56 protein-coding genes and 8 pseudogenes (1 of these 64 only partly in view) are annotated in these 55,806 nt (G+C 66.3%); 37 read left to right on the top strand and 27 right to left on the bottom strand.

Annotated features, from left to right (window positions below; translation table 11 throughout):
* From MOQ72_RS28740 to MOQ72_RS28710, 6 genes and pseudogenes are all read left to right on the top strand, one after another.
* On the top strand, positions 1 to 1,422 hold the 3' portion of the coding sequence (locus MOQ72_RS28740) for an aldehyde dehydrogenase family protein (protein WP_242188853.1). Its footprint begins 57 nt before the window's first position; 1,422 of the gene's 1,479 nt are visible here — the last part of the coding sequence; its start codon lies beyond the left edge, outside the window; the stop codon is at positions 1,420 to 1,422.
* 294 nt (positions 1,423 to 1,716) lie between these two features.
* Positions 1,717 to 2,757, top strand: coding sequence for a flavin reductase (locus MOQ72_RS45310; protein WP_308197983.1), 1,041 nt, complete (start codon positions 1,717 to 1,719; stop codon positions 2,755 to 2,757).
* A gap of 211 nt (positions 2,758 to 2,968) precedes the next feature.
* Positions 2,969 to 3,697 carry a DsbA family protein gene (locus MOQ72_RS28725; protein ID WP_242188852.1) on the top strand — a complete coding sequence of 243 codons (729 nt, stop codon included), beginning with the start codon at positions 2,969 to 2,971 and terminating at the stop codon, positions 3,695 to 3,697.
* 194 nt (positions 3,698 to 3,891) lie between these two features.
* Positions 3,892 to 4,470, top strand: a complete 579-nt coding sequence (locus MOQ72_RS28720; protein ID WP_242188851.1) for a TetR/AcrR family transcriptional regulator — start codon at positions 3,892 to 3,894, stop codon at positions 4,468 to 4,470.
* Between the two features lie 135 nt (positions 4,471 to 4,605).
* A pseudogene (locus tag MOQ72_RS28715) lies at positions 4,606 to 4,719 on the top strand (3-hydroxyacyl-CoA dehydrogenase); the annotation flags it as partial.
* Between the two features lie 80 nt (positions 4,720 to 4,799).
* Positions 4,800 to 5,129: an SDR family oxidoreductase gene (locus tag MOQ72_RS28710; protein ID WP_242188850.1), complete on the top strand. Its 330-nt coding sequence runs from the start codon at positions 4,800 to 4,802 to the stop codon at positions 5,127 to 5,129.
* A gap of 10 nt (positions 5,130 to 5,139) precedes the next feature.
* Here the strand turns inward: MOQ72_RS28710 and MOQ72_RS28705 are convergent, their stop codons facing one another.
* The 3 genes from MOQ72_RS28705 to MOQ72_RS28695 form a co-directional block, all read right to left on the bottom strand.
* Positions 5,140 to 5,970: an IS5 family transposase gene (locus MOQ72_RS28705; RefSeq protein WP_372495568.1), complete on the bottom strand. Its 831-nt coding sequence runs from the start codon at positions 5,968 to 5,970 to the stop codon at positions 5,140 to 5,142.
* 163 nt (positions 5,971 to 6,133) lie between these two features.
* Entirely contained in the window at positions 6,134 to 6,718 is a 585-nt protein-coding gene (locus tag MOQ72_RS28700) for an Rv1733c family protein (RefSeq protein ID WP_242188848.1), read from the bottom strand.
* Between the two features lie 469 nt (positions 6,719 to 7,187).
* On the bottom strand, positions 7,188 to 7,592 hold the full coding sequence (locus MOQ72_RS28695) for an integrase core domain-containing protein (protein WP_242188847.1): 405 nt from the start codon (positions 7,590 to 7,592) through the stop codon (positions 7,188 to 7,190).
* An 830-nt stretch (positions 7,593 to 8,422) separates the two neighbouring features.
* On the opposite strand from MOQ72_RS28695, the pseudogene MOQ72_RS45750 reads away from it, so the two are divergent.
* Both MOQ72_RS45750 and MOQ72_RS28685 read left to right on the top strand, forming a co-directional pair.
* Positions 8,423 to 8,482, top strand: a pseudogene (locus tag MOQ72_RS45750) (hypothetical protein); the annotation flags it as partial.
* 403 nt (positions 8,483 to 8,885) lie between these two features.
* A complete protein-coding gene (locus MOQ72_RS28685) occupies positions 8,886 to 9,182 on the top strand; it encodes an integrase core domain-containing protein (RefSeq protein ID WP_242188845.1) in 297 nt (98 codons plus the stop codon).
* Positions 9,183 to 9,294: 112 nt separating this feature from the next.
* Here MOQ72_RS28685 and MOQ72_RS46080 read toward each other — a convergent pair whose 3' ends face one another.
* From MOQ72_RS46080 to MOQ72_RS45305, 6 genes are all read right to left on the bottom strand, one after another.
* A complete protein-coding gene (locus tag MOQ72_RS46080) occupies positions 9,295 to 9,444 on the bottom strand; it encodes a hypothetical protein (protein ID WP_242188844.1) in 150 nt (49 codons plus the stop codon).
* A gap of 210 nt (positions 9,445 to 9,654) precedes the next feature.
* The gene (locus tag MOQ72_RS46075; protein ID WP_242188843.1) at positions 9,655 to 9,957 is read right to left on the bottom strand and encodes an LLM class flavin-dependent oxidoreductase; all 303 of its coding nucleotides are present in this window, start codon (positions 9,955 to 9,957) and stop codon (positions 9,655 to 9,657) included.
* Positions 9,932 to 10,153: a hypothetical protein gene (locus tag MOQ72_RS28670; RefSeq protein ID WP_242188842.1), complete on the bottom strand. Its 222-nt coding sequence runs from the start codon at positions 10,151 to 10,153 to the stop codon at positions 9,932 to 9,934. The genes MOQ72_RS46075 and MOQ72_RS28670 overlap by 26 nt, the downstream gene beginning before the upstream one ends.
* Positions 10,154 to 10,164: 11 nt before the next feature.
* The gene (locus MOQ72_RS28665; protein ID WP_242188841.1) at positions 10,165 to 10,839 is read right to left on the bottom strand and encodes a maleylpyruvate isomerase family mycothiol-dependent enzyme; all 675 of its coding nucleotides are present in this window, start codon (positions 10,837 to 10,839) and stop codon (positions 10,165 to 10,167) included.
* Between the two features lie 240 nt (positions 10,840 to 11,079).
* On the bottom strand, positions 11,080 to 12,804 hold the full coding sequence (argS, locus tag MOQ72_RS28660; RefSeq protein WP_242188840.1) for an arginine--tRNA ligase: 1,725 nt from the start codon (positions 12,802 to 12,804) through the stop codon (positions 11,080 to 11,082).
* 1,063 nt (positions 12,805 to 13,867) lie between these two features.
* Positions 13,868 to 14,857 carry a pentapeptide repeat-containing protein gene (locus MOQ72_RS45305; protein WP_242188839.1) on the bottom strand — a complete coding sequence of 330 codons (990 nt, stop codon included), beginning with the start codon at positions 14,855 to 14,857 and terminating at the stop codon, positions 13,868 to 13,870.
* A gap of 225 nt (positions 14,858 to 15,082) precedes the next feature.
* Here MOQ72_RS45305 and MOQ72_RS44695 point away from each other — a divergent pair, with 225 nt between their 5' ends.
* Positions 15,083 to 15,217: a hypothetical protein gene (locus tag MOQ72_RS44695; RefSeq protein ID WP_277954833.1), complete on the top strand. Its 135-nt coding sequence runs from the start codon at positions 15,083 to 15,085 to the stop codon at positions 15,215 to 15,217.
* Between the two features lie 166 nt (positions 15,218 to 15,383).
* The gene (locus tag MOQ72_RS28650) at positions 15,384 to 15,839 is read left to right on the top strand and encodes a hypothetical protein (protein WP_242188838.1); all 456 of its coding nucleotides are present in this window, start codon (positions 15,384 to 15,386) and stop codon (positions 15,837 to 15,839) included.
* 440 nt (positions 15,840 to 16,279) lie between these two features.
* Here the strand turns inward: MOQ72_RS28650 and MOQ72_RS45740 are convergent, their stop codons facing one another.
* Positions 16,280 to 16,582 (bottom strand): hypothetical protein, encoded by a 303-nt coding sequence (locus MOQ72_RS45740; protein ID WP_372495567.1) that lies wholly within the window; start codon positions 16,580 to 16,582, stop codon positions 16,280 to 16,282.
* Positions 16,583 to 16,786: 204 nt separating this feature from the next.
* Positions 16,787 to 17,650: an SDR family NAD(P)-dependent oxidoreductase gene (locus MOQ72_RS28645; RefSeq protein ID WP_242188837.1), complete on the bottom strand. Its 864-nt coding sequence runs from the start codon at positions 17,648 to 17,650 to the stop codon at positions 16,787 to 16,789.
* Between the two features lie 80 nt (positions 17,651 to 17,730).
* Between MOQ72_RS28645 and MOQ72_RS28640 the strand changes: the two genes are divergently transcribed.
* The 4 genes from MOQ72_RS28640 to MOQ72_RS45735 all read left to right on the top strand — a co-directional run bounded on the left by MOQ72_RS28640 (position 17,731) and on the right by MOQ72_RS45735 (position 19,840).
* Positions 17,731 to 18,402, top strand: coding sequence for a TetR/AcrR family transcriptional regulator (locus MOQ72_RS28640; protein WP_308197981.1), 672 nt, complete (start codon positions 17,731 to 17,733; stop codon positions 18,400 to 18,402).
* A 31-nt stretch (positions 18,403 to 18,433) separates the two neighbouring features.
* Positions 18,434 to 18,670 carry an SDR family NAD(P)-dependent oxidoreductase gene (locus tag MOQ72_RS28635; protein WP_242188835.1) on the top strand — a complete coding sequence of 79 codons (237 nt, stop codon included), beginning with the start codon at positions 18,434 to 18,436 and terminating at the stop codon, positions 18,668 to 18,670.
* A gap of 162 nt (positions 18,671 to 18,832) precedes the next feature.
* On the top strand, positions 18,833 to 19,639 hold the full coding sequence (locus MOQ72_RS28630; protein WP_242188834.1) for a TetR/AcrR family transcriptional regulator C-terminal domain-containing protein: 807 nt from the start codon (positions 18,833 to 18,835) through the stop codon (positions 19,637 to 19,639).
* Positions 19,640 to 19,666: 27 nt separating this feature from the next.
* Entirely contained in the window at positions 19,667 to 19,840 is a 174-nt protein-coding gene (locus MOQ72_RS45735; protein ID WP_372495566.1) for a hypothetical protein, read from the top strand.
* 107 nt (positions 19,841 to 19,947) lie between these two features.
* Here the strand turns inward: MOQ72_RS45735 and MOQ72_RS28625 are convergent, their stop codons facing one another.
* The 3 genes from MOQ72_RS28625 to MOQ72_RS28615 form a co-directional block, all read right to left on the bottom strand.
* The gene (locus MOQ72_RS28625) at positions 19,948 to 20,532 is read right to left on the bottom strand and encodes a TetR/AcrR family transcriptional regulator (protein WP_242188833.1); all 585 of its coding nucleotides are present in this window, start codon (positions 20,530 to 20,532) and stop codon (positions 19,948 to 19,950) included.
* Between the two features lie 204 nt (positions 20,533 to 20,736).
* Positions 20,737 to 21,669: an NADP-dependent oxidoreductase gene (locus MOQ72_RS28620; RefSeq protein ID WP_242188832.1), complete on the bottom strand. Its 933-nt coding sequence runs from the start codon at positions 21,667 to 21,669 to the stop codon at positions 20,737 to 20,739.
* 241 nt (positions 21,670 to 21,910) lie between these two features.
* Entirely contained in the window at positions 21,911 to 22,657 is a 747-nt protein-coding gene (locus MOQ72_RS28615) for an SDR family NAD(P)-dependent oxidoreductase (protein ID WP_242188831.1), read from the bottom strand.
* 150 nt (positions 22,658 to 22,807) lie between these two features.
* On the opposite strand from MOQ72_RS28615, the gene MOQ72_RS28610 reads away from it, so the two are divergent.
* Complete coding sequence (locus tag MOQ72_RS28610) at positions 22,808 to 23,443, top strand: TetR/AcrR family transcriptional regulator (RefSeq protein WP_242188830.1); 636 nt, start codon at positions 22,808 to 22,810, stop codon at positions 23,441 to 23,443.
* A gap of 167 nt (positions 23,444 to 23,610) precedes the next feature.
* On the opposite strand, the gene MOQ72_RS28605 is transcribed toward MOQ72_RS28610, so the two are convergent.
* Entirely contained in the window at positions 23,611 to 24,378 is a 768-nt protein-coding gene (locus tag MOQ72_RS28605) for an oxidoreductase (RefSeq protein ID WP_242188829.1), read from the bottom strand.
* A 199-nt stretch (positions 24,379 to 24,577) separates the two neighbouring features.
* On the opposite strand from MOQ72_RS28605, the gene MOQ72_RS28600 reads away from it, so the two are divergent.
* The 3 genes from MOQ72_RS28600 (at position 24,578) to MOQ72_RS28590 (ending at position 27,029) form a co-directional block, all read left to right on the top strand.
* Positions 24,578 to 24,865, top strand: coding sequence for a TetR/AcrR family transcriptional regulator (locus MOQ72_RS28600; RefSeq protein ID WP_242188828.1), 288 nt, complete (start codon positions 24,578 to 24,580; stop codon positions 24,863 to 24,865).
* A 76-nt stretch (positions 24,866 to 24,941) separates the two neighbouring features.
* On the top strand, positions 24,942 to 25,901 hold the full coding sequence (locus MOQ72_RS28595) for an SDR family NAD(P)-dependent oxidoreductase (protein ID WP_242188827.1): 960 nt from the start codon (positions 24,942 to 24,944) through the stop codon (positions 25,899 to 25,901).
* Between the two features lie 174 nt (positions 25,902 to 26,075).
* On the top strand, positions 26,076 to 27,029 hold the full coding sequence (locus MOQ72_RS28590; protein ID WP_242188826.1) for an aldo/keto reductase: 954 nt from the start codon (positions 26,076 to 26,078) through the stop codon (positions 27,027 to 27,029).
* Positions 27,030 to 27,673: 644 nt separating this feature from the next.
* Here MOQ72_RS28590 and MOQ72_RS28585 read toward each other — a convergent pair.
* Positions 27,674 to 27,943 (bottom strand): annotated as a pseudogene (locus MOQ72_RS28585) (transposase); the annotation flags it as partial.
* Positions 27,944 to 28,007: 64 nt separating this feature from the next.
* On the opposite strand from MOQ72_RS28585, the pseudogene MOQ72_RS45300 reads away from it, so the two are divergent.
* The 6 genes and pseudogenes from MOQ72_RS45300 to MOQ72_RS28555 form a co-directional block, all read left to right on the top strand.
* A pseudogene (locus MOQ72_RS45300) lies at positions 28,008 to 29,078 on the top strand (tyrosine-type recombinase/integrase); the annotation flags it as partial.
* A 653-nt stretch (positions 29,079 to 29,731) separates the two neighbouring features.
* Positions 29,732 to 31,354, top strand: coding sequence for a tyrosine-type recombinase/integrase (locus MOQ72_RS28575; RefSeq protein WP_242188824.1), 1,623 nt, complete (start codon positions 29,732 to 29,734; stop codon positions 31,352 to 31,354).
* Positions 31,311 to 31,736, top strand: coding sequence for a hypothetical protein (locus MOQ72_RS28570; RefSeq protein WP_242188823.1), 426 nt, complete (start codon positions 31,311 to 31,313; stop codon positions 31,734 to 31,736). The genes MOQ72_RS28575 and MOQ72_RS28570 overlap by 44 nt, the downstream gene beginning before the upstream one ends.
* Before the next feature lie 18 nt (positions 31,737 to 31,754).
* Positions 31,755 to 32,207 (top strand): annotated as a pseudogene (locus MOQ72_RS28565) (transposase); the annotation flags it as partial.
* 380 nt (positions 32,208 to 32,587) lie between these two features.
* On the top strand, positions 32,588 to 32,929 hold the full coding sequence (locus MOQ72_RS28560; RefSeq protein WP_242188821.1) for a hypothetical protein: 342 nt from the start codon (positions 32,588 to 32,590) through the stop codon (positions 32,927 to 32,929).
* 10 nt (positions 32,930 to 32,939) lie between these two features.
* On the top strand, positions 32,940 to 35,726 hold the full coding sequence (locus MOQ72_RS28555) for a helix-turn-helix transcriptional regulator (RefSeq protein WP_308197980.1): 2,787 nt from the start codon (positions 32,940 to 32,942) through the stop codon (positions 35,724 to 35,726).
* Positions 35,727 to 35,890: 164 nt separating this feature from the next.
* Here MOQ72_RS28555 and MOQ72_RS28550 read toward each other — a convergent pair whose 3' ends face one another.
* Positions 35,891 to 36,592 (bottom strand): isochorismatase family protein, encoded by a 702-nt coding sequence (locus tag MOQ72_RS28550; protein WP_242188820.1) that lies wholly within the window; start codon positions 36,590 to 36,592, stop codon positions 35,891 to 35,893.
* Positions 36,593 to 36,908: 316 nt separating this feature from the next.
* On the bottom strand, positions 36,909 to 37,379 hold the full coding sequence (locus MOQ72_RS28545; RefSeq protein WP_242188819.1) for a MarR family winged helix-turn-helix transcriptional regulator: 471 nt from the start codon (positions 37,377 to 37,379) through the stop codon (positions 36,909 to 36,911).
* 124 nt (positions 37,380 to 37,503) lie between these two features.
* Here MOQ72_RS28545 and MOQ72_RS28540 point away from each other — a divergent pair, with 124 nt between their 5' ends.
* From MOQ72_RS28540 to MOQ72_RS28515, 6 genes are all read left to right on the top strand, one after another.
* Positions 37,504 to 38,553, top strand: a complete 1,050-nt coding sequence (locus MOQ72_RS28540; RefSeq protein ID WP_242188818.1) for an LLM class flavin-dependent oxidoreductase — start codon at positions 37,504 to 37,506, stop codon at positions 38,551 to 38,553.
* A 24-nt stretch (positions 38,554 to 38,577) separates the two neighbouring features.
* On the top strand, positions 38,578 to 39,645 hold the full coding sequence (locus MOQ72_RS28535) for an LLM class flavin-dependent oxidoreductase (protein ID WP_242188817.1): 1,068 nt from the start codon (positions 38,578 to 38,580) through the stop codon (positions 39,643 to 39,645).
* Positions 39,642 to 40,352 carry an NADPH-dependent F420 reductase gene (locus MOQ72_RS28530; protein WP_242188816.1) on the top strand — a complete coding sequence of 237 codons (711 nt, stop codon included), beginning with the start codon at positions 39,642 to 39,644 and terminating at the stop codon, positions 40,350 to 40,352. Before MOQ72_RS28535 ends, MOQ72_RS28530 begins: the two co-directional genes overlap by 4 nt.
* A gap of 299 nt (positions 40,353 to 40,651) precedes the next feature.
* On the top strand, positions 40,652 to 40,897 hold the full coding sequence (locus tag MOQ72_RS28525; RefSeq protein ID WP_242188815.1) for a hypothetical protein: 246 nt from the start codon (positions 40,652 to 40,654) through the stop codon (positions 40,895 to 40,897).
* Between the two features lie 433 nt (positions 40,898 to 41,330).
* Positions 41,331 to 41,651, top strand: a complete 321-nt coding sequence (locus MOQ72_RS28520; protein ID WP_242188814.1) for an ArsR/SmtB family transcription factor — start codon at positions 41,331 to 41,333, stop codon at positions 41,649 to 41,651.
* A 21-nt stretch (positions 41,652 to 41,672) separates the two neighbouring features.
* Complete coding sequence (locus tag MOQ72_RS28515) at positions 41,673 to 42,413, top strand: methyltransferase domain-containing protein (RefSeq protein WP_308197985.1); 741 nt, start codon at positions 41,673 to 41,675, stop codon at positions 42,411 to 42,413.
* Between the two features lie 557 nt (positions 42,414 to 42,970).
* Here MOQ72_RS28515 and MOQ72_RS45295 read toward each other — a convergent pair.
* Both MOQ72_RS45295 and MOQ72_RS28505 read right to left on the bottom strand, forming a co-directional pair.
* A pseudogene (locus MOQ72_RS45295) lies at positions 42,971 to 43,498 on the bottom strand (flavin-containing monooxygenase); the annotation flags it as partial.
* Between the two features lie 62 nt (positions 43,499 to 43,560).
* The gene (locus MOQ72_RS28505; protein WP_242188813.1) at positions 43,561 to 44,400 is read right to left on the bottom strand and encodes a helix-turn-helix domain-containing GNAT family N-acetyltransferase; all 840 of its coding nucleotides are present in this window, start codon (positions 44,398 to 44,400) and stop codon (positions 43,561 to 43,563) included.
* 121 nt (positions 44,401 to 44,521) lie between these two features.
* Here MOQ72_RS28505 and MOQ72_RS28500 point away from each other — a divergent pair.
* Together MOQ72_RS28500 and MOQ72_RS28495 are read left to right on the top strand one after the other, a co-directional pair.
* Positions 44,522 to 45,135 (top strand): annotated as a pseudogene (locus tag MOQ72_RS28500) (FAD-dependent oxidoreductase); the annotation flags it as partial.
* Between the two features lie 28 nt (positions 45,136 to 45,163).
* On the top strand, positions 45,164 to 45,877 hold the full coding sequence (locus MOQ72_RS28495) for a haloacid dehalogenase type II (RefSeq protein WP_242188812.1): 714 nt from the start codon (positions 45,164 to 45,166) through the stop codon (positions 45,875 to 45,877).
* Positions 45,878 to 46,022: 145 nt separating this feature from the next.
* Here MOQ72_RS28495 and MOQ72_RS28490 read toward each other — a convergent pair whose 3' ends face one another.
* Positions 46,023 to 46,259: a hypothetical protein gene (locus MOQ72_RS28490; RefSeq protein WP_242188811.1), complete on the bottom strand. Its 237-nt coding sequence runs from the start codon at positions 46,257 to 46,259 to the stop codon at positions 46,023 to 46,025.
* A gap of 171 nt (positions 46,260 to 46,430) precedes the next feature.
* Between MOQ72_RS28490 and MOQ72_RS45290 the strand changes: the two genes are divergently transcribed.
* Positions 46,431 to 47,267, top strand: coding sequence for an oxidoreductase C-terminal domain-containing protein (locus MOQ72_RS45290; RefSeq protein ID WP_308197979.1), 837 nt, complete (start codon positions 46,431 to 46,433; stop codon positions 47,265 to 47,267).
* Between the two features lie 38 nt (positions 47,268 to 47,305).
* On the opposite strand, the gene MOQ72_RS28480 is transcribed toward MOQ72_RS45290, so the two are convergent.
* Genes MOQ72_RS28480 through MOQ72_RS28470 form a run of 3 tightly spaced genes read right to left on the bottom strand, consistent with a single transcriptional unit; the run spans position 47,306 to position 49,813 of the window.
* Positions 47,306 to 47,953: an isochorismatase family protein gene (locus MOQ72_RS28480; protein WP_242188810.1), complete on the bottom strand. Its 648-nt coding sequence runs from the start codon at positions 47,951 to 47,953 to the stop codon at positions 47,306 to 47,308.
* Positions 47,954 to 47,996: 43 nt separating this feature from the next.
* A complete protein-coding gene (locus tag MOQ72_RS28475; RefSeq protein WP_242188809.1) occupies positions 47,997 to 49,424 on the bottom strand; it encodes an aldehyde dehydrogenase family protein in 1,428 nt (475 codons plus the stop codon).
* Positions 49,421 to 49,813, bottom strand: coding sequence for a zinc-binding dehydrogenase (locus MOQ72_RS28470; RefSeq protein ID WP_242188808.1), 393 nt, complete (start codon positions 49,811 to 49,813; stop codon positions 49,421 to 49,423). Before MOQ72_RS28470 ends, MOQ72_RS28475 begins: the two co-directional genes overlap by 4 nt.
* A gap of 595 nt (positions 49,814 to 50,408) precedes the next feature.
* Between MOQ72_RS28470 and MOQ72_RS28465 the strand changes: the two genes are divergently transcribed.
* The 3 genes from MOQ72_RS28465 to MOQ72_RS28455 all read left to right on the top strand — a co-directional run bounded on the left by MOQ72_RS28465 (position 50,409) and on the right by MOQ72_RS28455 (position 51,922).
* On the top strand, positions 50,409 to 50,744 hold the full coding sequence (locus MOQ72_RS28465; protein ID WP_242188807.1) for a hypothetical protein: 336 nt from the start codon (positions 50,409 to 50,411) through the stop codon (positions 50,742 to 50,744).
* Positions 50,745 to 50,903: 159 nt separating this feature from the next.
* Entirely contained in the window at positions 50,904 to 51,479 is a 576-nt protein-coding gene (locus tag MOQ72_RS28460; RefSeq protein ID WP_242188806.1) for a hypothetical protein, read from the top strand.
* A 281-nt stretch (positions 51,480 to 51,760) separates the two neighbouring features.
* Positions 51,761 to 51,922: a hypothetical protein gene (locus MOQ72_RS28455; RefSeq protein WP_242188805.1), complete on the top strand. Its 162-nt coding sequence runs from the start codon at positions 51,761 to 51,763 to the stop codon at positions 51,920 to 51,922.
* 37 nt (positions 51,923 to 51,959) lie between these two features.
* Here the strand turns inward: MOQ72_RS28455 and MOQ72_RS28450 are convergent, their stop codons facing one another.
* Both MOQ72_RS28450 and MOQ72_RS28445 read right to left on the bottom strand, forming a co-directional pair.
* Positions 51,960 to 52,988 (bottom strand): pyridoxal-phosphate dependent enzyme, encoded by a 1,029-nt coding sequence (locus MOQ72_RS28450; RefSeq protein ID WP_242188804.1) that lies wholly within the window; start codon positions 52,986 to 52,988, stop codon positions 51,960 to 51,962.
* A 116-nt stretch (positions 52,989 to 53,104) separates the two neighbouring features.
* Positions 53,105 to 53,989, bottom strand: coding sequence for an SDR family NAD(P)-dependent oxidoreductase (locus MOQ72_RS28445; RefSeq protein ID WP_242188803.1), 885 nt, complete (start codon positions 53,987 to 53,989; stop codon positions 53,105 to 53,107).
* 100 nt (positions 53,990 to 54,089) lie between these two features.
* On the opposite strand from MOQ72_RS28445, the gene MOQ72_RS28440 reads away from it, so the two are divergent.
* On the top strand, positions 54,090 to 54,746 hold the full coding sequence (locus MOQ72_RS28440; protein ID WP_242188802.1) for a TetR family transcriptional regulator: 657 nt from the start codon (positions 54,090 to 54,092) through the stop codon (positions 54,744 to 54,746).
* Positions 54,747 to 54,897: 151 nt separating this feature from the next.
* Here the strand turns inward: MOQ72_RS28440 and MOQ72_RS28435 are convergent.
* Positions 54,898 to 55,691, bottom strand: a pseudogene (locus tag MOQ72_RS28435) (transposase family protein).
* Positions 55,692 to 55,806: the final 115 nt, after the last annotated feature.

Below are 55,806 nucleotides of genomic sequence, written 5' to 3'. Positions count from 1 at the left end.
GACTGGCGGCTGCTGGTCGGTGGCGAGCTCATCGGCGCCCCGGATGGCCGGACCTTCGAAGTGACCAGTCCTCTCGACGAGAGCACCATCGCAGCGGTGCCCGACGCGGACGAGGAGTTGGTCAACGATGCCGTCGCCCGCGCCGAGGCCGCGTTTCCCGCTTGGCGAGACCGTGACGTCCTCGAACGCGCCGATCTCGTCCGCACACTCGCCGACATCGCCGAAGCGAACATCGACGATCTCGCTCTGCTGGATGCCGTCGATGGCGGCGCTCCCGTGTCGGTGATGTCGGGGGACGTGCGCATGGCCGCGGGGCTGTGCCGGTACTTCGCGGGTTTGGCGCTGGAGATGAAGGGCTTCACGCTGCCCTCGGAGGACATGCGCTTCACCATGCGCCAACCCTTCGGCGTCGTCGCGAAGATCATCCCGTTCAACCACCCAATCCTGTTCGCGATCAGCAAGATCGCCGCACCGCTGGTCGCTGGGAACTGCGTGATCCTCAAACCGGCCGAAGCCACCCCGATGTCGGCCTTGCACCTGGCCCGCTTGATCCAGGACCTGTTCCCTCCGGGCGTGTTCCAAATCGTGGTCGGCAACGGTCCCACCGTGCCGCGGGCGCTGGTGCGCCACCCAGCGATCACCCGCATCGGCTTCACCGGCAGCGAGCCGACCGGCCGCAGCATCCAGCAGGACGCCGCGCAGACCGGTGTGAAGAAGGTGACCCTTGAGCTGGGTGGCAAGAACGCCTTGATCGCCTATCCCGACGCTGACCCCGACAAGGTCGCGCAAGGCGCGATCCAGGGAATGAACTTCACGTGGTCCGGACAGTCCTGCGGTTCCACGTCGCGACTGCTCGTGCACGAATCGATCGCCGACGCGGTCGTCGCGGAGATGACACGGCGGCTCAAAGGGCACGTGCTCGGTTCACCGCTGGACCCGGACAACGATCAGGGCCCACTGGTCAACCGCGAGCAGTACGAGAAAGTCCTGCGCTACCTCGCCAGCGCCAAGGAAGACGGCGCGGTCGTCGTCACCGGCGGCAGACGGCCTCAAGGTCTCGACACCGGCTACTACGTCGAACCGACGGTCCTCGACCACGTCGACGCCACCTCGGCTGTCGCGACCGAAGAGATCTTCGGCCCAGTCCTGTCCATCATCCGCTGGACGGACAACGACGACCCCGTCGCAATCCACAACTCCGTCCGCTACGGCCTGACCGGCAGCATCTACACCAACAACATCCAACAAGCCATGCGGACCGCCAAACAACTCGAAACCGGATACGTCTGGATCAACGACTCCAGCCGACACTTCCTCGGCATGCCCTTCGGCGGCTTCAAAGCATCCGGACTCGGCAGAGAAGAATCCATCGACGAACTCCTCAGCTACACACAGGAAAAATCAATCAACATAAAACTCTGAACCGAACACCAACCGCGAGCCGGGGACCCGGGCTCGGCACGTCCCGACCCGCGGAGCTTCGCCTGCGACAGCAGCCACCAGCCGAACCCGACCGGTGGTGGCAGTTGCCGCGGTGACCCCGGCGAGGCCCGCGTGTCCTGAAGCGATACGCGGGCCTCGCGGGAGCACGTCGCGCCGCACATACCGCCACGCAGAAGGCGTTCGAAGGCGGATTCTGAAACCGCTGTGGTCGGTGCGCGACGCCGATGCCCATGCCGCCCCATCCTGCGGGTCATCTTTTCTTGGGAGCGTCAAGTGATCACCACAGTTGTCGTTGGAAATCCTAAGCCGAACTCCCGAACGCTCACGTCCGCGACGCTGCTCGCCGAGGCGCTCACGGGCCGACCCGCTGACCATGTGCTCGACCTCGTCGACCTCGAATCCGGCCTTCTCGCCCGCGACGACGAAGCTGTTGGTGCCGCTGTGCGAACCGTCGTGCAGTCCGACGTCGTCGTCATCGCGAGCCCGACGTTCAAAGGTACTTACACCGGCCTGCTGAAGCTTTTTCTCGACCGGTTCGCCGGGCGCAGCGGGATGCAGGGAGTCGTCGCCGTCCCGCTCATGCTCGGCGCGGGACCCACGCACGCGATGGCCCCAGATCTGCTGCTGCGGCCCGTGCTGGCGGAGCTGGGCGCCACGTGCGTGCTGCCCGGTCTCTACTTGCTTGAGGAGAAGTACAACGACTCCACCGAGCTCGCGGAGTACACGCGACGCTGGGAACCGGTGGTCACCAAGCTCGTCGCCACTACACGGGCCACGGCGCGTGGATATGGGGCTGCAGAGACGATTTCGCCCCCGTTCACGGCGGTCGACGCCGCAGACGCCCGCTTGCTGCGGGATGCGTTCGGCTGTTTCCCGAGTGGTGTCGCCGCTGTGTGTTCCTTGGTCGACGGTGAGCCCACTGGCATGGCGGTCAGCTCGTTCACGTCGGTCTCCCTCGACCCGCCCTTGGTGTCGGTCTGCGTCGACAACGAATCGACAACCTGGCGACGCCTGCGCGCCGCGGGCCGGATCGGGGTGAGCGTGCTCAGCGAGGCGCACGAGGCGGTGTGCCGCTCGCTGGCGGCGAGGACCGGTGATCGCTTCGCCGGGCTCACCCTCCACACCACAGTGGGCGGCGCCGTCCTCATCGAAGGGGCCACTGCGTGGCTGGACTGCATGATCCAGGACGAGATCCCCGCAGGGGATCATCACATCGTGCTGTTGCGGATCGCCGGTCTTCGCACTGGGCCGGAAACCCGGCCGCTGGTGTTCCACCAATCCGGCTTCCGGCGGCTCATCGAGGTGCCGACGTGATCGCAAGAGCGAAGAAAACGGCCCAGCGGGCGCACCTCCGTCGGCAATGGCGCTGAGCAGGATGTGGCCGGGCGCTGCTCCGGGCTCTGGTGTACCGATTAATACACGAAAGATGCGCGGCGTATGTTCCGAAAATCCCGGTGTTTTGGTCAAGCCGTCTCATCATGTTGGACTGACTAGTACAGGGTGTACACGCGGGTACTCTGGGGATATGACCGATGCTGATCTGCACTTCTACTTCGACCCGGTCTGCCCGTTCGCCTGGATGGCGAGCAAGTGGGTGCGCCTTGTTCAGCGGCAGCGGAACTACGACGTGGATTGGCGATTCATCTCGCTCCGGCTCGTCAACGCCGATGTCGACTATGGCGCGCAGTTCCCGTCGGAGTACGAGGCATCCCACACCGCGGGTTTGAGGCTGCTGCGGGTGGCGGCGCGTATCCGGCGGCAGCACGGACGGGAACCCGTCGGGGCGTTCTACGAGGCGCTGGGGGAGGAAACGTTCGAGCGGGAGAGCGTGCCCGGAGGCAGCGCCGCCGCGGTGCATCGAGGCGTCCGAAATCTGGCGTCGGAGGCGCTGGCGCGCATTGGATTGCGACCGGACTACGCGGATGCGTTGGAGGACTTGTCCTGGGACGAGGAGATCCAGGCCGAGACGGACGTCGCTCTGACTTTGACGGGTAAGGACGTCGGGACTCCTATCCTGCATTTCGAGCCGCCCGCCGGTACCGCGTTGTTCGGGCCAGTGATCAGCCGCCTCCCGGACGAGGACCAGGCCGCCGAGCTGTGGGAGCACGTGGTCGCCTTGGCGCGCTTTCCCGGCTTCGCCGAGCTCAAGCGCAGCCTGCGCGAGCAACCGCAGCTACCGTCTTTCGGCGTCCGCCCCAGCGAGGTCGGCATTCAGGAGGACTGGCACGGCGGAAGTCGGCGGCTGAAAAAGTAAGCGTCGGCGCACCGTGCGGTCGGCGCTGGCGCACACCTACGTGCCGCACCTCAGCGGACACCCGTGATCGTGCCCTTACCCGATGACTGGCGTGAGCAGTGGCATGTGGTGGCGGGATGGGGTGCTGAGGCGCGTGCGCCGAGCGGATAGCCCATGGGCCGTTCGGTCCACGGCATGAGGTGGGGGCGTCGGCGATGACGGCAACGAACTTCGAGGCGAACCGCGCGCGTGTGATCGGGATCGCTGCTGATCTCTTCGCCCAGAACGGCTATCACGGCACCGGCATGGCCGAACTCGGCCAGGCGGCCGGTCTCGGGCGGGGAGCGCTCTACCACTACATCGGCAGCAAGGAGGCCGTGCTCTACGCGATCAGCAAGGAGCAGGTCGACAAGATGAACAGCTACGCCGAGGAGTTGCTCGATCAAGAGCTGGACGCCGAGGAACTGCTCCGCCAGATGGCGCGCGGGCTGCTGCGCAACATCGCCGAGCACCGTGCGGAGTGGGCGGTGTTCTTCCGCGAGTACACCGCGCTGACCGGAGAGGGGCGCGATCACGTCGTCGCGGCCCGGGAGCGTTACGAGAGCTACTGGAGGCGGGCGCTGGACAGCGGGAGGCGCGCCGGTGTGCTGCGTCCGACGCCCCGGCTCCTGGTGAAGGGCATCCTCGGCATGCTCAACTACACCTACCTGTGGTTCGAGCCTGCTGGCGGGCTGACGCCAGACGAGGTGGCGGACATGTTCCTCGACGCGTTGATCGAGGGGATCCGGGCGTGAGCCCGCTGGACCCAACCGTTACTTTCCTGGACTGAGCGGTCTATCAGTGTGCCGAAACTTCATGCGCCAAGCTGCGATCGTTGAGAAAGTGATTGGATCGATCGGTACACACATTCTTTCGCGCTCGATCTGGCGAAACGCTTCGGGCGTCCGGACGAGTACGCGCGGCTCGTGGTGGGCATCGTCGAGCACGACCACCTGAACGGGGAGGTCATCCGCATGGGCGGGGCGATCCGGATGGCGCTGCGGCTCGTCGATGAGACGATCCGCCCCACGACCAGTGTCGAGGGACTCACCGCACTCGAACCGTCCTTCGTGGACGACGTGTCGTGATCGTGGGATCCGCGGTCGGCTCCGTCGGCCTCCCAGGTGACACGGCATACGCGAGCGTGAAGGCGGCCGCCGTGGGGTTCGCCCGGTCGCTGGCGAAGGAGCTCGCGCCGAACGGAGTGCGGGTCAACGTGCTCGCGCCGGGTTTCGTCGATACCGACATGGCCTCGGCCGTCCCGGATGCCTCGCGCCGCAGGATCGCTGACGCGACCCCGCTCGGACGGTTCGGCACGGTCGAGGAGATCGCGCGCGCCGCTGTGTTCCTGTCCGAGGACGCGACATTCTGCACGGGCGCTGTACTCGCCGCTGACGGCGGCTGGACCCCGTGAGAGCCTGTTCCTAGTCTCGGGTGGGGCGTTTGCTGGTGGTGTGGATCATGGCCCAGCGGACGATGGCTTCGTGGTGTTGCGGGAGGCGTTCGTAGTCGCGGACGCAGCGGCGGTGTTGGTTGATCCAGGCCAGGGTGCGTTCCACGACCCACCGGCGCGGGAGAACGACGAACCCTGTTTGACCTGCGAGTTTGGTGACGATCTCGATGGTGAACCCGAACAACGCCTGGGCCCAGTTGAGCAGGGTGCCGGTGTAGCCGCCGTCGGCCCAGATCAGCCGGATGCTCGGGCAGAGATATTTCAAGCGGGCCAGCAGGGTGCGGGCGGCGACACGGTCCTGCACTCCGGCGCCGGTGACGAGCACGCAGATCAGCAGGCCGAGGGTGTCCACGGCGATGTGACGCTTGCGGCCGTTGATCTTCTTGCCCGCATCGAAACCGCGACTATCAGCACTGACGGTCTCGGCTGCCTTGACGGAGGCGGAGTCGATACTGCCCGCGCTGGGGGCGGCGCGGCGGCCCTCGGCCAGGCGTGCCCGGTCGCGTAGCCCGTCGAGTAAGCTCTGCGTCGCGCCTGCGGATTCCCACGCGGCGAAGTAATTGTACACAGTGGACCACGGCGGGAAATCCGCTGGTAGAGCCGGCCATTTGATGCCGTTGTCGACCACATACAAGATCGCGTCCACGATCTCGCGGCGGCAATGCACCGCCCGCCGTCCGCCGCGTCCGGCCAACCGGCCCGGCGTCGGCAACAAGGGTTCGATGATCGCCCACTGCGCGTCGCTGGTGTCCGACGGGTAACGACGTGACCTGTGCGAACGCCGATGTGAGGTGGCCAGCAGGCAGCACCGCCCACCCCGTGCGTGAACCAGCGACGTACTCGGGCACGATGACACCCTGGGATTCCTCGGTAGAGCGGATGACTAGGCATCAACCGATCTACCAGGAGTCCCTTCTCATGCCCGCACCACCCCGGCAGCCAAGATCAAGTTCAAGAACAGGCTCTCAGAACGACCATTCGCGTTCCCAGGCGCGCATGCACACGCGGCGGGCGAGGTGTTGGGTTCCGGCGATCAGGGCGATGCAGGCCAGTTCGATCACCAGCAGCACGAGCACCGCGGCGAAGATCGCCGATGCGGTGACCGAGCTCTCGCTGGGCGGCGGCGGGGCGCGGTTGCCTGCCTGGTCGACCCACACCGTCAGGCTGTCGCCCGCGGAGCTGTCTTCCGGCACCTGGATGGTCGCGGTGTGCGGCTGCTGGCCGAGCCCGTCGCGCCACTCGACAACCGCGGTCGAGCTGACGCCGCGTGGGGTGTGGGACTCGGAGACCGGCACGCTCAACTCGGGACTGGTGATCAGCACCGCGGTCACCGGTCGGGTGGTCGCCGCCGATACCGCTGCTCGCTGCGTCAGATCGGCGTGCAGTGACGCGCCGAACAAGCCCGATGCCGGGATCGCGATCAGCGCCACCATCAACAGCAGCAGCGAGATGCCTGCCGCCATTCGATCGATCGGCCTGCGCAACGGGTTCCGATTCACGCCCAGTGCGTTTACCAACCATGCTGCGTGCGCTTTCAGCGCCACGACCATGCCAACCTCCAGACTGCCGGTGCACCGTGTGCCGCGAACGACCGCCGTTGGTTGTGCCATGTTGTGCGCGGCACCCTCCACCAGATTTGTCGTCCTTGGCCACTCAGCAGTTAACACAACGTGATCAATCAAACACTATCGGTGTATATGAGTACCGTTACTCACACACAGTGTTTGCGCGCTGGGATGGCTGCGAGATCCAAACGTTCGAACAGTGTTCGGCTCGCGTGCTTCCCGAGCCGTTGCGGATCTCGGTCATCCAACTTTCCGACCGCGCTCGATCCTGCTGCCTGTTCCATGCCGTTTCAGACCGCGATCGAAACCCAGCACGACGGTGATCGCAGGATCTTCGCTTGGTCCACAGAGGACCCACCACTACATGCCCGGTACCGACTGGAATGGCACTTTCACAACGACACCCACGCCGCGCAGTCAGCCCTGTGGGTGCCGAAAACCCTATCCGGTCAGGTCACGCGGGGTGCTGGTATTCGTGGAGTATGCCGCCGAGTCGATCACGTCGTCGGATGTTGAGGTGGCTGACCCGATCCGGCTCGGTGATGGGTGCTGGTAGCGGGCGTTGTGGGGCTGCGGAGTGTAGTGCCGGGTGGGGCCGGTGCTCGTTGTAGAAGGACTCGTACTCGCGCAGGGCGTGTACGAGGTGTGCCTGGTTCAGGATGAGGGTTCGGTCGAGGAGTTCGGTTCGGCATGTTCGGATCCAGCGTTCCATGGTCGCGTTCATGCGCGGCACGCGAATTCCGGTTTTGGTGATTGCGATGCCGCTGTCGGCGAGGACGGCATCGAAGGCGGCTGTGTACCTGCTGTCACGGTCCCGGATCAGGTACTTCACGGTGGCGGCGGTGTCCTGGATATCCATGATTCCTCGCCATTTGGGTGGTCCAGGCTGCGGTGGGGTGAGCGGTCGCGCCGAGCACGCGGATGCGGCGACTGGCGTGCTCGATGACGGCGAGGACGTAGAGCCGCGCTCCGGTCAGGGTTCTGGTCTCGAAGAAGTCGGCGGCCAGGATCGCCTGCGCTTGGTGGCGCAGAAATGTCGCCCAGGTCAGGTGGTCGCGGTGAGGTGCAGGTTCGATGCCGTTGACCTTGAGGATCTCCCAAACCGTGGAAGCCGCGACCCCCAGAGCGGCCAGTTCGCCGTGGATTCTCCGATAGCCCCAGCTCGGGTTTTCGCGGGCCAGACGCAGGACGAGGGCACGGATGCTGCGCACGGTAGGCGGTCGGCCCGGCTTCTTCGGGCGGGAGGCTTTGCTGTGGTGGCGGCGTAAGAGGTCGCGGTGCCAGCGCAGGATGGTGTCGGGGGAGACGATCAGGTGGATCTGTCGCAGCGTCGGCCAGGGTATGCGGTGTAGTAGGGCGGCGAGAAATGCCCGGTCGGGCCGGGCGAAACGAGCCCTGCCGACCTGACGTTGAAGGATTGCGAGTTGGTGGCGCAGCGCCAGGATCTCGATGTCTTTGTCGGTGCTGGTCATCGGTAGTAACCGTAGGAACGCGAACATGCCGGTGACAGCGAGGTAGGGGAGTCGTAGCAGCACGATGGGTGATCCTGGCGTGCTTGCCCTGCCGTCCTCAGCAGGACCCGAGAAACTGCACGTCACAGCACATGGATGAGGTTTTCGGCACCCACAACGCCGCCATGCTGCCCTTTCCACACCGAAGCGCCCTGGCCGACCACGCACCGTCCGCTCCGTCCGCGCTTTGGTGCTGCGCCTGGCAAAGGAGAACCCCAGCTGGGGATACCGCCGACTCCACGGCGAATTGCTCACCCTGGGAGTGAAAGTAGCCGCGTCCACCGTCTGGGAAATCTTGCAAGGGGCCGGGATCGACCCGGCACCCGAACGCAACTCCAGCGCATGGGCCGACTTCTTGCGCTCCCAGGCCGACGCCTTGCTGGCTTGCGACTTCTTCGAAACCGTCACCCGCTCCGGGACGCGGATGTACGTGTTCGCCGTCATCGAACACACCACCCGGCGAATCCGGATCCTGGGCGCCGCCTCGCACCCGACCGCCGCGTGGGTCGCCCAAGCCGCAAAGAATCTCGTCATGGACCTCGAGGACACCGACTGCCGCGCGCGATTCCTGATCCGGGACCGAGACGGGAAGTTCCCCGCCCTAGTTCGATGCCGTCCTGACGGATACGAGGATCGAGGTCGTGCTCAGCGGCGTCCAGATGCCGAGAATGAACTCAATCATGGAAAGGTGGGTGCAGACCTGCCGACGCGAACTCCTCGACCGCACACTGATCTGGAACCAGCGACACCTGCTCCATGCCCTGTGCGAGTTCGAACAGTTCTACAACTCCCACCGCCCTCACCAAGGCATCGCGAACGCCCGCCCGCTACGTCCCTTGCCCGCACCGGTCGCCAATCCGGAGCAGCTCGACCCCCTCACCATACGTCGACACGACCGGCTGGGTGGCATCCTTCACGAGTACCAACGCGCAGCATGACCTGCACGGATGCGGTTTTCGGCAAGGGCACGGTCAGTAGAGGGCATCAGGCGCCGCGTTCCATAACCCTGATGATCAACCTCGTGTAGTAGGTAGGTTGTGCGATTTGGCGCTAGCCGCGGAGGTTGAATCGTTCCGCGAATTCGGACATCTCGTCGCGCTGTTCGGTCGGGTCGGTGGCCGTGCTGCTGACGACGATGCGGGTCACGCCTTCCTCGGCTAGTTGCTCGGCTCGCTCGGTGGTCAGCTCGATGGAGCCCATCCGGGTGTAGTCCAGCGCGTGCGGGTCGCGGCCCGCGTCGGTGGCGGCCTGCTGGGCCAGCCGCAGTTGGATGGCGCGCTCGTCGGGGTGGACGATGCCGCCGGGGAAGTACCCGTCGCCGCGGCGTCCGGCGCGGCGGGCGGGCCGCTCGGCTGGACCCGCCGACGTGGATGGGCAGGTGCGTGGTCCGGTATGGCTTGGGGAAGCTGCTCAGCTTGTCGAAGTGAAGAACTCGCCCTGGAAGCTGACGCCTTCTTCGTCGCCGCCCCAGAGCAGGCGCATGACGTCGATGGCCTCGTCGGCGCGGCGGCCGCGGCTGTCGAAGTCGACGCCCACCGCGCTGGCCTCGCCTGGTAGGGCGCCGACTCCGATGGCCAGCAGCCGCATCCGCCCTTTGGACAGCACGTCGACGGTGGCCAGACGCTTAGCGAGGGTGACCGGGTGGTGATACGGCAGAAGGAGCACCCCGGTGCCGAGCAGGATCCGCTCAGTCGCCGCGGCGACGAAGCTCAAGCAGTCGAGCGGGTCCAGATAGGACAGTGATGGCGGGTAGCTCGAGTCCGCCGACCGCCGCGCCGGGGTACAGCACGATGTGTTCGGGCAGGTAGAACCCTTCGAACCCACAAGCCTCAGCGTGCTGGGCGTACGCCGCGATGATGTCTGGGTCGACCCCGTGGTACGGCGGGGCGTAGCTGATGGCGAATTTCATCGGCAGTCCAATCAAGGCACAAGCGGGCCGCGCAGCACCCGGCGGGCGGCCAAGTGGTCGCCGGTCACCTCGTTCCACGGCAAGGGGACGCGGCCCCACAGCGCCAGCAGCAACTCGGCAGCGGTACCGCTCAGCGTGGCGACCGCTTCCCCAGGCCCAAATAGCCAGGAACTGTTGAGGTCGGTGGCAGTGAGGCGGACCGCCACCGAAGGCCGGATGGCCCGGCCGCGCTGCACCTGGCGAGGCGCGAGCACCTCGATGACCTCCGCGATCCCGTCGCCGCACAGCAACGGGTCAAGCTGGCTGGGCAGGCCGAGTGCGTGTTCGGCGTCCCAGCGGTGCACCAATGTCTCCAGGCAGCGGCGCCGACGCCAGAACCCAACCGTGTGTGGCGGGAAGAAGGTCCAGGCCTCGGTAGCGGGATCGGCGGCAAGCGCGTCGGTCAGGATACGGGCGGTGTCCGCGAACCAGGCAACGATGTCGGCGGGCGCCGGCGATCGCTGGTGGTCGCCGTGGCGCTCGGTGACCGCGGTGGCTGCCCACAGGTTTTCCTGGCCGAGGTGTTCGGCGAGATCTCGCAGTGTCCAGTCGCCGCAGTGCTCGACCCGCGCGGACAGATCCCCGCTCAGGCAGTCTTCGAACGTGGCGAGCTCGCGACGCAGAAGCGCCAGATGATCAAGACCCACTCCGCTGACTCTACCCGGCGGGGCACCCAGCGGGGAGAGGACGATGCTCGGGCTCGCATCCTTGCGGCCGCGTCATGGCCATGCCCACGTCGGGCTGGGCCTCGTGCCGGTCCAGGATGGCCACGTCATGGGCAACGAGGAATTCCGCCGCTGGGCCGCAGGAGTAACACCGAGGACCTCATCTTCTGGCGACCATCGTCGTGATCGGAACATCACCTGCGACAGGCCAGCGACAATCAGCTACATCTGGTTGGGTGTGCTGATACCGAGGAAGCCCAGTCCTACGGCGAGCACTCGCGCGGTCGCAGCGCACAGTGCGAGACGGCTCGCGCGGAACTCATTCTCTGCGCGGAGCACGGGGCAGCGCTCGTAGAAGGTCATGAACGCGGTCGCAAGCCCATACAGGTAGGCGCACAAGCGGTGGAATTCCAGGGAGTCGCTGAGTTCGTGTACGAGATCCTCGAATCCCAGCAACGTGATCACGAGTTCACGCTCGGCTGGTTCGTTCACGGCAATCGGGCCTACCGCGTCCTCCGGTGAGGACTCGGCCCGGCTGAAGATCGACTGGATACGGGCGTGCGCGTATTGCAGGTACGGGGCTGTGTTCCCGTCGAACGACAGCATGCGGTCGTAGTCGAACACGTAGTCCCTGGTCCTGTCGGTCGACAGGTCGGCGTACTTGACCGCCCCGATACCCACAGCTTGGGCGACCGCGGCAGCGGTGTCCTCGTCCAACTCAGGGTTCTTGATCTTCACCTGTTCTTCGGCGCGTGTGACTGCTTCCTTCAACAGGTCGATCAGTTTCACCGACTCGCCCGCCCGGCTACGCAGGATCTTGCCGTCCGCAGCGAGGATCGAGCCGTGTCCGACGTGCTCGACCTCCATAGGCGGGGTCACCCAACCCGCGTCACGGGCTGCCTGGAACACCATCTGGAAGTGGGTTTTCTGGGGCAGACCCACCACATAGAGCAACCGGGTGCCGTTGAGCTCCCTTGTCCGGTATCGGATGGCGGCCAAGTCGGTGACGTCGTATCCGTAGCCACCGTCGGTTTTCATGACGATCAGGGGCAGCGGCTCGCCATCACGGTTCGTGAACCCAGCGGGGAACACGCACCGCGTACCCTCGCTGGACTGAAGCAAACCCAATGCGTCCAGTTCCTCGACCACCGACGCGAGCTGGTCGTTGTAGAAGCTCTCGCCGACGAAGTCATCGCGGGTCAGGCGGACGTCCAGGAGGTCATAGACCGCCAGGAAGTACTCTTTGGACTCGTCGACCAAGACTTTCCACAACCGCAACGACAGCTCGTCCCCGCCCTGCAGCAACACCAGCCTGCGCCGGGACCTGTCCTTGAACGTCTCGTCGCTGTCGAACTTCTTGCGTGCCGCCTCGTAGAAGCTACCGAGCTCCCCAACAGACAGCTCGTGCGCGGCCTCGGCCTCGCCGATGTCCAGCAGGTGCTCGATGAGCATCCCGAAGGGCGTGCCCCACTCACCGATGTGGTTCTGCCGGATCACGGTGTGACCAAGCCACTCGAGCAGCCGCACCGTCGCATCACCGATGATCGTCGACCGCAGATGACCGACATGCGCTTCCTTGGAGGCATTAGGCGCTGAATAGTCGATCAACACGGTGTCTGGGTTCTCGGCTGGCAGAACACCAAGCCGTTCATCTGCCGCGGTCTGTGTGACCAGGTCGGCGAGGACCTCGTTGCGAACGGTCAGATTGATGAAGCCCGGTCCAGCGATCTCCGTCGCCGAACACACATCATCGAGCATGGCTCGCTCGACAACCTGGCCAGCGATCTCTCGGGGGTTGCGGCCCAACTTGCGGGCGAGGGCCAGCGCAGCGTCGGCCTGGAAGTCAGCATGCTGCGATCGGCGCACGGCAGGATCCAACTGTTCACCAGCCATCGTCGTGAACGCCGCTGCAAGGCGTTGGTTCAATACTGCTTCCACACTGGCCATGGCTACACAAGGTACCGAGCGGCTTCTGCACGCGTCGCACGGTTTTCGACGTCACGGCCGGCGATCCGCATGGGCTGTGACCTTCACTATTCGACGTCCGCAATTCCCGGTCACGCTCGACGGCTGCCGAGCAGTCGTTGTCGTACCGCGGGATCGATGAGCGGCCGATTCTCGTGGCTGTAGGTTGAATTTTCCCGGTGTGGTGCGACCGTCACCGCAGGTGCGCACCTCATCCGCGACTTTGCCGGAGCCGTGCCGTGATCCTTCCCGCGTTCCTATCGGATGGCGTGTTCGCTGGGGCGTTGGCTGCGGTCGTGGCGGGTGAGGCGGTCTTGGAGTTTGGCGTGTCGGAATTGGTAGACCGGTCCAACGGCGCGTAGGACGTGTCGTGATCTTGCGTCCTCGAGGAACCGCATCAGCCGCCATGGTGTGTGCTGCCGCATGCTCAGGAAGGCCGCAGATGCGAGCGTGTGTGATGCTGGTGAGATCGCGAAGACACAAATGAAGCCGAACACGAGGCCGGACGTGAGCCCAGTCTCGAACGACCGCTCGATGAAGGGGTCTGTCATCGAGATCATCAGCCCGGACAAGAGCCCAGTCACGAGGCCGAGAGTTAGCCCGAATACAAGTCCGACGGTCGCGTCCTGCCGCCAGGTTTCGTAGGGATCGGTTGAGCTGGTATTGCCGACGTTCGGCTGCCCGAACCCGACAGTGAATGAGGACCCCAGCGCGGCCACTAAAGCCTGTCCCGTATTGATCGAATATTGGTGGCGTGCATGGGAAAGCGTGGCTTGCGGCGTGGCGGCGGGTGTTCAGCGGGTCATGGTGAGGTTGCGCATGAGGGCCACGCCCCTGGCGGCGTGCCAGATACCGTCGCGTTTGCGTCGGGGAGTTGCGCAGGATGTTCCAGGACTTCATGTGCGCCAGGGAGTGCTCAACGCTCATATTCGACTTTTGCTGCTGAGGGCGGGGCAGGAGGACAGTGGTAGGCGGCTCGGAGTTAGTAATTGCATGAGGAAATGTGTCTGCTGGTCAACATTCTGGTCAACATTGGGGGTAGGCGTCATTCTGAGTAGTGGTCGTCTTGGATGCTTACTCTGCGGTGGCGGAGTCGGTCGGTATCGAAGCACTTCGGCCAGACTGTTGTGGCATCGCATTGCGCACCAGCGAGTATTGCGCTGTCGAGGATGGCATCGTGCAAATGCGCTCCGTGCAGCTTGGCTCCCGTGAGATTTGCTCCTCGTAAGTCTGCTCCGGTCAGATGCGCGTTTGTGAGGTTGACGTTCATGAAACTTGCGTTCTTGAGGTACGACCGTCGGAGATCGGCCGACTTCATGTCGCTTCCGTCGAAGCGCGTTCCTGGCAACCAGGAACGGGCAAGGTTGGAGTATCGAAGCTGGGTGTTGGTCAATCGTCCGTCGGAGAGCTGGAGACCGCGAAGGTCCGCACGTGACAAGTAGAGCTGTTCGGCGGTCCTGAGGGTGTGCCGCTTACCCAAGGTGATCATTGCGGCCTGGACGTCTGGTGCACGGATCTGTAGCCACGGGCGCTCCTCCACTGTTGAGGATGGATGGTGCGGACCATCGGACATCCCGGCGTGCCAGGGAGCGTGGTTGCGGATGAACGCGGCGAGAACGAACTGAATGGTACTGCGGTCTGCGGAGGAGTCGCGCGCAATACGTTCAAGCGCGAAGATACCACCGATACGAATGTTGACGTTTTCGCTACCGATTTGGTCGACAGCCCGAGTGAACCGCTCTGTGATTTGCCCTTCACGGCTGACGTGAACCTGTCGCCAGGTCGCTGCAGCACCGATGATGACGAGCATGCCGCCTACTGCTTGCAGCACGACAGAGCGGAAATTGTTCTGCAACTGCGCCTGCGACTGTTGTAGTTGGATGCGGGTACTCGGATCGTTGATTCGTTGTATGTCCATTTCGGACAATGATGGGTAGAGTGATTGAGGAACAATCGTCAGCCCGTTGACAACGAGGGCGGTCAAGCCCGTGCTAGCTAACGCCGCCGCTACCCATAAGATCGTTTTTCTGGTCACGGAGCCGATGCTCCTACATTTCTTGGCTTTGTCGATCCGCCAACAGTCTTACTACGCCAACGTCACCGACAGTCAAGGCCTGCTCTCCATCTCCGCGCTGTTAATCCCAGCGGAGAGGCTCGTCGTCGACCGAACGAGAGAACGTCGAACGCCGCGCCTCGCCGAGGCGGAGCGTCGGTTGCGGCACTTCCAGGATGCGATCAAGGCCCGGGGGACCCGGCTGCGTTGGTCGCATCCATCAACGACGCTCAAGCCGGGCGCCAGGAGGCTCAAGCCGGGCTCGCCAACGGACCGGCACCCAACGCGCCGACCGACGCTGAGATCTACGCCATGATCGATCCGTTGGGTGACGTCGGATGAGCTCTGAACAGGTTTGAGGCGTGTTAGGGGGCAGGCCGCACCGGTGATCTGCGGCGCCTGTTTCCGGCCATGCCACGCGATCAGCGGTTCAGCCGGTGGCCGTAAACGATCATCCTGGTCCTTGGTGTGGTGGTGCACGCCCATGCGGTGCGGGGAGGGGCCGGGGATGAGCGGCGCGGATGGTGACGGGCGAGCTGGCAACCGAGACGTGGCTGGGTGGCCGTCGCAAGGCGACCCGGACGATGACCGGGTCGGTACCGTGCGTGTGCACCCGGCTGACGAGCCCCGCGATCCCGAGGCCCGACGCGTTATCAAGACATCGACCGGCGTGTGGGTGCCCGTGACCCGGCCGCCGATCCCGCCCCAGGCGGAAAGGGGCGCCGAGCTGCACACCTGGCCGCACCAGTCCCTGGAGAGCCTGGCCCTCGCACTCGGTCATCCCGACGCCGACCGGGACGCCCGCGGTCGCCAGGTTCCGGACTTCTGGGAGGTTGCGAAGTTGTACTGCCGAGCCCTGCGGAACTTGAGCGACCTTCACGACGAGTGGCGCGAGCGCTACCGCGGGCGAGTAGCGCCGGAGAGCCCGCGCGTGCGGACTCACGCCCATGCGGCACGCTCGTGATCAAACAGACCATGCTTGCCCTGCCAACCCACACGTCCAATTACCAGCATCGCCGCAGCTCAAGCGATGGCGGAAGAGACTTGGACCGGTGGTAGGCGCGTATCCGGATGGGATTTGCACCCCCACCGGAAAAGATGCAGGTCGGAAGGCTGAAGTGTAAGCAATCATCCGCGCAGGAATGAAGAAACCCCAGGTCAAACCCCTTGACCTGGGGAAACGCCTGTGTCCGAGGAGGGAGTTGCTCGCTAACCACACGGCTTCTGGTTCCCGACGTCGGGTGAGGTCGAAGGCTTTTTGCTGTCCCGCTGAGGTCTCGTCCGGGACACCTCGGTGGGACATGCGGATTTGCTATGTGAACTGCGAAATCGGCCCTTGCGCCTCGGCTTGGGACGAGGCGCTGGTAGGTGTCCCACCCCTCGTCGGGACGCGGGCACTAAAGGTCAACCCCGATCACCTGCACCCGTACATGATCCACTACCGCCCAGACCCGTGACTACGGGACTGCCTTTAGTCATTGTCCAGGACCACCCGCAAGGTGTAGTCGCGGACCCGCTGGGACACCGCCTGGCGCAGGGCGATCGGTGTTTCGTCTTGTAAGCGTCGTCGACGCGCTTCTTGGTCGGCTCGTCGATGACCGGTTCGATGCGGGCCTGGTAGCGGGCGCTGTGGTCGAGGAATGTGGCGGTTCCCGTGCGGCGGATGCGGCGGTACCAGGCTGAGTTCTCGCCGTAGCCGTTACGGATGTGGGGACGCCGTCGATGAGAACGCCCCAGATGGGCCTGGTGATCTCACGGCCGTCGTTGGTTGTGGTGACGATTGTGATTGATTGTCTGTGTGCGGGCGAAGTAATCCTGGCCGGTCATTCTGATGCTCCTTCCGGTCCGAACTGCCGACGGGCCGTGCGGCCGCCGGAAAGGGTTGATGGCAGCCGCACGGGGTCGGTGAGGTTAGTCGCCGAGGGCGATGTAGGCCTCGTTGGCGGCGAGGACTTTTCGTCCGTCGAGGTCGGCGGACATCTTTGGGGCGACGAAGTCGGAGGCCCACGGTGCGGTCTGGAATCGAAGGGGCGGGTTGTCCTGGGTCAGCAAGTGAAGGACTTGCTGACCGACCTCTTCAGAGGGCTGCACCGCGCCGGTATTGGCGATGATCCGTGAGAGCAGGTCCCAGGGTTCGGGGTAGGGGCTGTTCTCGATGTGTTCGTTGGGTAGGAGCCGCTCGAACCGCCGCGGTGCCATCACATCGGTGGCGACGGGGCCGGGCTCGATGATCGTGGTCTTCACGCCGTAGCGGGCGACCGCGGCGGCAAGGGACTCCACGGCGCCTTCGAGCGCGAACTTCGAGGAGGCGTAGGCGTCGTTGTACGGGGCGCCGACCAGACCATTCGCGCTGGTGGTCACGATCAGCCTGCCCTTGCTGGCTCGAAGGTGCGGCAGCACGGCCTTGATGACGGCCAGGTTGCCGAAGAAGTTGCGCTCCATGACGTACCGGTAGCCGTCCATGGTGATCTGTTCGGCGGTGCCGAGTGCGTAGATTCCGCCGGCCTGGGAGACGACCGCGTCGATGTGTCCGTAGGTCTTGGCCACATCGGCGACCAGTGTGTAGACGGCCGGGTGGTCGGTGATCTCCAGGAACCGCACGTCGAGTTCGACGCCGTGATCGGCGGCGTCCTTCCTCAACTGGGCCATCCGCTCCGGGTCACGGCCCGTTGCGACGACGGCGTACCCGGCGGCCGCGGCATCGAGGGCGATGACGCGCCCCATACCGGATGTGGTGCCCGTCACGATCAGCACCTTCTTGTCCTTGTGGCTCACGGTGAAACCCTCTCATTTAGCGCACAACATGTGCGTTATTGACTGTAGGCGCACCCGGGAAACCTGTCAACGCACATGGTGTGCGTTATAGTGAAGGGGTGGGAGGCTCAGCGTTTCAGCGCGCGCGGTCGGCGGAGCACAAGCAGCAGCGTGCTCAGGACCTGATCGATGCCGCGCGCGAACTCGCGCTCCAGCAGGGTGTCAAGTCGGTGACGTTGACCGCGGTGGCGCAGCGCGCCGGTGTGCACCATTCCGCGGTTCGCCGCTACTTTGATTCCCATCGCGACGTGCTTCTCCATCTGGCCGCGGAGGGCTGGAACCGGTGGTCCGACGCGGTGGTGGGCGAGCTTCGCGATCGGCAGGTCTCACCCGCCGAGCTCGCCGGGATCCTGACCGCAACGCTCGCCAGCGACCCGCTGTTGTGTGACCTGTTGGCGAATGTGCCGCTACACCTCGAGCACGATGTGGATGTAGATCGTGTGGTCGAGTTCAAGCGATACAGCCGTGCCGCGATCGCCCGGATGCGGGAGGCGATTGTGGCCGGAGTTCCGGGTCTGGACGAGCCCGCCGCGCTTGACGTGATCACGGCGAGCAACGCCATGGCGGCGACGTTGTGGCAGGCCACCCATCCGGGTGCTGCGTTGGCGGCCGCACTGAACGCGGATCGCAGTTTGAGTTACCTCGCCGCGGGTGACTTCGAGCAAACCCTCGCGCGGCTGCTTACGGCCACCGTCACCGGCCTCACTCGCTGAGGCGTGTTCACTATTTCGCAAGGGCACACCCATGGCAGGCAAGACCTGGTTCATCACCGACACCTCCGCTGGCTTTGGCCGGCGAATGACCGAACTACTCCTCGAGCGCGGCGACCGGGTCGCGGCAACCCTGCGCCGCCCCGCGGCGATCGAGGACTTGCAGACCCGTTTCCCGCAGACGTTGTGGACGGCCCGGCTGGACGTGACCGACACGGAGCACGTGGGCGAGGTAGTCGAGTGGGCCTTCATCGCGAGCCGGGGGCACTAGTGGATCATGCGCGACCGGTTACCCTTACGCGGCAATGGGTTTCGACCCGCACAGCCGGAGCGGCCAAGCTTGACATTGGCGCCGAGTTCGGCGGCACTGCCGGCCGCAAACGGCTGAACGCTGCTGACGTTGGCCAGAACACGCGATGAGTATTGTCTGCGTATGAGCGAGTTGACCACGGCAGTCGACACGCCAGTGCGTCCCGACTACCACATGTTCGGAATAGCCGACTGTGGGTCCGTCGGCGAAACCACCCCCACGCCGGGTGATGACTGGCTCGGCGTGGGAACCACGGGTGTGCTGCTCAGAGTAGGCGAACAACTGGTGTCGCCGAGCCTCCGGCTGGAGGTGTGGGACGGGCAGCCGCCCGACGGGCTACGAGACCACGAGGTCCAACAGGGCATCCGGCTGTTGCTGCCGACTGGGCAGCTTGCCGTCAACGAGATCAGCGGCGGCTGGGCAGACGGCCCCGGAGTCTCCATCAAGACGCTCTACCGGCACTTCGAGAACAAGGACGATCTGTTCGTGGCGGTGATCCAGGCCGCGTGCGCGGCTGCGGCGGGCGACGAGCACCCGGCCTGGCTTGACCTACCTCTGGTCGACGCGCTCACCGAGGCCGGGGCGGAACACCTCGCGTTCGTGCTGTCACCGGACCAGATTGCGCTGTACCGGGTCGTGGCACGCGATGCCCCCCGCTTCCCCCAGTTAGGCACGCGCTACCGCGAGCAGGTGATGGGGGAGCGAACCGGCGTTTTCGTACGCCATCTGAAGCACTGGCCGGCGGACGCGCGCGCGAAGGTGAACGACCCGCTGAGCCTGTCGAGGACCTATTTCGCCCTGCTGCATGCGGACCTGCTGGAGACCGCGCTCCTGACGGGCACGGTTCCGGCACCCGACGAACTTCGCGCGCATGCGCGGCACGCCGCAACGTGCCTGGTCACGCTCCTGGAATCCGCGCAGACGCTCTGATGCGCCGGATTCGTCGGCCGTGCTCAAATGGCGGCGCCTGCCTTCGCGGGATGTCGCCCGAACTTCAATGGACTACTGCAAAAGGGACGCATCGTGGATCTGAAGCTCGAGGTACTGATCCTCCCCGTCCCCGACGTCGATCGATCAAAGCATTTCTACGAGTCGCTGGGTTTTCGGCTGGACGTTGCGCGACGGGTCTAGCGGGGTCACGCCGTCAGGCATCAACGCGGCCCCGTAGTTCTCTGCGGGTAGGGTCGACGGGCTGAGCGGCCCGAGGGTTGAAATACGGATCCCTGAAAAGGCTTGTGTCAGTCGGCGGCCCGGCAGATCAGGCGCACGAGCCGTCCGACCCGGTCGCGGAAGTCGGTGCGCGTCGCGGCCTGGTGTTTCCAGGACAGACTGGCGGCGAAGAGGATGTCCGTTACCTGGTCTGCCGTGAGGTCTTCGGTGAGCACTCCGGGTGGAGCCAGCGAGGTGATCGCCGCACCGAGGGCGGCCTGCCCCTTCTCCCGGTAGTCGTGGAGCATCGAGCCCAACTGCGCTTCGCTGCTCTCCAAGAGCTGGTCGATGTCCCGGGCCACCTGGGTCTCGACGTACTGCCCGATCAGCTCGTCCAGCGCCTCGACGATCCGCCGCTCGAAGCTCAGCGTCTCGTCGGCAAGATGCGTCTCCGCCGCGTCTTGGGCCCTCTGCAGAACACCTTGCATCGTGGCCCGATACAGCTCGTCCTTGCTGGAGAACAGCAGATACAAGCCAGGGCGGGAGATATTCGCCGCCTTCGCGACCGCGTCCATCGACGTCTTCTTGAACCCATACCGTCCGAACACGCCGAGAGCCGCCGTCATCACGGCACCCAGCTTGGGGTCGTCATGTCGCACTGCCGGACTGCTCACAGCACACATCATAGACATAGTGACGAAATTTGTCTACAATGTTCGATTCCGCTGCTCGGGCAGGCATAACCGCGCCGCCCAGACGGCCGAGCGGAATTGGTCGATGGCAAGGTCCACGCCCTGGCGCGCATGGCCTCTTCGCCGGGCCCGACGCGCGGACGGGCCCGGGATGTCGGTGCTGGTATCGACGACCACCGGCACTGGTCAGGCGACGGTGAGTGCGATTTTGCCCCGGATGTGCCCGCTCTGGCTGTGTTGGTGCGCGCGGGCGGCGTCATGGAGGTCGAATGTGGCTCCCACGGGCAGGACGAATAGGCCTTGGCGGACGAGATCGGCTGTCTGGTCCAACGCGTGCCAAGCAGCTGGCGCGGCCGGACCCACTCGCGCCGACAAGTGAACGCCCAGGTTGAGTGCTTCGGGGTCGGCGATGCTGAGCACGCGCTGCGGGTCGCCGGTGAGTGCGATCAGGTCGAGCAGCCCTCCCTGGCCAGCGATGTCGAGCGCGGCGTGCACGCCGTCCGGCGCGAGTGCGGTGACTCGGTCGAGCAGACCTGCGCCATAACGGGTGGGTATCGCGCCGAGCGCGTGGAGGTGATCGTGGTTGGCCTCGCTGGCGGTTCCGATCACTCGTATCCCGCGGCGCGCGGCCAGTTGCACTGCCGCGCTGCCCACGCCGCCAGCGGCGCCGTCGATCAGCAGGGTCTGGCCTTCTGCCAGGTGCATGTCGTCGAGGGCGCGTGTCGCGGTCTCCACGGCGGTGGGCAGCCCGGCGGCTTCGGCGAAGCCGATGGTCGGTGGCTTGGCGGTGAAGATGTCGAGCACGGCGTACTCGGCCGCCGCACCGCCGTGGATCGCCTCGGTGGAGGTCACCCCGAAGACCTCATCGCCGATGGCAACGCCATTCGCGCCGAGCCCGATCTCGTCGACCACACCGGCGGCGTCGGTGCCGGTAATCAGTGGCAGGGTGGCGGGCAAGATCTCGGCGAGCATTCCACTGCGGATTTTCCAGTCGACCGGGTTGACGCCGACGGCGCGCACTTTGATCCGAACCTGCCCCGGCCCCGGGTGTGGCTCGGCGATGTCCGCGATCTCCAGGACCTCCGGAGTTCCGTACTCCCCGAACTGTGCTGCCTTCATTGTCGTCCCGCTTTCCTGTTTGCTGGCACTTCCACCTGCAACCGCCCCGCCCCCGTGCCTCGCCGTCGGGCGGCGACGCGGTCGAGGGGATCCGTGGTGCGTCGCAGGCCCAGCTCGTCGAGCTGGCCGAGGCGGAGCCGCTCCACGTGCGGCGAGGCGAGGCCGCATGATCCGTATCCGTGTACGAGTGCGCCGCCACGGCGACCGCGTGCTGCTCGTCGACGAGCTCCGCGGATTCGGGCTATGCGCCGTATCCGCCGTCGACCCTCAGCACCGCGCCGGTCACGTACGAGGCCTGCGGACTGGCGAGGAACACGACACCCGCGGCGATCTCCTCGGGCCTGCCGTAGCGCCCCATCGCGGTGGTCGGGAGGAACACCGACGCCAAGGGGCCATCGGCGGGATTCATGTCGGTGTCCACGAACCCGGACTGGATGATGTTGACCGTGATGCCCCGATGCGCGAGATCGCGTGCGGCGCCCCGGCTGTAGCCCTCCAGCGCCGACTTGGTGCCGGCGTAGTCAGTCATTCCGGGGAAGCCCACGCGGGTCCCCACGCCGGAGCTGATGCTGACGATGCGACCGCCTTCGGGAAGCAGCGGGTACGCCGCCCTGATCGCGGCCACGACGCTGGTGTAGTTGATGGCGAGCTGGCGGTCGAAGGCGGCAGTGTCGGCTTGGTCGCTGTCGATCGGTGCGGCGACGGTGACTGCCGCGTTGTTGACCAGGATGTCCAGCTTGCCGAAGTGCTCCACCACGGCGTGGATGAGGCCCACGGCCTGCGCGGCGTCCGCCTGGTCGGCCTGGAACGCCGCCGCACGCACGCCTTTGCCCTCCAGTTCGGCGACCACGGTCTTGGCCTGGTCGGCCGAAGACGAGTAGCCGATCGCGACATCGGCTCCCTCGTCGGCCAGGGCAAGCGCCGTCGCCGCTCCGATCCCACGCGATCCGCCGGTCACGATGGCCACTTTGTTGCCCAGCTTTCCCATTTGCTTCCCATTCCTTGAGGTGACTAGTTCTGATGCTTCAGCGAGCGTCACGGAGGACCGCTAACGGCTCCAGCGGTTCCACACCCCGAAGGGCGAAGCCGAGAGGGCGGTTCCGAGTAGTTCTTGACCGCACGGTCCACCATAGAGGTTATGGACCATATGGTCAAGAATCGATATTCTGAACGCATGGCCCGTCCACGATCGTTCGATGAGCAGCGTGTGGTGCACGCGGTCCGTGACCAGTTCTGGAATGCCGGCTATGCCGCGACGTCCCTGGAAGACCTGATGCGGGTCAGCGGGCTGGGCAAGGGCAGCCTCTACGCCGCGTTCGGCGACAAGCATCAACTCTTCCTCAGGGCGCTGTGCAGCTACACCGACGACAGCCATGGGTACCTGCGGGAGGCGCTCGCCGCCGCTCCCCGGGCCTTGGATGCGCTACGCGAATTCGTCATCGCACCGGCCTCCGACCCCAGCGGCTCGGCCGCGCGACGCGGTTGCCTGATGGCCAACACCACCTACGAGCTCGCCAGCGCCGATCCGGAGGTGCTCGCACAGGCCCGCCGCACCTACGAGACGACCACCGCACTGGTTGCCGACTGCGTGGCACGCGCCCAGCGCGAAGGCGACATGCCGACCGATGCGGACCCGACCGCGCGGGCGCGGGCGCTGCTGGCCGCGCAACAAGGATTGGTGTTCATGGGCCGAACAGGCATGGACATCGACACGCTGGCGGCCACCGCACGAACGCTCGCCGACCAACTCCTGCCCGACCCGACTGACCGCTGAGATCCTGGTCAGCAAAATTGGCGAACCTCGCCCATCCCCACCGACATCCCGGAACCCGCCGCAGGACGTGCCCGAACGCAGGTGGCCGCCGACCGCGGGCCGCGCCCGTGCGATCAGGCAACGACCGGACGGGACGTCCCCGGTGTCCAGCCCCGAAAGCGGCGGGTTCAGGTGGCGATCTGCTGGCCGCCGTCGACGACGAGTTGACTCCCCGTGATCCAGGAGGCTCGTGGTGACACGAGGAAGAGCACGGCTTCGGCGATGTCGGAGGGAACTCCGTTGCGTCCCAGCGGGATGGACTGGGCGATGGTTTCGACCGGGAAGCCGTAGGCGTCGGCCATGGTCTGGCGGATGAGGTCTGCGCCGGGCGTGGTGACGTTGCCGGGGATGACCACGTTGACCCGCACGTCCTTCGGGGCGAGCTCGGCGGCCAAGGCCTTGCTGTAGGCCTCCAGCGCGGCCTTGGCGGCCGCGTAGTGCGCCAGCGGCGGAGAAACGCCGAGGGTGACGCCGGAGGAGATGTTGACGATCGCGGCGTCGGGGGCCTCGATCAGTGACGGCAGGAGGGCCGAGGTCAGCCGGACCGCGGGGAGGTAGTTGGAGTCGAGCGCGCCCTGCCAGTCCTTGTCCGGGATCGCCCCGATGCCTTCCGGGAAGGCCCTCGCCGCGCCAGCGTTGTTGACGAGAATATCGAGTCCGCCGAAATGGGCCAGTGTTTCGCGGGCCAACTGCTCGGTCCCCTCGGCCGTAGCGACGTCGGCGCGAAGGTAGTGGGCGCCGTCGGGGAGATCGTCGACTGGCGTGCGGGACGTGGTGAGCACTGACGCCCCGGCGTCCAGCAAGCGCCGGACGACGTCCGCGCCGATGCCGCGGCTGCCACCGGTGACGAGAGCGCGCTTGCCGGTCAGATCCGGCACTGAACTGTTATTGACCATGCAGTCCATTAAAGATGTTCTGTACCGGTCAGTCAATAACTTCGATGTCGTCGATTCTCCAAGGCGGCCGCGATCGGAGCGCGAGAACTGCCGCAGTAGATCCGGCATTCGCCGTGACGGCGGGCCGGGCCGTTCGCTGGCGAGACCAGCCAGTATGACATGTTAGACAATGTGTGTATTATTGTCTAAAGTGTCAAGCGTGAGCAGTTCAGCGAGGGAGGACGATCCCAAGCGCAGCGCTGTCCTCGCGGCTGCCGTCGAGGTGTTCGGGTGGTACGGGTTCCAGAAGATGTCGATGGAGGCGGTCGCCAAGGCGGCGGGCATCTCCAGGCCGGGCCTGTACCCGCAGTTCCCGAACAAGGAGCAGCTGTACCGCGACACGATGCAGGGCGTCATGGACGTCCTCTTCGCTGCCGCCATGCCCCGGCAAGCGGATCGGCCACCCGCGCCGAGTTCCGCGCCAGGATCAGGCAGGCCGTCCGACTGATCTGTCGCACCGCGGACTGGCTCTTCCCGCGCTGCGGCTCTGCTTTCATCCACGTGCCAATTCGAGGAGTACAACGGTGTCCCGAATCACGACCCCCTTCAACGCGCAGTCGACCGCCGCCGAGGTGATCGCCGACGTCGACCTGACCGGCAAGCGCGCCGTCGTCACCGGTGGCTCGTCCGGGATCGGTCTGGAGACCGCCCGCGCCCTGGCCGCCGCCGGCGCCCAGGTGATCCTGGCCGTCCGCAACACCGATTCCGGCGAGCGCGCCGCCGCCGAGATCAAGGCGAACACCGGGCGCGACGACGTCCAAGTCGCTCACGTCGATCTGGCGGACCGGTCGACCATCGACGCATTCGCGGCCGGGTGGAGCGGTCCGCTGGACGTCCTCGTGAACAACGCCGGGATCATGGCCCTGCCCGAACTCACCAGGACCCCGGAGGGCTGGGAGGCGCAGTTCGCGACCAACCACCTTGGCCACGCCGCCCTGACCCTAGGCCTGCACGACGCGCTCGCCGCCGCGCCGGGCGCCCGGGTCGTCGTCGTCAGCTCCTCCGCCCATCTGATGTCCCCGGTGGACTTCGACGACATCCACTTCGACTCCCGCGCCTATGAAGCCTGGTCCGCCTACGGCCAGTCGAAGACGGCGACCATCCTGTTCACCGTCGCCATGGCCAAGAAATGGGCCGCCGACGACATCACCGCCAACGCGCTGCACCCCGGCGGCATCATGACCAACCTCCAGCGCCACCTCGACGAAACGCAACTGCGCTTCGTGGGCGCGATGGACGACCAAGGCCACCCCCTGGACGTGCCCCCAGGGTGGAAGACCCCGCAGCAGGGCGCGGCCACCTCCGTCCTGCTGGCCGCCTCCCCCCACGTCCAAGGGGTGACTGGACGCTACTTCGAGGACTCCAACGAGGCCATCGTCGTCACCGAGCCGGGCAACGGCATGAGCGGAGTCGCCCCCTACGCCCTGGATGCGAAAAACGCGGACCGCCTCTGGGACAAGACGATTCGGCTTCTTCAGCGCTGACCGCGACAGCCGCCGCGCCCGTGGCGGCGCCGCGCCCTTGACGCCTACGCCGATACGCCTGTCGGGCAGACACGCCAATACATCGAGGCCCCGAAGGTGTCACCGGGAACGCGCCTGGCGACCCTCGCAAGATCCCCGCCGCCATCCTCCTAAGCACGCGGACAGGAGTCCACAATGCACCACACCGACCTCGGCGAACTCACCGTGTCAGCGCAGGGCTTGGGCTGCATGGGGATGAGCGAGGCCTACGGATCCTCGGACTGGGATTCGTCGGTGGCCACCATCCGCCGTGCGATCGATCTCGGAGTGACGTTCATCGACACCGCCGACGTCTACGGCGCCGGGCACAACGAGGTCCTCGTCGGGCGCGCGATCGCGGGCCAGCGTGACCAGGTACAGCTGGCCACCAAGTTCGGCATGGACCGCAGCAACGGCAACAACACCTTCGTCTTCCGCGGCGAACCCGCCTACACCAAGCGCGCCTGCGAAACCTCACTGCTGCGGCTGGGCGTGGACGTGATCGACCTGTACTACCTGCACCGGCCCCCGCAGACCAACGACATCGAAGAGACCATCGGCGCGATGGCCGAACTCGTCGCCGAGGGCAAGGTCCGCTACATCGGCGTGTCCGAAGTCGACGAGGCCCAGCTGCGCCGCGCACACGCCGTCCACCCCATCACCGCGGTGCAAAGCGAGTACTCGCTGTGGACCCGCGATCCGGAAACCCGCGTCGCGCCCGCCATGCGTGAACTCGGCATCGGACTGGTGCCCTACTCCCCGCTGGGCCGTGGATTCCTCACCGGCACGGTGGACATCGCGAACCTCGGAGCGGGCGACTACCGCAACTACAACGCACGCTTCACCGGGGGTGCCGCCCAAGCCAACCAGCCCATCGCCGACACCGTCCGTTCAGTCGCCGAAGCGCGAGGCGTGACACCGGCACAGATCGCCCTTGCCTGGATCTACGCCCAATCCGACCGACTCGGCGTGCCGATCGTCCCGATCCCGGGCACCAAGCAGGCGCAGTGGCTGACGCAGAACGTTGGCTCCACCAACATCACCCTAAGCGATGACGAGCTCGCCGTGCTCGACCCGCTCGCCGCACAGGTGGTCGGCGCGCGGTACTGACGAACCGACCAACAGCGGGCAGGTGTCGCCATCTCGGCTCGTGCTAAACGGCGTTGGCCGCGCGCGGAACGGGGCGGCGGCCGGGTACGGCCCAGCGCAGCGCGCGTTGTCGGGTGAGGTTGGTGACCACGGGAAAGCACCTCGACAAGGAAATAGGCGGAATTGCATTTGATGCGGCGTTCGTGACCTGATGTGATCCCGGTTCTTCCTCGCCGAACTGGAGGGCAGCCGATGGTGGTACGAAACGATCAGTCGAAACCCACTGGTCCGGTTGAGACTGGCGACCAGGATCCCTTGCCCGGACCACCGGCGGGTCCAGGTTAAGCCCGCGGGGTGTGCGCTCGGACTTCCCGGAGCACCCGGTGCGCGGCCTCCACGATGCGCCGCGCATTCCGCGCCGCGTCGGCGCGCAGCGGGCGAGTCGTTCCCGCACGAGGCCAAGGCGGTGGTTGAGCACCTGGACCAGGCGGTCAACCACACGGCAGGATGGCCAGCGGTAAACTCGAACCCCTCGGCGTCGGCTACCTCGTGCGGTGCGTCGCGGGAACGCCCCGGTCAGCCGGAAACGTCCTCGACCGGCCCCACGCGCATGATCACCTGCGAAAACCCAGAGGCCGCAGGACAAACCGGCGCAGATCGCTGCCCCTCAGCTGGAAGTTGATGGTCTCGATCAGGTTTGTGGTGTACACGGCCCGGCACAGCTCGGCCGGATAGTCGAGGAACGGGGTGAAGTCGTTCCAGGTGTGCTTCCATACTTCGACTGCGGCCGGATAGTGGGACCCGAATTGCTTGTCGAAATCCTTGAACGCGATCTCGGCGGCCTCCAGGGTCGGTGCAGTGCAGATAGCGCGCATTCCGGCGACGACCTTCTTGCGGTCGCCGTAGGAGACGAAGCGCATCGCGTTCCGGATCACCTGTTGACTGAACTAGTTGGGGTGTTTTTGCAGTTCAGTGGGTGTGCCGATACGGTGCTTCGCCATGATCGTGTCCGAGGGGCAGCCGAGGGACCTGGCCGGGTTGGTCGTGCCGTTGGAAGGCTCGCTGAAGGAAACCGGCGATCCGTGGGATCCGTGGCAGCTGCTTGATCCGCGTGGGATGGTCGTGGTGCCGGTCGCGGAGTTCCTGAAGGATCTGCGGGCGTGTGGCCGGTCCGTGAGCACGCAGCGGTCGTATGCGATGACATTACTGCGGTGGTTCCGGTTCTTGTGGGCCGTGGAGGTCCCTTGGGATCAAGCGACCCGTGTCGAGGCCCGTGACTTCAGTTGCTGGATCCAGTTCACCGATAAGTCGATGGGGCCGAGCGGACGGCACCGCGGTCAGGCGGCTGATGCTGCCGTGGCGGAATCCGGGGCGACGCAAGGAAAGTCTAATTCGGTGACTGGCAAGACGTCTCCGGGACGGAAGTATGCCTCGGCGACGAAAGCACACAGCGAAAGCGTGCTGCGGGGCTTTTGCGATTTCCATCGGGATGCCGGTAGCGGGCCGATGGTCAACCCCTTTCCTCTCGTCCGGAGGGGGCGGCGTGCTCATGCCCATCACAATCCGATGGAGCCGCATCGGCATGAGCGTTCGGGGCAGTACCGGCCGAGGCTGGTGCAGCGGAAGCCGCGCAGTATCCCGGATGACTGGTTCAACGAACTGTTTGCCCGGCTGTCCTCGCATCGGGACCGGGCGTTGGTGGCGTTGTGGGTCTCGACCGGTGCCAGGGCTTGCGAACTACTCGGCGTCACTCAGGGCGATACGGATCCGGGACAGCAGCTGATCACGGTTGTGCGCAAAGGTTCCAGGGCGATGCAGCCGCTGCCTGCCAGTCCGGACGCGTTCGTGTGGTTGCGGCTTTACCAGGCGCAGGTGCATGGCCTGGTGCCGGTGGGAGGTGATCAGCCGTTGTGGTGGACTCTGCGGCGGCCGTTTCGGCGGCTGACCTATCACGCTGCTCAACGCATGTTCGAGCGGGTCAACGCCACTTTGGGTGCGAATTGGACGCTTCATGATCTGCGGCATACGGCGGCTTACCGGATGGCCCGTGACCCGGAAATGCCGCTGACGGACGTGCAATGGGTCCTCGGACACGCATCGTTGACGACGACACAGCTGTATCTCAATCCGCTGCCCGAGGACGTGATCGCCTCAGTGCTGGCTCACCATGCCCGCCAGACGCGCCGGACAAGCCGACTACGCCCGATCCTGTGCTGCAGCACTGTTATCGCCCGGCGGCACCGGATGTGCTGTTCGGAACGGAGCGGCGATGACCAGCGTGCGGACACGGTCTGCAGCACCTGCGGCCGGGCGGGACTGTGGTTACAAGCCGTCAAAGTCTGCAGGCCGCTGGTGAGTTGCTTCAGCGTTTCCGCCGCGTCCTGCCGCTGCGGGCTTCCCACACGCCCGGGAACCCAAAGGCGCGGTGCTGCAACGGTTGTCGGCCCCGCCGTTCGCCGCGAGGACGCACATGCGCAGCAGGTGCAGTATCACGGAGTGAAAACGGTGCTGGACTGGCTGGAACAGTATCCCGGCGAGAACTGGCAGGACCGCTGGATCGCGGGCACCGCCGGCCGAAGCAACAACACCGACTGGAAATACGACGTCGGTCAATGGCTGGTATCAACTGCCGGGCACGCGATATCGACAAAACGCGGATGCACCCTCGCTTCTGCGGGGGTGATGGCGTTGATCTGCGGTGAGGTTATCCGGCCTGATCCGGTTTGGCTGATGACACCGCGGACACCGAAAAACTGGCTGCAACACTTGCCCGCACCCGAGACCCGCAGGGCTGGGCAACACTGCAAGCCCAGTGCCAGGCCGATCCAGCCGGCGCGGCGACGAAGACCACAGCGTTGTGTCGCATCGCGGTCATCTTGGCTGCCAAAGGCGGGACGATCGCCGACATCACGGTCGGCGACCGCCTGCAGCTCCTGCAGACCGTGCATGACATCGGGGGCGGCAAGACCACCAGCGGATACTTCTACCAACTGCTGCACGCTGCCGGCGTCTTCGATGACACCGCGCCACCGGCAGTGCGGGCGTTTGGCACCACCGGCCAGATCAGCATCGAGCAGCTCATCGACCGTTACGGCATCGCCTGCCACCCGGTCCGGGACCTGCTGGTCCGCTACCTTCGCGAACGACAAGCCACAGTGGACTATGTGACTCTGCAGCGACTGGCAACAGAACTCGGCAAGCTGTTCTGGGCCGAACTGGAACAACATCATCCCGGCATCGACTCGCTGCGGCTGGCACCCGAGGTCTCCTCGAGCTGGAAACAACGCATCCTCGCACGCGAATCCGGCCTTTCCACCCTGGCAACCGTCCGGGCCTTCTACCTCGACATCGCGCAGTGGGCCATGGAAGACCCTGCCCGCTGGGGTCCCTGGGCCGCGCCATGCCGCATCCGCGACGAGGACATGTCCCGCAAAAAGTCGCACCAGCGGCGCAAATCGCGCATGGACCAACGCACCCGGGAACGCCTGCCCTTGCTGCCCAGCCTGGTCACCTCCGTCAACACCGAACGCCGCGCCGCCACCGACCTCCTGCAGGCTGCCCAGGCCACCACACCCGGCGAGGTGTTCACCGCTGCCGGCCAGACCTTACGACGCCGCGTGCTCGTCCGACCTGACGGCGCCGCCAAGATCTGGGCCGAAGACCGGGAAACGGCTACCCGCCGCGACCTCAGCTTCGAAGAACACCAGGCCTTTTGGGCCTGGGCAGCGGTGGAAGTCCTGCGGCATACTGGTTTACGGGTCGAGGAGCTCTGCGAGCTGTCCCATCACAGCTTCGTGCAATACACCTTGCCCAGTACCGGCGAACTGATTCCCTTGCTGCACATCGCCCCATCCAAGACCGACGCGGAGAGGCTGCTGGTCATCAGCCCCGAACTCGCCGACGTGCTCTCAGCCATCATCTGCCGCATCCGCGAACCAGGCGGAGCCGTTCTACTGGTCGCAGCCTATGACTACCACGAAAAGACCTGGAACCCGCCGATGCCGCTGCTGTTCCAGCGGCACTACGGCGGCGAACGCCGTCCCATCGCCCCACCGGCCATTCGCCGTCTGCTGAACCACACCCTGGCCAAGACCGGTTTCGCCGGAGCCGACGGCCAGCCACTGCGGTTCCTGCCTCACGATTTCCGCAGACTTTTCATCACCGACGCCGTCATGAACGGCATGCCGCCGCACATTGCGCAGCTCGTGGTCGGGCACCGTGACATCAACACCACCATGGGCTACAAGACGGTCTATCCCGAAGAAGTCATCAACGGCCACCGGGCCTTTATCGCACGCCGCCGTGAACTACGCCCCAGCGAAGAATACCGAACTCCGACCCACTGAATGGGACGAGTTCCTGGGCCATTTCGAACACCGCAAAGTCGCAATGGGAACGTGCGGCCGCGCCTACAGCACCCCATGCATCCATGAACACTCCTGCTTGCGATGCCCGCTGCTTCGACCCGATCCCGCACAACGCCGCCGCATCACCGAGGTCCGTGAAAACCTCCTCGCCCGCATCGACGAAGCCCACCGCGAAGGCTGGCTCGGCGAAGTCGAAGGACTCAAAACCAGCCTCGCCGGAGCCGACCAAAAACTCGCCCAACTCAACGAACTCGCCCAACGAACCAACACAATCCACATCGGAATGCCACACTTCTCCCACCTCGTCGGACGCACCCTCGCCGCCGACCAACCAAGCGCCACAACCCACCCAGAAATGTGATCTCCGTAGTTCAGAGAACACCTTGTGCGGGCGAGTCTGCGGTATGCGTCGAAGAAGTACTGGTCGGCGATCACGAAACGACTTAAGCTCATCTACACCGCCCCCAATCCGGAGATAGCGGAAGCAGAATTCAGCGACTTCTGCGCCGAGTGGGAGGATACATATCCCGCGATGATCCAACTATGGCGCAACAGCTGGGAACAGTTCACCCCGTTCCTGGCATACCCGCCGGAGTTGCGCAGGCTGGTGTACACGACGAACGCGATCGAAAGCCTGAATTCCAGATTTCGGCAAGCCACCCGACGTCGCGGTCATTTCTCTAACGAACAGGCCGCGCTCAAAGTTCTCTATCTCGTGATCCAAAACCCACTCAAGAACCGTTCAAATATAACAGGGAAAATAGTAGGGTGGAAACAAGCGTTGAACACACTCGCCATGCACTACGGCGGCCGACTCGACGCGCAGCACTGACCAGGTGATCACACCATCACCCACAAGATCGCTGACACTCCCCATCGAGGGTCAAACCAACAACTCCGACCTGCCCACCGAGCTCACCGCATAACCTGACCATGGATCACCGAGTAGCCGTCCATACACCACCCCAGCAGACGCGACCCTCGCCTCACGCTCGCGAACACTTGGTGACCGCTGAGTGTCCCGCCTGTCCTGGCAATACGGTCCCCGGGATACCCCGCTGGGACGGGTGGAAATGCCCGCTGACGTGGGAAATCTGTTGCTGGTACTGGCCGTTGCGGCGCACGCCCTCGCGGATCTTGAGGAGCAAAATTCGTTCCTTGCTTTCCGTGTCGAGGTGACACGCACCATTCCGGTACGGACTCCCCGCAGTCATGGCACGTGTTGTCCATGTGCGCGAGTGCAGCCGTTCATCGTCGGACGGTGGGCGGATCACCTGGGGTGTTCACGATGCGGTCTGCCGAGTTCGAGAACACAAGCTGGCGTTCCGACGATATCTGTCCGAACTACTGGTCAAGGACGGCTATCCGGAGTCGTGGACCGAGTCGATCTTTCTGCTTGCCGAGGGCGTGATGGTAGCCGCTGCTATCCACGGCAACGCGGCCACGCGCAGGCCTGAGGCGGGCCACCGCCGCCTCCCTCGCCTCCGCGGACGCCCGAACAAGACTCGCGGGCAACGTGTCGCCGCGCCGATCGTGGTGCTGGACGGGATGTAACGTCAACGCCATGCGGATGAGGACACCTTCTCCCGGCCGAGGAGGTGCGGCCGAGTTGAGAGGCCGGCGCAGCGAGTTGGCGGTGCTCGACCGGCTGATCGAAGCCGTTCGCGGCGGCAAGAGCCGGGTCCTGGTAATACGAGGCGAGCCGGGCATCGGCAAGACGGCGCTTCTGGAGTATGTGGCCGGGAAAGTCTCCGGCTGCGGCGTGGCCCGTGCGGCGGGTATTCAGTCGGAGATGGAGCTCCCTTTCGCCGGGTTGCATCAGCTGTTGACGCCGATGCTGGATCGTCTGGACGACATCCCCGCCCCGCAAGGTGATGCCCTGCGCACTGCATTCGGCCTCGGTCCCGGAGCGACGCCAGACCGCCTTCTCGTCGCGCTGGCCGTCCTCAGCCTGCTCGCCGAGGAAGCCAAGGAGCGCCCGCTGCTCTGCGTTGTGGATGACGAGCATTGGCTCGATCGCGCCTCGGCGCAAATCCTCGCATTCGTTGCACGACGGTTGGCGGCGGAACCGATCGGCATCGTCTTCGCGGCGCGGGGAACGAGCGACGAACTCGAGGCGCTGCCAGAGCTGGCCGTCGAGGGCCTGCGCGAGACCGATGCGCGAGCGCTCCTGGACTCGGCGCTCACCGCTCCCCTGGACGCGCGCGTCCGGGAGCAGATCGTGGCCGAGACGCGTGGCAATCCTCTGGCACTGCTGGAACTGGCACGCAAGTCGACGCCAGCGCAGCTGGCGGGAGGGTACGCGATCCCCGGCGACGTACCACTCTCCAACAGGATCGAGGAGGCTTTCCAGCTCGACGCCCTCCCGGCCGAGACCCGGCGCTTTTTGGTGCTCGTTGCGGCCGATCCCACCGGGGAACCTCTGCTGCTCTGGCAAGCGGCTGCGCGGCTCGGGATCGATCCCGCGGCCGCGGACCCGGCCACCGAGGCGGGTTTGGTCGAGTTCGGCGCCCGCGTGCGGCTGCGTCATCCGCTGGTTCGCTCGGCCGCCTACCGGTCCGCGTCGTTTCAGGAAAGGCAGTCCGTACACGGCGCATTGGCGGAGGCCACCGATCCGGAGGCTGATCCCGATCGCCGCGCCTGGCACCGGGCCCAGGCGACAGCCGTACCCGACGAACGGGTAGCCGAAGAGCTCGGACGCTCGGCCGACCGCGCGCTTGCGCGGGGAGGGCTCGCCGCCGCAGCCGCGTTTCTCGAGCGCGCGGCGATTCTGACCCCAGAAGCCGGTTCCCGCGCACAACGCCTGCTTGCTGCCGCTAGAGTAAAGCGCGATGCGGGTGAGCTCGACGCGGCGCTCGGACTGCTGGCCGCGATCGTAGCCGGTCCGGCTGACACCCTGCTGACGGCAGAAGTGGACCGCTTGCGCGGGCAGATCGCATTAGAGCAGCGACGCGGTAGTGACGCCGCTCAGCTGCTCCTCAGCGCAGCAAGGCGGCTGGAGCCGCTCGACAGTTTGGCCCGCGAGACTTACCTGGAAGCGCTGGGGGCTGCAATCTGGGCCGGTGACCTCGCCGCCGCAGGTGACGTGCGCGAGGCGGCCGAGGCCTCGCGCGCGACGCCGTCGGCCGTCGAACCACCGCGTGCCGTGGACGTCCTGCTCGACGCACTCGCCATCCGATTGACGGAAGGGTATGCCGCAGCCGTTTCGGCGCTTACCCAGGCACTCGAGAAGGTTCTCGCGGTCGGTGCCGACGACGATGACCCCTGCTGGCTCTGGCTGGGCGGCGGGCGAGCCAGCATCCTCGTCGCACTCGAGCTCTGGGATGCCGAATCCTGGTACTTCCTGGCCGCTCGCCAGGCTGAATTCGCTCGCCAGACGGGTGCGCTCGTCCATCTGCAGTTCGCGCTCAACTTCCTCGTCCCGACCTACCTCCTCGGCGGCGAGTTGACCACGGCCGCGCTAATGGTCGAGGAAGATCGCCGGATTGCCGAGGCTACCGGGAACCCGCCGGTTTCGTATACCGAGATGAACCTCGCGGCCTGGCAAGGCCGGGAACGTGAGGCCGCTGAGCTGATCGAGTCCGCGTTGCGGGAGGCGAGGGCAAACGGTCTGGGCAGGTTGCTCGATTCCGCGGCCTATACGAGCTCAGTGCTCTACAACGGCCTCAGTCGCCACCAGGCTGCGCGCGACGCGGCGTGGGAGGCGTTTCAGCGCGACAGCGTGGGCATCGGACCGTTTGTGGTACCCGAGCTGGCCGAGGCGGCATCCAGGACCGGTAACGTGGAGATGGTCGAGGCCGCGCTCAAGTGGCTGTCCGAACGCACAAGTGTTACGCCCACCGACTGGGCATTAGGAGTTGAGGCACGCGTCCGCGCGCTTATGAGCCAGGGCGAGACCGCCGACCTCTGTTATCGGGAGTCGATCGCACACCTCAGCCGCACCCCACTGCGTGTACAGGTCGCCCGCGGGCACCTGCTCTACGGAGAATGGCTACGACGTGATCGCCGCCGCGCGGACGCGCGTGAGCAACTGCGCATCGCGTACGAGATGCTCGCGGCGATGAACGTCGAGGCGTTCGCTGCGCGGGCCAGACGCGAGCTTTTGGCCGTCGGCGGCACGATTCGCAAGCGCACGCCGGAGGCGCAGGACGAACTCACCGCCCAAGAAGCGCAGATCGCGCGGCTCGCCCGCGACGGACTCTCCAATCCAGAGATCGGCGCCAGGCTGTTCGTCAGTCCGCTGACGGTCAAATACCACCTGCGGAAGGTCTTCGCCAAGCTCAAAATCAGCTCACGACGTGAGCTCAACCACGTCCTGCCCGGCGACCCGAACGACGCCGGACCGCAATAGCGACGTTGGTCTGTCTCGTTGGACGTCTTCGGTCGGGTTCCGCAGCCGCCGATTCGGGAACCGCCTGGACGGCTCTGCGGCTAGCGCGGAGCCGTCCAGGCGGAACGCGGCGATGACCACGAAGATCCCCGGTTCCATAGTCATCCTTCGCGGAATAGCACCGATCAGCCGGCGTCAGCTCGTACGCGCGTGCCGGGCCGCAGGCCGCCGGCCGCGATCAGGCCGGTCGGCTCGTACTGCTCAGGCCCCCGCTTCAGAGCCGCCCACTTCTCGCGATACGGAACCCAGACTTCCCTGGCATGGTCAGCGATCGGCGACTTCCAATCGCGGAACCACTCAGCCATCATCGCGAGTGTCGTCATGGGAACCGCACCCGCTTGCACGAGCCTCATCACCGCGATGTCATGTTCTTCCTTTGTGCCGTCGCCTATGGCATCCGCGAGGACAGCGACCTCATAACCATCGGCCCGGGCGCTGATCGCCGGGAAGGTCACGCATACCGAGGTGACGATACCGCCGATCACCAGCTTCTTGCGGCCGGTCGCCTTCACCGCGTCCACGAACACCGGATCCTCCCAGGCATTCATATGCGAGCGGTCGATGACTTCGACGCCAGGGAGCGCGGCCGAGAGCGACGGGAGTACCGGATCGCTGGCCCCCATTTCGACGCCCACCGTGCTCAGCACGACGGGGATGTCGAAGCGCTGCGCCATCCTCGCGATCGTGGATACGTTGAGCTCGATGACTCTTCGATCCTGTTCGAACACCGCCGCCAGCACGTTGTCTTGATAGTCGATCAGCAGGAGCGCGCACTCCGCTGCATCCCAGATGCCACGCGACTGTGGATTCATGTCCTTGCCTCTCATGGTTGTGTCTGTTCGACCCCGAGCCCACCGAGGAGTTTCGTTGCGTGGAAACGCGTTGGCATCCGCTGGTAGACAGTCCGACTGGACAGTCGCGGCCTGGCGGCTGGACAAATCGGGCAGCGTTGCCTGACCGTTGGGTGGCATGTCGTTGGAGCGATTGCTTGCGCGTTCGGCAGAGTTGGAGACGCACGTTGCCGAATTGACGGCAAGTTGAGTTGATCAACGGCATCGCGCCGACGGCTGGTCTCGCAGTCGGTGCACTCGGCTGTGGTGTGCTCGTGCAATCCGCCCCGGCCCCCGACCACGGATGTTGCCATCACCCGCTTTCGTCGAGGCGCGCTCGAAGGGCGCGCGCGATCTGCCCGGCGGAGACGACCTGATCCGGGGTGAGCGCATCGACGAACAACTCACGGATGGCGCGCAGGTGAGGCGCTGACGCACGCCGGAAGGCGGCCGCGCCCGCGTCGGCGAGGACCGCTTCGGCTCCGCGGTTGTCGGTCGCGCAGTCTTCGCGGTGAATGAGTCCGCGCCGCTCCATGCGGGCCAGGTGGTGGGAGAGGCGGCTGCGCGTCCAGCCGATCTCCGCGGCCAGCTCGGAGGATCGCAGCCGACGGTGCGGCGCCTCACTGAGAGCGAGCAGCACGGCGTAGTCGCCGGGAGACAGGTTGGTGTCGCTCTGCAGCCGCCGCACAAGCTCGGTCCGCAGGGCTTCCGTCGTCTCGATGAAGTCACGCCAGATGCGCAGTTCGTCCGCGGTAAGCACTCGGCGTGCGGGTCGCTGTGTCATCGCTGCCCCTCCTTGATTGACACGTCAATGATATCGGCCCACACTGGATCGCGAACTATTGACACGTCAATTACACGGCTCTGGCAGGTCGCGCAGCGACTGACGAGCCGGCGAGGGAGAGTTGATGTTCGAGACACGTTTCGAGCTGGGACTCAATTCATTCGGCGAGGTCGCCTCGACGGGCGGCCGTGATCTCAGCGATGCGGACACGGTGCGGCTACTCGTCCAGGAGGCGCGGCTCGCAGAGGAGGTGGGCCTCGACGTGTTCAGCGTCGGCGAGCACTACCGTCCAGGCCACAACGACTCCGCGCCCCCGGTGCTGCTTGCCGCCACGGCGGCCGCGACCGAACGGATCGCACTCGGCACGAGCGTGACTGTGCTGAGCACCAACGACCCGGTTCGCCTCTACAACGAGTTCTCGACCGTCGACGCGGTCTCCAACGGTCGCGCGCGACTGGTGCTTGGCCGAGCCTCGGCGACTGAGTCGTTCCCGCTGTTCGGCTACAACCTGGCCGACTACGAGCAGCTCTTCGAGGAGAAGCTCGACCTGTTCATGCGATTGCAGCGGGAGGATGCCGTGACCTGGTCAGGCACGATCCGTGCCCCGCTGGTCGACCAGGTGCTGCATCCGCGGATGCGGCCCGGCGGCATCCCCACCTGGATCGGCGTGGGCGGCAGCCCGAACTCGGTGATCCGCGCCGCCCGGTACGGGCTGCCGCTCATGCTGGCGATCATCGACGGCCGTCCGCAACGCTTCGCCGGCCACGTCGACCTCTTCCATCGCGCGCTGGAGCAGTTCGGACAGCCCGCTCAGCCGGTGGGTATGCACTCTCTCGGCCTGGTGGCGGACACCGACGAGGAGGCGGTGGAGACCTGGTGGCGGAACTGGGAGTCGGTCGTGACCGACCTCGCGAACGAGCGCGGGTTCTACGCCCCGACCCGAGCGCGCTACGAGCGTGAAGTCGTCGACGGGGCCCTGTTCGTTGGATCCCCGGAAACCGTCGCACAGAAGATCGCCCGGATGGCGCGCGAGCTGCGGCTGAATCGCTTCGACCTGAAGTACGACATCATGCACCTCCCGCAGGAGGCCCGCGCCCGCACGATCGAACTGCTCGGCCGCGAGGTCGCCCCACGCGTCCGCGAACTCCTCGCCAAGCAGCCCGTCGCCGCCTGACCCGCATCCGAGAGAAAGAGAATCATGACCGAGATCGAATTCGGACTCGACACCTTCGGTGACGTGCCGGAGGACGACACAGGCGCGCTCACCACGTACGCGGCCGCGATCCGGCAGACCATGGACGAGGCGGTGCTGGCCGATGAGCTGGGAGTGGACGTGTTCCTGGTCGGCGAGCACCACCGGCCGGAGTACGCTATCTCCAGCCCCGAAACCGTGCTCGCGGGCATCGCCACACGCACCTCCCGCATCCGGCTCGGCTCCGGCGTGACCGTGCTCAGCTCGGACGACCCCGTACGTGTCTTCCAGCGCTTCGCCACCGTTGACGCCCTGTCGAACGGACGGGCCGAGGTGATCCTCGGCCGCGGCTCGTTCACCGAGTCGTTCCCCCTGTTCGGCTACGACCTGGCCGACTACGACGTCCTGTTCGAGGAGAAGATCCAGCTGTTCGCCGAGCTCCTCAAAGAAAAACCCGTCACATGGTCGGGCACCAAGCGCGCCCCGCTCGTGGACGCGGACGTCTTCCCCAAGACCGAGTCCGGGCACCTGAGCACATGGGTGGGCGTCGGCGGCTCGCCGCAGTCCGTCGTGCGCACCGCGTACTACGGATTCCCCCTCATGCTCGCGATCGTCGGCGGAGCCCCTGCGCGGTTCGCCCACTACATCGACCTGTACCGGCGCGCCACGGAGCAGCTCGGCACCACCGCCCACCCCGTCGGCATGCACTCACCCGGCTTCATCGCCAACACCGACGAGGAGGCCCGAGAGCTCGTGTGGCCCCGATACCAGGTGATCCGCGACCGGATCGGCGCCCTGCGCGGCTGGCCGCCCATCCGCCACGAGCACTACGACGCCGAAATCGACCACGGATCGATGTACATCGGCTCGCCCGAGACCGTCGCCCGCAAGATGGCACAAGCCATCCAGACCCTCGGTGTCGGACGCTTCGACCTGATCTACACGACGGGAACCATCCCGACGAGTGCCCGACTGCGTGCGGTCGAGCTCTACGGCACCCGCGTGATTCCGATGGTCCGAGAACTCCTCGCCGAGCAGCCCGCCGTCGCCGCGAACACCGAGGCGCGGTCATGAGCGGCACCGGCACGACACTCGGAATCCTCGGCGCCGGCAAAGTCGGTACCGTGCTCGCCCGCCTCGCCATCGCGGCCGGTTACCGCGTCCTGCTCGCAGGCTCCGGCGACCCGGCGAAGATCGCACTCACCGTCGACGTACTCGCCCCCGGAGCGATCGCCACCACCGCCTCAGCCGCAGCGCTCGGCTCCGATATCGTGATCCTCGCTCTACCCCTCGGCAAGTACCGCACCATCCCGGCGGACGCGCTTCGCGGCAAGCTCGTGATCGACGCCATGAACTACTGGTGGGAGGTCGACGGCGTCCGCGACGACCTCAACGACCCGACCACATCCAGCAGCCAGACCGTGCAGGCGTTCCTCCGCGACGCCCGCGTCGTCAAGGCCTTCAACCACATGGGCTATCACGACCTCGAAGACGAGGCCCGGCCAGCGGGAGAACCGGATCGCAAGGCGATCGCCATCGCCAGCGACAACCCGGATGATCTTACGACCGTCGCCCGGGTCGTCAACGACCTCGGCTTCGACCCCGTCATCGCCGGTTCCCTCGCGGACGGCGTCCAACTCGAGCCGGGCGCCGAGACGTTCGGCGCCAATGTCGACGCGCACGACTTGCGCACGATGCTCGAGCGGTTCCCCGACTCCGACCGGGGCCGACAGATCGCGCAGGCGCGTGCCACGCAAGCGTCAGATGAAAGCGCTGCCTAGATCAGGGATTCCGAAGTCGTGGCTGGTGGCCGAGTGGGTGCCCGACAGGGACGAAGGGTGTCCATGATCATTGTGTGACGACGATCTTGACACCCTTCTGGCCGCACTGTACTGCTTCCTCGACGATCACCTCATCGGCCCACGGCGCATCGGGCGCCGGCCGCTGTTGACCGACGCCGAGCCTTCCGCAAGGCCAAAGCCAGTCACGCGAACCAGGAATGCGTACGTGTGGCCCGCCGGGACGGCTGGGTCGAACTCCGCGACGACAAACCTTCGCAGCGCCCGACGACCACCGCCTCGTGTTCACCGAAGCACAGTTCGACCATTTCTTCGCCCACGTCCGCGCCGGGCACACCCACGGCCCCTGCCTGGACATCACCCGCCGCGACAACGGAACGTATGCCTTCCGCAGCACCGTGCCCCAACCCTGCGGAACGACCGCGGAACTGGAGTTCACCGAAGCCGAAGTCCTCGCCTTCCTGGACGGCATCGCCCAAGGAGACTTCGACCGGAACACCACACCAAACATGGCCCTGTGCCGATAGCCGTCCCCGCGTCCCGGCGCCCTAGGGCGAAACGACCGACGCGACCGTTGCACCGCAGGCACGGGGTGACCGACAGCAGCGGCCACCCCGTTCCGGTCGCAGACAGCACGGTGCTGCTCTCTGGGAGCGCCGTAGGGCATGAAACCACATGTGCTGCCTGGTAGAGATTAAAGACGCACCAGGCTGTAGCCAGGTCCATAGTGGACAGGAGTAGTCACGCGGACGCGCCCGCGAGGCGGCGTTCGTGGCAGCGGGAGAAAACCGGCGTCAGATCGTATGACAGGGCCTGTCAGTCCGGAGCAACAAGTCGACGAAACGACGGGTGGCGCAGCACTCCGTCGCTCGTCCTTAACCGAACTACGAACGACTGCCGCCTGATGAGGGGGTGTGGATGCTTGCCCACCTCCTTTTCATCGTTTATCGTCGATTAACGATGAATGATGTGCCGTTGGATCGTGGTGCTGCCGTCGAGTACGCCTCGTGGTTCAAGGCGTTGGCCGATGCCACGCGGGTGCAGATCGTGACGCTGTTGGCTCGTGCGCAGCGGCCCATGACGGTGGGGGAGGTCGTCGACGCGGTGGAGGTCGGGCAGTCCACCGTGTCCACTCACCTGAAAGTCTTGGCGGAGGTCGGGTTCGTGCTCGTGGAGCGTCGTGGCACTGCGAGCTGGTATCGGATCAACCAGGAGTGCGTGGAGTGCTTCCCGACGGCCGCCGACGTGGTCATGGGGCGCCCGGTGCCGGTGACGCCGTGATGAGCGGAGGGAGCAGCGACGGTGGACGAGCGGGAGGAGATCGTCGAGCGGTACTCGGGGCTGGCGCGATCGGCGCTGGCCGGTGAGCAGATCGCCGACTGCGACCGTGAGGTGTTTACGGAGGGCTGTTTCGGCGCGGCCGGTTATGCCGACCACACCGATGTCCCGGACGACGCGGCCCGGGTGAGCCTCGGGTGCGGCAATCCCCTTGCGGTGGTGGACCTTCACGAGGGCGAGACGGTGCTGGATCTGGGGTCGGGTGGTGGCTTGGACGTGTTGCTCTCGGCGCGCCGGGTCGGCGGGACGGGCTGGGCGTATGGGCTCGACGCCAGCGAGGACATGCTGCGTCTCGCTCGCGCCAATGCCGCCCGTGAGGGTGCGAGCAACGTCGAGTTCCTGCAGGGGTATCTCGAAGACGTCCCGCTTCCCGATAGGAGTGTGGATGTGGTCATCTCCAACTGTGTGATCACGCTGTCCACCGACAAGCCCCGTGCGCTCGCCGAAGCGTTCCGCGTGCTGAAGCCGGGTGGTCGACTTGGCATCAGCGACATCGTCGCGGACGGCAGCGTTTCCGGGCCGGAACGCCGCAGTGCCGAGGAACGGGTCGGATGCCCCATCGGCACGCTGACGTGCAACGCATACCTGGACGTGCTGACCACGATCGGCTTCACCAACGCCGAGGTCACCTTCACCCAGCACGTTGGTGCGGGCGTGCACTCGGCGATCATTCGCGCGACCAAACCCGCGCTCGGATCGTCCTGATCAACGCAGGGCAGGCACGCAGCAGCGTTGGCGGCGAGCGGGTTTCGATGCGGTGAGGCGTGCGGCGACGTAGTGGGCGTCGCGGTGGACGCCGCGGAGGGTGGCGGAGGAGAAGCTGCGTTGCCATTCCAGGCCGACGTAGCCGAGTCCGGGGCCTGTTCGGGAGAGGCCGCGCAGGTGTCTCGGGGCACCGGAGGGTCGAGGGCGCCGAGGGGTCGTAGGTAGCTGACGTCGGGGCGGTAGCCGGTGGCGACGATGATCGCGTCGACTGGTTCGCGGCTCCCGTCGGACCAGGTGATCGTGTCGGTGTCGAGGTGGGTGAACATCGGCCGGTGGTCGGGTTTTCCGGCGTCGATCGCGGCGCGGTAGGCGCCCTTGTCGGAGATCGGGGTGGTGGGGATAGTGCGCAGCCACGGTCCGAGGGGCAGGATGCCCAGCCTGGTGGTGGCGGTCCAGAAGTGCAGGTCTTTGCCCAGGAGCGTGGGGTTGGCGTAGCGCAGGGGTGTGCGGCTGGTGATGGTGACGTGGGCGTGTTCGGCGAGTTCGACGGCGATCTGGACGGCGGAGTTGCCGCCACCGACGACGATGACGCGCTGTCCGGCGAAAGGCTTGGGATTGCGGTAGTCGGCGGCATGGACAGCCCGGCCGGTGAACTGGTCGAGCCCGGGTAGGTCCGGCTGGTAAGGGCGGCTGAAGCCGCCGGTGGCCGCGATGAGCAGTGGTGCTGTGAGTGTCTCGTCGTGTCCGGTGTGGACGGTGTAGGTGCCGTCGTCTGCGGTGACGGCGGTGACGCGGTGATGGGTGCGGATGTCGGCGTCGAGGCTGGTGGCGTAGCGCCGGAGGTAGTTGACGACTTCGTCGCGGTGCGGGTAGCGGTCGGGATCGCCGGGGAAGGGAGCACCGGGGAAGGCGCTGAATCGGGCGGGTGAGAACAGGGTGAGGCTGTCGTAGTAGCGCGGCCAGGACCCGACCGGCTCGGCCCCGGCTTCCAGTACCACCGGCCGGATTCCGCGGGTTCGGAGGGCGTGGGCGGCGGCGAGTCCGGCTTGGCCGCCGCCGATGACGAGAGCGTCGTGGTCGTTCATAGGCACCTTTCATCGACCGTCGCCCGGGGGCGAGCGACGGGTGATGTGGGATGGATGAGTGGTTAAGCGTCGTCGCAGGTGCGGCGGCGTTCCAGCAGGACGGTGTCGCGCCAGATGCCGTGGTGTTGGGCGATGCGTTCCCGGACGCCGACGGTGCGGAATCCCGCGGAGTAGTGCAGGGCGATGCTGGCCCGGTTGTCCGGGAAGATCGAGGTTTGCAGCGTCCACAGGCCGTCGGCGTCGGCGGCGGTGACTTGCTTGTGTAGCAAGGCTTTTCCAACGCCGCGTGAGCGGAAGTCTTCGCCGACGTAGACGGAGGTTTCGGCGACGCCGGAGTAGCAGGCGCGGTTGGACACCGGGCTGGCGGCGGCCCACCCGACGACCTGGCCGTCGATCTCGGCGACCCACCGGTGCCCGGGAATCCACCTGGCTTCCAGGGACTTCCGCGGTGGGACCTCGGTTTCGAAGGTCGCGTTGCCGGTGGCGATACCTTCGGCGTAGACGCGCCGCACCGCCGCCCAGTCTCCGGTCTCCAGCGGGCGAACGGTGACGTCGTCGGGGACGTCCTCCGGGCAGCACGGTCGGGCGACGACGCCCATGACGGCGTCGGCGGCGTGCGGGAGTCCGGTGCAGCAGGCGGTGTTGACCGAGACCTGGGTGACGGTGCCTTCCTTGTGCAGCAAGACGAAGCCGACCTCGGCGAGCTTGCTCACGTGGTGCGAGCAGGTGGACTGGCTGATGCCCAGCTGCTCGGTCAACGCGCCCACGCTGATGGTCCCGGCCACCGCGACGGCGTGCAGCAGCCGGACGCGGGTGGGTTCGGCCAGGCACGCGAACCACTCCGCGTAGGTGGCCGCGTCCTCGGCCGCAAGCAACCCGGTCTCGGGCACCGTCGTCGTCATGACCCCAGTATCGACACACGTCGATATTTGTCAATCGATCGCGGTCGATGGTTGTTTCATCGGTCCGGGTCGATACATTGCTCTCGTCTTTATCGAAGAGGATCGATGGAAGGGGAGAGTTGTGGACGAGTTGCCAGTTGTGGTGGTGGGCGCGGGCCCGATCGGGCGCGCCGCTGCGGCGTACGTACTGGAGCGCGGTCTGGAGCCGGTGGTGCTCGAGGCAGGCCCGGAGGCGGGCACCTCGGTGCGGGAGTGGGGGCCACGTGCGGCTGTTCTCGCCGTGGTCGGAACTGATCGATCCGGCCGGAGCCCGGTCGCTGGAACGGCACGGGTGGCAGCGCCCGGAGCCGACGGCATATCCGGCTGGCGCGGACTGGGGCGAGCAATACCTGCGGCCGTTGGCTGCGTCGCTGGGCCAGCGGGTCCGCTTCGGCGCGCGAGTGGTCGGGGTGGCTCGCCGCGGGCGGGATCGCGTGGTCGACGCGGGCCGGGATTCCGAGTCGCTGAGCGTGCACGTCGAGACCGTCGACGGTGAGGAGCGGATCATCGCGCGGGCGGTGATCGACGCTTCCGGGACCTGGGGCCAGCCCGAACCCGCTCGGTGGCGATGGCTTGCCAGCGGTCGGGGAGCGCGCAGCGCGCGAGCGCATCACCTACCAGGTTCCGGACCTGGCCGATGCGGGCGTGCGGGCGCGGTACGCGGGCAAGCGCGTGGCCGTGGCAGGCAGCGGGCACCACGAACCCGGACGGAGGAGGCAAGGGCATGCTCGACGACGTGCGCGTGGTGGCGTTCGACATCTTCGGCACCACGGTGGACTGGCACACCGGGATCACCGAGCAGGTCGGCGAGGTGTTCGCACACCGCCGGATCGATCTCGATCCGGCAGCGTTCGCCGACTCGTGGCGTGACCGCTACCTGCCCGCGATGGCGCGGGTCAACAACGCCGAACGGGAGTGGGCCTACCTGGACACGCTGCACCGCGAATCGCTGAACGCCTTGCTTACCGAGCACGGCGTGGGCAGCACGGTGAGCGAGTCCGACCGCACACGGTTGGTGCGGGCTTGGCATCGCCTGCCGGCCTGGCCGGACAGCGACGAGCTGCTGACCCGGCTACGCCATCGCTACACCGTGGTGGCGCTGTCGAACGGTGGTTTCGGTCTGCTGGTCAATCTGGTCAAGGCCGCCGGCTCGTCCTTTGACGCGATCGCATCCGCGGAACTCGCGCGCACCTACAAACCGGCCCCGGCTGCGTACCTGACCGCTGCGCAACTGCTGGATGTCGCCCGCCGCGAAGTGCTGATGGTCGCTGCGCACAGCTGGGACATCGATGGCGCCCGTGCCGCCGGGCTGTGCACCGCGTTCCTGCAACGCCCTGCGGAGAAAGGCCCCTACCGCGAAGCGGACCGCGCGGCCGACACCATTTGTGACATCGCCGCCACGTCCGCATCCGACCTCGCGACCCAACTGGCCTGCTGAAACAACCAACAACCACCGAGGACCGGCGCCGTGACCGGCCCTGACCAACCTCGGAAGGTATGAAGGTATCCGCTTGTGACGAACCGACGCCCGTTCTTCGACGCCCACTGCCGCTCAGAACGCCGTTGGACCAGATCGACGGCGTTCAACGGGGAGTGGACCGCCGATCAATCCTGATGACTTTCGTGGCGGCTTCGAGTTGCTGGCGCGGCCGGTAGTTGTCCAGCGTGAGCCGCTGGATGTTCGCGGCGGCCAGGTCGAGGTGTTCGCGGAGTTCGTGGTTGTCCCGCCGTAGCTTGTCGTTGTCGAGTGAGCTGGTCGAATCGGCTGATCGCGGCCTCGGTCGAGGTGGGATCGGTGGCCCGTTGGTGCTCGAGGTCAACGGCGATTTCGGGGAAGTGGCGCCGGAACGTGGTGTTGGCCAACCCGAATCGCCTGGCCAGCGCCAAGATGGTCGGCGGTTTGCCAGTGGCCCCGGTCAGTTCCTTGATAGCCAACTGGACGTCTTCGACGCTGGGCAGGGCCGTGCGGCGGGTCACGCGGTCTCCGGGGCGTGGCGGTCGAGGAACTGGGTGATCTGCTCGTGGCGGGAGCGCAGCCGGTGGACGAGCAAGGGTGGCAGGCCGGGCCGGACGGCCAGTTCGTCGGTGATCTGGTCGCATTCGCGGCGCAGTTGTGGACCGGCGTCGCCGGGGTGTACGCCGCCGGGGACGCCGCCCGCTGGCACAACCAGCTGTTCGGCCGGCCGATGCGGTTGGAGCACTGGACGAGCGCCGCCGAGCAGGGAGCCGCGGCGGTGGGCAACGCGCTCGATCCAGCGTCGGCCACGCCGTACGAGACCGTGCCGTACTTCTGGTCGGACTGGTACGACAGCCGCCTCCAGTTCGTCGGCGTACCAGACGCGGAGGAGGTGGTGCTGGTCGACGGTGGCCCGGAGTCCGGTCGTCGCTGTGTCGCCCTTTACCGCGATGGAGACCGACTGGTCGGCGCGTTCGCGGTCAACGGCCGGTCTGTGATCATGAAGTACCGCGGGCTGATCGGGGCCAGGACGAGTTGGGTCGACGCGCTGGACTTCGCCGAGACCGGCCGGGGGAATAGGACGGCCTACCGGGGCCGGTTCGGCTACCGCAACGACGGGTATTCATCCTCGCCCGATGGTGGACGCGGTACCGGGATGGAACTGCTACAACTACGTGCGCAGCACGGGTTCCGGCCGGTTTCTCGTTGGTCCGGACGTGCTCCGCTTCACGAACGCGTTGCATGGCAACAGGTTGCCGGTTCCGCGCGCGGCGATCACCCGCGGCGCGGCCTCCGCCCCGTCGATCATCTGCCTGGACGAGCCCGCGGCAGGGCTCGGCGAGTGACGTGGAACCGGCCGACCCCCTGCTGATCGAGTGTCGGCAGGGGATCGGCCGGAGTTCGCCGTGGCTAGGCGGCGTCAGGTGCCGACACGATGCCGGCGGAGACCTGGGCCATGACGTACTGCACCGCAAGCGACGTGCCACCGTGCTGCAGCAACGCCTCCGTGACGAGGTTCCGTTCCGGGGAGTTGATCTCGGGGGTCCACTCGCACAGCAGGGCCGCAACGTTGAGCGGCTTGGCGCCGGCCTGGATCATGCGGGTCTTCGCGTCCTCGTGCGCGTCCTTGGTGAGGCCGGCCGAGCAGTCGGTCAGGATGTAGACCTCGAACCCGTCCTTGAGCGCCGCGAGCACCGCCTGGGCGAGGCACACCTCGGTCGACAGGCCGGCCATGACCAGCTTCTTGCGACCAGTGGCCAGCACCGCGTCGCGGAAGTTCGGATCGGACCACGCGGCCGTCGTCGTGCGGTCGATCGGCGTGACATCGGGGAAGATGTCCTGGATCTCCTTGAAGATCGGGTCGGCGAGGAGGCTGCCTCGGGCGGCCACCGTGGTCAGCACGGTGGGTACGCCGACCGCCTTCGCCGCGCGGGCCGCGGCGGTGACGTTGTTGACCAGGTGCGTGCTGTCGGTCTCCAGGGTGAAGGTCAGCCAAGGCTGGTGGTCGATGAGCACGAGAGCCGAGTTCTCGATCGTGAGCTCGGTGGGGTCGGTCATTTTCCTGTCTCCATTTCGTTGTTGTTTCCGTTTTCTTGCCTGGTCAGCTGAAGACGGCCTGAGTCTCGAGGTACGCGGCCAGTCCGTGATGGCCGAACTCGCGGCCGAGGCCGGACTGCTTGAAGCCACCGAAGGGGGCGTCGGGTGCGTCGACGATCTCGTTGATCATCAAGCGGCCGGCCTGGATGCGACGGGCCACGCGCTGTCCTCGCTGGACGTCGCCGGTGGCGACGTAGGCGTGCAGGCCGTAGGGGGTGTTGTTGGCGATCGCGATGGCGTCGTCCTCGTCGCGGTAAGTGATCACGGCCAGGACCGGGCCGAAGATTTCCTCACGGGCGATGGTCTGGTCGTTGGTCGCGGTCAGCAGGGTGGGCTTGACGTAGTTGCCGTCCGCCAGTCCTTCGGGGTGTCCGAGTCCGCCGACCAGAATCTGGCCGCCTTCGTCGACGCCGGCCTGGATGTAGTGCTGGACGCGGTCGTACTGGTCGCGGTCCAGGACGGGGCCGACGATGGTGTCGGGGTCGCGGGGGTCGCCGACTTTCATGGCGGCGACGGCGTCGGCGAGGGCCTGCTTGATCTCCTGCTCGCGGCTGTGCGGGATGAGGATCCGGGTGCCTGCGATGCACGCCTGCCCGTTGTTGAACAGGCCCGCCTGCACGGCGAAGGGCACCGCGTGGGACAGGTCGGCGTCGTCGAGGATGATCGTCGGGGACTTGCCGCCCAGCTCGAGGGTGACGCGCTTCATGGTGTCCACCCCGTTGTGGGCGATGATCTTGCCAGTGGCAGTGGAACCGGTGATCGACACCTTGGCGACGTCCGGGTGGGCGGTGAGAATGTTGCCGACCGGATCGCCCTTGCCGAAGACGACGTTGACGACGCCGTCGGGCAGGCCGGCGTCGGCGAACGCGTCGAGGACGGGCTGGGCCTGCCAGATCCCGCGTTCGCTGGGCTTGATCACAATGGTGCAGCCTGCGGCGAGTGCCACGCTGGCCTTCATTGCGATGAACCAGCTGGCTCCGTTCCACGGGGTGATCAGGACGGCTACCCCGACCGGTACTTTGTGGACGGTGGCGCGGCCGACCTGCTCGGTGAAGGTGTCCTCGATGAGGAGCTTCTGCGCGTAGACGAACCAGTCGCGGGACTGGTCGACGATGTAGGCCGCGGTGGCGGTGGTGGTGCCGAACTCCTCGACGAGGGCGTCGATCATCTCCTCGCGGCGGGCGGCGAAGGAGTCGGCCAGTTTCTGCAAGTACTCCCGGCGCTGGTCGAGGGTCGTGGCCGACCAGGCGGGCAGCGCCTGCCGGGCGGCCTCGACAGCCAGGTTCGCGTCGGTGGCGTCGCCCAGCACGCCCTCGGCGATCTGTTCGCCGGTGATCGCGCTGGTGACAGCCTGCCGGTCCTGGCCGTGGGCTTGCTGGACCCGGCCATTGACGAGCTGCCGGTTGAGGGTCTGCACAATGATCGTCCTCACGGTAAGGGGGTCAGGAGAATCTGGCCGTTCACCGTGCCGCGCTCGAGGCGGCGGTGCGCTTGTCCGGCCTCTGCCAGCCGCATCGTCTCGGTGCGCATGTCGGCGAGGCCCTGGCCGACGGCCTTGAGCGCGGCCTCGGCGGCGGGGCGGGCCTGCTCGGGGTGGGCGGGGAGGCACATGCCGACCGCGAAGCCGAGCATCGCGAGGTTGCCGCCCCACAGAGCGTTGGTCTGCACGGTGTGCTCCCAGTCGCCACTGGCATTGCCCACCAGCAGCATCCGGCCCATCGGAGCCATCACCCGCAGAGTGTCCGTGCGGAGCCGGCCTCCGACCGGGTCGACCACGACGTCGAAGCGCTGGTCGCCGACGGCCAGGTCCTCGCTGGCCACCACGCGACTGTTGACTCATGTCGCTGCCTCTCCGTAGTTGTCGTTGTCCTGCTGCTCGAGGGGCCAACGCAGACCTTGGCCGCGGCGGCGCAGCGCTCGCATCCGCCACTGGACGGCCCAAGAGGAGGGACTGTCTGATTTCATCGTCGTTACCCCGAACGTGCCTATCCGAAGGGCCGCACCCGCCGCCCGTTCACCGACCACGTCGGCAAGGTCCTGGCCGAGGAGTCGAATCTCGCCCGGCTGGCCGAGAAGTACGACAGCAAGGACGTTGGACTGCGCGACATCTGGGAGACGCGAAGGTTGGGCGAGGTGGTCAACCTGCGGCTGGACTGCACCGACCGCTACAACGTGCTGCCGCTGCTCTGGCACGACCAGACCAAGGTCGACAACTACGACGAGGCCATCCGCATCCCCGAGTCGGTCCACCAACTGCTGCAGGCACGGCGCCGCAAGACCATCCAGCGGTTCATCCAGTCGCGCGGCCGACCACCCACCGCCACCGAACGCCTGGGGCTGGCGCTGTTCGGCACGCGATGGCGCAACCGCGACGGCACCATGGCCATCAGCCTGTCCACTTTCAACCGCGACTTCCGTGACTGGGTCGACGAGCTTGACCTCGGCGGCCGCTACGCCAGCCATCAGGCCCGGCAACACGCTGGCCACAAACCTGCTGCGCCGCGGTACCGGCCTGCACCACATCCGCCGCTACCTCGGTCACGTCTCCGAGACCATGACCCAGGTCTACGCCAAGATCGCGCTGTCGGAAATCGAGGACGTGCTGCAGCACGTCTGGGTCGCCTGCCCCGGCGCCGTCAATCCCGGCGAGGTCCTGTCCACCAACCTCACGCCGATGAACAGGCAACAGGCCCACGCGCTGGACCTGTCCCGCCGCAGCACTCCGGCCGAGGGCGGATTCTGCACCTTCTAACCCGTCGTCGCCGGCGGCGCCTGCCCCTTCAACCTGAACTGCCACAACTGCGACAAGTTCGTCATCTCCGGCGCCGACCTGCTCTACTGGCGCCGCAAACAATGGTCCTCCATCGCCGAACGTGCCCCCGACGACACCACCGCCGACTACCTACACGCAGTGTTCGCCCCCACCGCGAAAGCCATTGACGGCCTGGAAAAGGCCCTCGCCGCTCTCGGTCTACTCGACGACGCACTCGCTCTGAACCTACGCCGCCAGGCCGGCGTCTCGCGCACCTTCGTCTACCAGAACCCCCAAGGCCGGCAACTGGTCGCCGAAGCGATCACCGCTTCGACCGCGCAACACAGCATCGACCGGCAAACTCGCCAGCACCGCGACGAACTTGACGCGGCCTGGCGCGAACGAGCCCTCAACGCCGAGGACGCCCTCGCCGCCACCCACCGCGAGATCGTTGCGCAGCGCCAACGAATCGCCGGGCTAATGGGACAGGTCCGCGACCTGGAACAAACCTGGTGCCACGACGGCCTCCACCGGCTGATCACCGAGAACACCACCCTCAAGCACCGCATCCGACAGCTCACCGACGACAACCAAACCCTTACCGACAAGCTCGCTGCCGCCCGATCCAACGCCCGGGCAGACCTCGAAGTTCAACTGCTCCAACCCGCCGCGCCGTCGACACCGACGACGGATCACCCGAACCGCCTGAGGCTTCCACCGGCCTGCACGACGTGATCTGTCAGCGGCCACTTGGAATTCGCCACGGACGGCCACTTCGGATGTCACATTCAGTGGGTCGCTCGACGGATCCGTGTTCGGCGACCTGTGCCTGGTCGCCGCAATCGTCGACCGGATCACCTCGAACGCCCGCATCCTCTAAACCGGCGCCCGGTCCTACCGGCTTCGCGCCGGCCAGATCCGCACCCGCAGCAAGAAAAGCGGCGGAGAAAGGCTAGCCGCCATGGAACTCAACCCCGTGAACGCCACCGAACTTGCCGAGACCCTTGGCTTCCTCCGTGACCGCCGTCGGCGACACCGTCAACGCATCGCTACAAGACTTCCTCGGAACCGACGGCTACAGCATCGACGACCTCCGCCTCGACCTCACCCGCTTCACCGGCGAACACCCCTATCCACAACCCCGGACACGAGCCAACCGAGGCCGAAATCCACGCTGATTACCCGGGGCTCACCCATTTGACGAGGCTCATGCCGTTACGCGCTGGCGGCGTCGTGGTCTGGCCGGTCGTTGAGCGGCCAGGTCGCGAGGCCCTGTTCTGCGTGACGGATAGCCGCGGCGTGGCCGAACAGCCCCGGCAGGCCGCCGGTATGCAGGAACACGGTCTTCTCGCCCGCGACGATCGCACCGTCGCGGATGGCGGCGGCGAGTCCTGCCAGTGCCCGGCCGGTGTACACGGGGTCGAGCACCAGCCCTTCGGCCCGGGCAGACAGCGAGAGGGCGTCGGCTACGGGCGCGGGGAGTTCGCGGTATCCGGCACCAACCTGATCGCCACGAACGGCGAGCTGCGCCGCGGTCAGGTCAACGAGGCCGGTGCCGTTGGCGAGTGTTGCGACGGCCTGGACCGGGGCAGCCATCGCGCCGGTGTCGACGCCGAGTACGCGCTCGGGACCCAGCGAAGCGACCAGCCCCGCCATCGTGCCGCCCGAGCCCACCGCGACCACCACGGTGCGCAGGTCCGGAACCTGCGTGAGCAATTCACGTCCGCATTCGACGTAACCACGAGCACCCACGCTGCTGGATCCGCCGAAGGGGATGAGCGCGGGCCGTCTGCCCCGAGACTCCAACTCGGTCGCGATCGTGGCCGCTGCCGCGTCGAGACTAGCGGCGTCCACGTCCCCGACCCAGGCCACACGTGCACCGAACAGACCGTCCAAGGCTAGGTTGCCGGACCGTAGGCCGCCGGCAGCACCAGGAAACACCAGGATCGCGTCGAGTCCCAACCGGGCGGCAGCCGCGGCGGTGAGCCGGGCATGGTTGCTCTGCGGCGCCCCGGTGGTGACCAATGTGTCGGCACCGTTGGCACGTGCCGCGCCGACCGTCCATTCCAGCTTGCGCACCTTGTTGCCTCCACCGCCGAGGCCGGTGAGGTCGTCCCGCTTCACCCACAGATCGCCCGGATCGAGGCCGAGCGCGCTCGCCAGTCGCGGGGCCGGCTCGACAGGCGTGGGCCAGGTGCCCAACAGCACACGCTCATCTGGCACGGCGGCAGCGGTCGCACTCACGCGAATCTGTCCTCTCATCACTCGACTGGGTGCCGGGTCGTGTTCCGGCCGCGGACGCCCAGGTCTTCACGGCGAACCTATGGGGGTAAAGCGTCGGGTCTCGTGAGAACACGGGTCTATGCGTGCACGTCCGGCAGGCTTGAGCCGCGTTGCGCGGTCCATGCCCGGCCGGCGTCGTCGGCGTCGGCGGTGCGACTGAGGGTCTCCCAGCGCGCGTCGGTTTCGATCCGCCAGCGCCATGCCTCGCGGCCGTATTCGTACGCGTCGCTGCCGACGAGCAGTCGAAGCGGCGGCTCGTCCAGTTCGGCGAGCCGCAGCACGATCCCGGCGACCTTCGCCGGGTCGCTATTGGCAACACTCTCGAACCCAGCCATGGTGCGAGCGGATTCGCCAACGGTCGCGCGGTACGGCTCGCTGATCGGCGGGGTCGTCATCGATGCTCCGGCCCAGTCCGTGCGCATCCCACCCGGCTCGAGCACTGTCACCTTGATCCCGAGAGGCGCCATCTCCGCCGCCAACGCCTCACTGAACCCGCCCACTGCCCACTTCGCTGATTGATACGCCGTCATCCCTGGGCTGCCGATGCGTCCGCCAAGAGACGAGACCTGGATGATTCGCCCACCACCCTGCCTCCGCAGCACGGGCACGGCGGCTTTGGTGACATGAACGACGCCCATGAAGTTCGTCTCGATCTGTCGCCGGAAGACCTCCAGCGTGGTGTCCTCCAGCGCGACGCGGTCTCCCTGTCCGGCGTTGTTGACCACCACGTCCAACCGCCCAAAAGCGTCGACACCGCCGCTGATCGCAGCTTGGGCTGCATCCGGATCGGTCACATCGAGCGGCTCGACGTGAACCTGCTCGCCATAGCGGGCGACGAACTCATCGAGGGCACGCGAATCCCGAGCGGTCGCCACCACGCGATGCCCGGCCGCGAGTGCTTGCCCGACGATGTGCCGTCCGAGCCCACGGGACGCACCGGTCACGAAGTACACCTTGCTCATCACACTCTCCTCTAGGGCCGCTCAACGCAAAGCCTTTGCGTTATGGCCACGCTATACCAACCCGACGGCTGCGTCAAAGCCATTGCGTTAAGATTGGGGAGTGAACTCGCCCGGCCAACGTGCCCGCTCCGCGGAAGCGAAGCGGCGGCGTGTCGCGGCGTTGCTGAACGCCGCGCGCGACATCGCCGTGGAAGATGGGGTCAAGAACGTCACGCTCACCGCCGTCACGAACCGCGTGGGCCTGCATCCCTCGGCGCTGCGTCGGTACTTCTCCTCCACCGAGGAGTTGCTTCTCGAACTCGCGGAGCAGGGCTGGGCGGACTGGCGAGATCACCTAACCGAAGGCTTCGGAACGGCACGAGACATCCAGGCCAGTGCGGCCGCCGACATCATCGCCGCTTCGCTCGGGCAACTACCGATCTTCTGTGATCTACTCACCCATGTCGCGCTCAGCCTCGAAGGCTGTGTTCGCATCGAACGGGCACGGCAGTACAAGCTGGCCGCGAGTGCCGCCAACGATGCCATGGCCGGCATCATCGAGCAAGCAGTCAGCCGCGTCGACTGTAACGGCGCCCGCACCATCCTCACCGCCGCCATGACCTCCGCCGCGTACCTCTATCAACTCTCACGACCCTCACCAACACTCCAGCAGCTCTACGCTGAGGTGCCGCGCTGGGCGCATTCGGCACTGCGCTTCCGAGCACAGTTGACGGAATTGCTGACCGCGGTGATTCGAGGGGTGCAGGCCGCCCATTGATCAGATAACGGCTCATGCTCCGTCAGCAGGAGAACGTATACACGCCAAGAAGTACGGATCGATGACCGCCGCCGCGACCTCGCCCTCTTCACCTTCCTTATCCGCGGCAACAACCGCGAACCCTCCCTCACTGAGCCTTTTCCACTTGGTGTCAGCCTGCGTGGATGAGGGTTTGGACGGCGTTGATGAGCAGGGTCGCTCGGCTGGGGCTGGACCGGATCTTGCGGAGGATCTTCCAGCTTTTGAGCCGCGCGTTCGCTCGTTCGCCGGGGCCGCGGAGGCGGGCGTGAGCTGCGTTGACGGCTTTCTGATTCGCCGACAGCCGAGGACGCTCGCTGTTATCGGGATCCGAGGTCGACGGCGTTGTGGGACTTCGACATTCGGCCCCGCACCGCGGTAAGCACTGTCGGCGACCACCCGAACCCCGGCGGTCTGGAGCGCGTCGAGAAGTCCGTGTTCGCGGGCCGCGCCCATGTCGTGCCGCGCCCCGGGAAACGCCGGTGACACCCACACCAAACGCCCTGCCGGATCCGCCATGACCTGTACGTTCACGCCGTGCCGCTTGTATTTTCCCGAGTAATACGGGTGATCCCGCCCCGAGACCATCCCGACCCGATCGATCCGCAGCAGCGTCCCATCCAGGATGACGAACGCTTTCCGTACGGCGAGGGTGATCGCGTTGTCCAAGCTGGGAGCCATCGCGGCCAACACCTCCAACGCCTCGCGGATATAACGGAACACCGTGGTCACCCCGATCCGGAACCCGATCGCCAGGTCGGTGTAGGTCTCGCCTTTACGCAAATAGGCCAGCACCAACAGAGCCTGCTCACCCGCCTGAAGGCGCCGCCACCGCGTACCGCGTTCACGACGCCGATGCCGCAACGCCTCAGCCAGCATGTTCACCGCACGACTGGACACCGACATCCCCGACGGGTATGAAAACACCCCGAAGCTCCTAGTTAGACGAGTTGATCTAGGCAATCACGGGAGTGTCAGGAATCTTGTGGGCGATGATGTGATCGCCTTGTCGATTACTGCACGGTGACCCGGTCACCGTAGT

Source organism: Saccharopolyspora soli (genome assembly GCF_022678645.1).
GTDB classification, from domain to species: domain Bacteria; phylum Actinomycetota; class Actinomycetes; order Mycobacteriales; family Pseudonocardiaceae; genus Saccharopolyspora; species Saccharopolyspora soli.
This window is presented reverse-complemented; position numbering and strand designations above follow the sequence as displayed.

Bases quoted from the DNA above. Each gene is read 5' to 3' on its own strand.
- MOQ72_RS28495 (WP_242188812.1), top strand. From the start codon at position 45,164: ATGCTCGACGACGTGCGCGTGGTGGCGTTCGACATCTTCGGCACCACG.
- MOQ72_RS28650 (WP_242188838.1), top strand. From the start codon at position 15,384: ATGAGCGGCGCGGATGGTGACGGGCGAGCTGGCAACCGAGACGTGGCT.
- MOQ72_RS28590 (WP_242188826.1), top strand. From the start codon at position 26,076: ATGCACCACACCGACCTCGGCGAACTCACCGTGTCAGCGCAGGGCTTG.
- MOQ72_RS28700 (WP_242188848.1), bottom strand. From the start codon at position 6,718: ATGGTCGTGGCGCTGAAAGCGCACGCAGCATGGTTGGTAAACGCACTG.
- MOQ72_RS28695 (WP_242188847.1), bottom strand. From the start codon at position 7,592: ATGGATATCCAGGACACCGCCGCCACCGTGAAGTACCTGATCCGGGAC.
- MOQ72_RS28540 (WP_242188818.1), top strand. From the start codon at position 37,504: ATGTTCGAGACACGTTTCGAGCTGGGACTCAATTCATTCGGCGAGGTC.
- MOQ72_RS28605 (WP_242188829.1), bottom strand. From the start codon at position 24,378: ATGGTCAATAACAGTTCAGTGCCGGATCTGACCGGCAAGCGCGCTCTC.
- MOQ72_RS28610 (WP_242188830.1), top strand. From the start codon at position 22,808: ATGGACCATATGGTCAAGAATCGATATTCTGAACGCATGGCCCGTCCA.
- MOQ72_RS28530 (WP_242188816.1), top strand. From the start codon at position 39,642: ATGAGCGGCACCGGCACGACACTCGGAATCCTCGGCGCCGGCAAAGTC.
- MOQ72_RS28545 (WP_242188819.1), bottom strand. From the start codon at position 37,379: ATGACACAGCGACCCGCACGCCGAGTGCTTACCGCGGACGAACTGCGC.
- argS (WP_242188840.1), bottom strand. From the start codon at position 12,804: ATGGCCAGTGTGGAAGCAGTATTGAACCAACGCCTTGCAGCGGCGTTC.
- MOQ72_RS28630 (WP_242188834.1), top strand. From the start codon at position 18,833: ATGAGCGAGTTGACCACGGCAGTCGACACGCCAGTGCGTCCCGACTAC.
- MOQ72_RS28635 (WP_242188835.1), top strand. From the start codon at position 18,434: ATGGCAGGCAAGACCTGGTTCATCACCGACACCTCCGCTGGCTTTGGC.
- MOQ72_RS46080 (WP_242188844.1), bottom strand. From the start codon at position 9,444: ATGGGCTCCATCGAGCTGACCACCGAGCGAGCCGAGCAACTAGCCGAG.
- MOQ72_RS28620 (WP_242188832.1), bottom strand. From the start codon at position 21,669: ATGAAGGCAGCACAGTTCGGGGAGTACGGAACTCCGGAGGTCCTGGAG.
- MOQ72_RS28560 (WP_242188821.1), top strand. From the start codon at position 32,588: ATGGCACGTGTTGTCCATGTGCGCGAGTGCAGCCGTTCATCGTCGGAC.
- MOQ72_RS28480 (WP_242188810.1), bottom strand. From the start codon at position 47,953: ATGACCGACCCCACCGAGCTCACGATCGAGAACTCGGCTCTCGTGCTC.
- MOQ72_RS28520 (WP_242188814.1), top strand. From the start codon at position 41,331: ATGAATGATGTGCCGTTGGATCGTGGTGCTGCCGTCGAGTACGCCTCG.
- MOQ72_RS28445 (WP_242188803.1), bottom strand. From the start codon at position 53,989: ATGAGCAAGGTGTACTTCGTGACCGGTGCGTCCCGTGGGCTCGGACGG.
- MOQ72_RS28555 (WP_308197980.1), top strand. From the start codon at position 32,940: ATGCGGATGAGGACACCTTCTCCCGGCCGAGGAGGTGCGGCCGAGTTG.
- MOQ72_RS28550 (WP_242188820.1), bottom strand. From the start codon at position 36,592: ATGAGAGGCAAGGACATGAATCCACAGTCGCGTGGCATCTGGGATGCA.
- MOQ72_RS28535 (WP_242188817.1), top strand. From the start codon at position 38,578: ATGACCGAGATCGAATTCGGACTCGACACCTTCGGTGACGTGCCGGAG.
- MOQ72_RS28615 (WP_242188831.1), bottom strand. From the start codon at position 22,657: ATGGGAAAGCTGGGCAACAAAGTGGCCATCGTGACCGGCGGATCGCGT.
- MOQ72_RS28505 (WP_242188813.1), bottom strand. From the start codon at position 44,400: ATGACGACGACGGTGCCCGAGACCGGGTTGCTTGCGGCCGAGGACGCG.
- MOQ72_RS28720 (WP_242188851.1), top strand. From the start codon at position 3,892: ATGACGGCAACGAACTTCGAGGCGAACCGCGCGCGTGTGATCGGGATC.
- MOQ72_RS28725 (WP_242188852.1), top strand. From the start codon at position 2,969: ATGACCGATGCTGATCTGCACTTCTACTTCGACCCGGTCTGCCCGTTC.
- MOQ72_RS28670 (WP_242188842.1), bottom strand. From the start codon at position 10,153: ATGAAATTCGCCATCAGCTACGCCCCGCCGTACCACGGGGTCGACCCA.
- MOQ72_RS45735 (WP_372495566.1), top strand. From the start codon at position 19,667: ATGGCGGCGCCTGCCTTCGCGGGATGTCGCCCGAACTTCAATGGACTA.